The organism is Streptomyces sp. NPDC001108 (assembly GCF_053598535.1).
This window is the reverse complement of sequence record NZ_JBSFKL010000018.1, coordinates 57672-115342: the sequence shown is the minus strand read 5'-3', so window position 1 is coordinate 115342 and position 57671 is coordinate 57672. Positions and strand designations below refer to the sequence as shown.

The following is a 57671-nucleotide window of genomic DNA, read 5'->3' as shown; positions in this document are numbered from 1 at the left end:
CGAGATCCAGCCGGTCGGAGTCCCCGGCGAACTGCTGATCGGCGGGGTCAACGTGGCCCTCGGCTATCTGGGCCGACCCGACCTGACGGCGCGGCGCTTCGTGCCGCACCCCTTCTCCGACGACCCCCGGGCCCGCCTCTACCGCACCGGCGACCTGGTGAAGTGGCTGCCGGACGGGCGCCTGGTCTACCTCGGCCGCATGGACGACCAGGTCAAGCTGCGCGGGCACCGGGTGGAGCTCGGCGAGATCGAGAACGCCCTGCTCTCCCGACCGGCCCTCGCGGCGGCCACGGTCGTGGTCCGCGAGGACACCCCGGGCGACAAACGGCTGGTGGCCTACCTCGTTCCGGCCGGCGGCACGTCCCTGGCCGTGGCCGGGCTGCGCGCCGCCCTGGCCCGCGAGCTGCCCGAGCACATGTTGCCCGCCCGGTACGTCGTGCTGGAGCGGCTGCCGCTCACCCCGAACGGCAAGGTGGACCGGCGGGCACTGCCCGCACCCGAGAGCCACCGCCCGGACCTCTCCGCCGCGTTCGCCGCACCGCGCACCCCCACGCAACGGGCGGTCGCCGCCGTCTGGGCCGAACTGCTGGGCATCGACGAGGTCGGCGCGGACGACGACTTCTTCGAGCTGGGCGGCCACTCCCTGCTGGCCGCCCGGGTCGCCTCCCGGCTGCGCCGCGACCTCGGAGTGGACGTCCCCTACCGGACGCTCTTCGACGCGCCGACCCCGGCGCTGCTGGCGACGGCCGTGGACGCACTGGAGCCGGACACCCGCGCCGCGATCCCGAGCGCCGACCGGACGGGTGCCCTGCCGCTCTCCTTCGCCCAGCAACGCCTCTGGTTCCTCGACCAGTTGGCGCCGGGCCGGGCCGAGTACACGATCCCGGTGGGGTTGCGGGTGCGGGGGGAGTTCGCGCCGGACGCGTTCGGCGCCGCACTGACGGCCCTGACCACCGCGCACGAGATCCTGCGGACCCGGTTCGTCGCGGATGCCACGGGACGCCCGTTCCAGGTCGTCGACGCCGTGCGCGAGGTGGCGGTGGACGTCCACGACGCCCGGCACCTCGGCACCGACGCCGCGCGCGAGATGCTGCGCGAGGCGGCCGGAGAGCCGTTCGACCTGGCCGCCGGGCCGCTGCTCCGGGCGACGGCGGTCCAGGTGGCCGACAAGGAGTGGCTGCTGCTGCTCACGGTCCACCACATCGTCTCCGACGGCTGGTCGGAGGGGATCCTCGCCCGCGAGCTGGGCGAACTGTACGGAGCGGAGGTGGCCGGCCGGCCGGGTGCCCCGGCCCCCCTCGGCCTCCAGTACGCGGACTTCGCGAGCTGGCAGCGCGAGGTGCTGGACGGACCGGCGCTGGCGGGGCAGTCGGCGTACTGGCGGGAGCGGCTCGCCGAAGCACGTCCGCTGGAACTCCCGACCGACCACCGCCGCCCGGCCCGGCGGTCGGGCCGGGGCGGCACGGTGTCCTTCTCGGTCCCCGTCGACGTCGTCGCAGCGGCCCGGCGGCTGGCGGCCGGGCAGGGAGCGAGCCTGTTCATGTCGCTGCTGGCGGTGTTCCAGCTGCTGATGGCCAAGTACAGCGGCCAGGACGACATCGCTGTGGGCAGTCCCGTCGCGGGTCGGAACCGGGCGGAGACGGAGGAGCTGATCGGTTTCTTCGTCAACACGCTCGTCCTGCGGACGGACCTTTCCGGGGATCCGGCGTTCACGGAGCTGCTGGACCGGGTGAAGGAGACCGCGCTCGGCGCGTACGACCACCAGGACCTGCCCTTCGAACGCCTCGTGGAAGAACTCGCCCCCGACCGCGACCTCTCCCGCACCCCCCTCTTCCAGACGATGTTCGCCCTCCAGAACACCCCGGACGGCCACGCCTGGCGGCTGCCCGGAACGGTGGTGGAGCCGTTCTCCGTCCGCGAGGAGGAGGCCAAGTTCGACCTGTCCCTGATCCTCACCGAGCGGCCCGACGGCTCGCTCGGCGGAGACCTGGTCTTCGCCCTCGACCTGTTCGCCCCGGACACTGCGAAGCGGCTGGCCGGACACTTCGCCACGCTGCTGCGTTCGGCGGTCGCCGGACCGGAGCGCCGCCTGTCCGAGCTGGAGGTGCTGACCGGGGCCGAGCGGCGCCGGGTACTGACCGAATGGAGCGGGACGGCGTCCGCGGCGGCGGACGGGACCGTGGCCGGGGAGACCGTGCACCGGCTCGTCGAGGAGTGCGCCGCCGTGCGGCCGGACACGACGGCGGTGCTCGCGGCCGACGGAGGAACGACCTACCGGGAGCTGAACACCCGGGCCAACCGGCTCGCCCGCCACCTGCGTCTGCGCGGGGCCGGTCCCGGTGCCGTGGTCGCCGTGTGCCTGGAGCGCGGCCCCGAACAGATCACCGCACTGCTGGCCGTGCTCAAGTCCGGCGCCGCCTACCTCCCGCTGGACCCCGAGCACCCCGCCGACCGGCTCGCCCACATGATCACGGACGCGCGGGCCGGGCTCGTGGTCACCGACGGCGCCCGGTCCGCCCGGCTGCCCGACGGCCCCGGCCGGTTCCTCACCGACCGGGACTGGCCCTCCCTCGCCGACCTGCCGGCCCATGACCCGGAACCCTCGGCGTCCCCCGCCGACCTGGCGTACGTCATCTACACCAGCGGTTCCACCGGCCGCCCCAAGGGCGTCGAGATCGAGCACCACAGCCTGGCCGGCCTGGTCCGCTGGACGGCCGACACCTTCGGCGCCGCTCCCGGACGACGGGTCGCGCTGCTGGCCGGAGTCGGGTTCGACGCGTCGGCCTGGGAGCTGTGGCCCGCCCTGGCGACCGGCGCCACCGTGTGCGTACCCGACGAGACGGTGCGGCTGACCCCGGCGCTGCTCCAGCGCTGGCTGAACGAGCGGCGGATCACGGGCACCTTCGTCTCCACACCGGTACTGGAGGCGCTGGCCTCCCTCGACTGGTCGGAGCCGACCTCCCTGGAACACGTGCTGACCGGTGGTGACGCGCTGCGCCTCCCGGCCGGACTGCGTCTGCCCTTCCGCGTCGTCAACAACTACGGACCGACCGAGTCGACGGTGGTGACGACCTCGGCCGAGGTCGTCAGCGGCACCGCCGTCCCGCCGATCGGCCGCCCGGTACCCGGCACCTTCGTGTACGTGGTGGACCGGCACGGCCGGCCGGTGCCGACCGGGGTTCCGGGCGAACTCCTCGTGGGCGGCGGCGGGCTGGCGCGCGGGTACCGGGGGCAGCGGGACCGGACGGCGGAGCGGTTCGTGACCGTCGACGTCGACGGCACACCGCGCCGCGTCTACCGCACCGGGGACCGGGTGCGCTGGCTGGCCGACGGGCAGCTCGAATTCCTGGGGCGCCTGGACGACCAGGTGAAGCTGCGCGGGCACCGCATCGAGCCCGGCGAGATCGAGGCCGCGCTGCTGACCGGCCCCGACGTCGCCGCGGCCACCGTCGTCGTCCGCGAGGACACCCCCGGCGACAGGCGGCTCGTCGCGTACGTCGTCCCGCCGGAGGGCGCCACGGTGCACGGCGAGACCCTGCGCGGACGGCTCCGCAGGGAACTGCCCGACTTCATGGTGCCGTCCGCCTTCGTGCCGCTGGAGCGACTGCCGCTGACCCCGAACGGCAAGGTGGACCGGCGGAAGCTGCCCGCGCCCGAGCCCCGCGCGTCCGGGGCGCGCGGCCCGGCCCCCCGCACCCCGGTCGAACGGGCGATCGCCGCCGCTTGGTCCCAGGTGCTGGACACCGAGGTCACCGGGGTGGACGACGACTTCTTCGCGCTCGGCGGTCACTCCCTGCTCGCCACCCAGGTCACGTCACGGCTGCGGGACGCCCTGGGCGTGGAGGTGCCGGTGCGGGAACTGTTCGCGACCCCCACCGTCGCCGGGCTCGCCGCCACCGTGGAGGAGCTCGCCGCCGACGGGGCGGCCGGCACGGACCGCATCGGGCCGGCCGACCGCACCGGCGGGCCGCTGCCGCTGAGCTTCGCCCAGCGACGGCTGTGGTTCCTCGACCAGCTGGAACCCGGACGCGCCGAGTACGCCGTGCCCTTCGCGCTGCGCGTCAGCGGTGCCCTCGACACCGGCGCCCTCGACACGGCGCTGACCCGCCTGGTGGCACGCCACGAGATCCTGCGGACGAGGTACGTCGCCGACGACGACGGCGAACCGGCGCAGATCGTCGACCCCCCGACGCCGGTGCGCGCGACCGTCCACGACCTGCGGCACGTCACCGACCCCGGCGAACGGCACCAGGAGGCGGACGAGTTCGCCCGCGCGGAGACCGCCCGACCGTTCGACCTGGCGGCCGGACCGCTGCTCCGCGCCCATCTGGTACGGCTGGCCGACGAGGAGGCACACCTGCTGCTGACGGTGCATCACATCGCCTGTGACGGATGGTCGGAGTCGGTCATGGCGCGTGAACTGCGGGAAGGCTACCGGGCGGCGACGGCCGGCACCGCGCCCGAGGACACCCGGCTCCCGGTGCAGTACGCCGACTTCTCCGTCTGGCAGCGGCAGAAGTACACCACTGACGTGCTGGAGGGACAACTGGCGTACTGGCGGGAGCGGCTCGCCGGGGTGGAACCCCTCGAACTGCCCACCGACCACCGCCGTCCGGCGGGGCGCCCCGGAGGCGGCGACACCGTGACGTTCGAGGTGGGCGCGGCCGTGGCCGCCGGGCTGCGGGAGGCCGCCAGGAGCGGCACCGCGAGCCTGTACATGGTCCTGCTCGCCGCCTTCCAGGTGCTGCTGGTCAAGTACGCCCGCCAGGACGACATCGCGGTGGGCAGTCCCGTGGCCGGTCGGAACCGGGCGGAGACGGAGGAGCTGATCGGGTTCTTCGTCAACACGCTCGTCCTGCGGACGGACCTTTCCGGGGATCCGGCGTTCACGGAGCTGCTGGACCGGGTGAAGGAGACCGCGCTCGGCGCGTACGACCACCAGGACCTGCCCTTCGAACGCCTCGTCGAGGAACTCGCCCCCGACCGCGACCCGTCCCGCAACCCCCTCTTCCAGACGATGTTCGTGTTCCAGAACACCCCGGACGAGGACGGCTGGAGCCTCCCGGGACTGGACGTCGAGCCGCTCGCGGTCACCCTGCCGGACGCCAAGTTCGACCTCACCCTGATGATCTCCGAGAGCGCGGACGGCGGGCTGCACGGCACCCTGGAGTACCGGACGGATCTCTTCGAACGGGACACGGTCGCCCGGATGGCCGGCCACCTGGGCACCCTGCTGGAGACGGTGGCCCGTGAGCCAGGGGCACGGCTGTCCCGGCTCTCCCTGCTCACCGCCGAGGAGGGACGGCGCACGGTGGTCGAGTGGAACCGCACCGAGGCACCCTTCCCGGACACCGCCACACTCCACGGCCTGTTCGAGGAGCGCGCGGCGCGGCAGCCGGACACGGTCGCCGTGGAGGGACCGCAGGGCACCCTGACGTACGGACAGCTCAACGCGCGCGCCAACCGGATCGCCCACCACCTTCGGACCCGGTACGGAGTGCGGCCGGACATGCCGGTCGCGGTGTGCCTGGAGCGCGGCCCCGACCTGGTGACGGCCGTGCTGGGCGTCCTCAAGGCGGGCGCGCCGTACGTCCCGATGGACCCGGAGTACCCGGCGGAGCGGCTGGCGTACATGGTGCGGGACACCGCGACCCCCGTCGTCCTCACCGGCTCCGCGCACACCGACCGGCTGCCCGCCGACGTACCGATGATGCTGCTCGACCTGGACACCACGACTTTGCCCGACGAGCCGGACACCGATCCCCGGCCCGTCGCCACCTCGCACGACCTCGCCTACCTGATCTACACCAGCGGCTCCACCGGCCGCCCCAAGGGTGTCGAGGTGGAGCACCGCAGCCTGATCAACCTGGTGCACTGGACGGTCGGGGAGTACGGGCTGGAACCCGGGCAGCGGATCGCGCTCATGGCCGGGATCGGCTTCGACCCGGCGGCGTGGGAACTGTGGCTCGGCCTGATCGGCGGCGCGACCTGCTGCGTCACCACCGAGACCGTCCGGCTCAGCCCCCACCTGCTGCGGGACTGGCTGTGCGAACATCGCGTCCACACCACGTTCCTGTCCACACCGATGCTGGAGGCCCTGGCGGCGCTGCCGTGGGAGGCGGACTGCGCCCTCGACTACGTGCTGACCGGCGGCGACCGGCTGCGGATGCCGCCGCGGGCCCGGCTGCCGTTCCGCGTGATCAACAACTACGGGCCCACCGAGACCACCGTCATCGTCACCTCGACGGAGGTCGAACCCGGCGACGTGGTCCCGCCGATCGGCCGGCCCGTCGCCAACACCCGGGCGTTCGTCGTGGATCAGCACGGGCGGCCGCTGCCCGTCGGCGTCCCCGGTGAACTCCTCATCGGCGGCGTCCCGGTGGCCCGGGGCTACCGGGGCAGGCCGGAGCTGACCGAGGAGAAGTTCGTCCCGTACGAGGCCGAAGGGGTGAGCACCCGGGTCTACCGCACCGGCGACCTGGTGCGGTGGCGGGCGGACGGGGAGCTCGAATTCCTCGGGCGGATCGACAACCAGGTGAAGATCCGCGGCCACCGCATCGAACTCGGCGAGATCGAGTCCACCCTGCTGACCCACCCCGGCATCGGCGAGGTCACGGTGATCGTCCGCGAGGACACCCCCGACGACAAACGGCTCGTCGCCTACCTCGTGCCCACCGGCACGGACACGCCGACCACCGCCGACCTCCACGCCCATCTGGGACGGTTCCTGCCCGACCACATGATCCCGGCGGCGTTCGTCACACTGGAGCGCCTCCCGCTGACCCCCAACGGCAAGGTGGACCGGAAGGCCCTGCCGATCCCCGACCACCAACGGCCGGACCTGGGAGAGGAGTACACGGCACCGCGCAACGCCGTCGAGCGGGCGGTCACCACCGTCTGGCAGGAGCTGCTGGGCATCGAACGCGTCGGCGTGCACGACAACTTCTTCCAGCTCGGCGGGCACTCGCTGCTCGCCACGCAGGTGGCCTCCCGGCTCCGAAAGGCGCTCCGGGTGGACGTCCCGGTACGCGCCGTGTTCGAACTCCCCACCCCGGCGCAGCTCGCCCAGGGCATCGCCGACCTGATGATGGCGGCGATCACCGCGCAGTTCGCACCCGCCGGGTGATCCTGCCCGGCGCCGCGACGGAAGGGGCCGGACCCCGGCGACGGGATCCGGCCCCTTCCCGGCCCGGTGCGTCGGACCGGACCGGTCAGGCCATGTCCTCGGCGCGGATGCCGCCGCTGGCGAGCGCGAGGGCGCCGAGCTGGAACCGGCTCCGGGCACCGAACCGGTCGGTCAGCTTCTCCGAGAGGCGGCGCACCGTGCGCACCGAGACGTCCATCCGCCGCGCCGCTGCCGCGTCCGTCAGCCCCTGCGCCCACAGCAGGAGCACATGCTGCTCCTGGAGGGAGAGATTGCCACGGGTGCGGGGGCGGGCCTCGGCGAGCGGCAGGGCCTCCTTCCACAGCCGGGCGAACAGGGTCGCGAAGGCCTCCGTGACCGACTCGACGCCGCAGGCCATCGCGCCGACCACGCCGTGTCCGCTGGTGACCGGCACGACGGCGTGCCTGCGGTCGGAGACGATCATCCACACGGGCAGCGACGGCAGGGTGCGGACGGCGCCGCCGCACTCCTCGCTCCGGCGCAGCCGCTCCGTCGCCTCCGGGTCGTTGCGGACGCTCTCCAGCACGATCGTGCGGGCGGGTGTGCCGCGCCGCCGGAGGATCTCGTGGAGCGAGTGACCGGCCTCGAAGGCCGCCGCGTCCGGCCGCTCGACCGGTCCGACGGTCAGCCACTCCTGCGCGCACGCGTCGGCGAGCGAGGTGACGTGCTGCCACACGGCATCCGCCCCGGCCAGCCACTTCACGTCCGGAACGCTCTCCCGGCCGTCCTGCCCCCGCTCCGACAGCAGCCGGGTCACCTCCAGCCGGCTGCCCTCCACCTGAAGCCGGTGGCGGGCCAGTTCGTCCTGCTGCCAGGTGAGTATCGCCGCCAGCCCGACCTCCGGATCGACCGGCCGCCAGCCGCTGGCGGAGTCCCCCGGGACGATGAGCAGCTGCGCGGACAGCCGCTCCAGTCCGCCCCGGACCGTTTCCTCGGTCTCCTCCAGTCGCGAGGCCAGCTCCGCCACCTCCGCGCCGGGCCGGTCGACCATCGAGATGTACACACTCCGTGCGACGGAGTCGATACCCAGAGAGGTCCGCATGTCGTGCGCTCCTGTATGTCTTGTCGTACGGCACCTGTTGGCTGTGGGACACGAGTCGAGTTCGTACCGGCGGGGTGTTCTCCCGGGGCGACACCGGGGGAGCCGCCGGCCGGACACCAGTAGAACGGGTGCCGTGGCGGCGGCGGATGCGGGGTGATCCCCCAAGTTCCTTCGGGCCACCGGCCCCCGGGGCGGGCGAAGCGGCCTTCCGCGGACGGATCCCGGACACGAAGACCGGTGTCCGGCGACCGGAGGGCACTGCTTTCCGACTACGGGCAACCGGCGCTTCGCCCTTGGTTCCCGCGGCCGGGCGCCATCGGACGGAGCCGCGTGGGCCATGGCGGCTCCCGGCCGAACGGCACGTCAGCCCGTCGTGTGCTCCGTGCGGCCGTGCCCGGGGGGCCGTACGGCGAAGGGGTTGCGGCGCACGGGCCGGGCTGCGTCGGCCGGGGGAGTGTGGTCCCTCTCCTCCCACGGCGTGCCGCGCAAGCCCCAGGGATACCTGCCGGGCCGGGCGGCAGCCGGTTCCCTCCGCCCCCACCGGCCGGGGCGCCGAGGATAGTGGGGGACGGTCCCCCATAAGGGGCCCCGCCCATCGGATCCAGGCCGTACGGCCGTCCTGTCAGGTGTTTCGGCGGCGGGAGGCTCCGGCCAAGGAAGGCACCAGGTGCCGGGCCGGGAGGCGAGCACGTCCTGGTGGGGCGGACAGAGATCCGCGGGCGGTACGGAACAGCTCCCTCGGCACCGGGCGTGAAGCGCGGCCCCACCCGGAAGGGCCGACTCTCCTCGAAGGCCGGATCGGATCAGGCTCCGTCGGCCGCCGTGATCGGCGGCGAAAGCGAGGGGGCTACGGCCCGCCGCGCTGTATGGGCGGCCTACCGGCGCGGAACGGACGGGTGACAGGAGGCGCCGGTCGGACCGGTCGGCGGGCGGGGGCCGCACCCACCCGCGTGGGGACGCCGGAATCCGGCGGCACCGCCGGGCGGAACGTCGAGGTGGAGGGTGACCGCGGCCGCTCCGGCCGCCGTGACGTCTACGCGGGCAGGCGGGCCGGGGGCCGCCTCCACCTCCGCTTCGACGCGGTGACGGGGGAACCGGACATCGACCGTGGCCCCGTCGACGTGGAGGGCGGAGGGCGCCGCCACCACCGGTCGTCGTCGAAGGCCGACGCCATGGTGTGCTCCGTGGGCCTCACGACAGCCTCCGGGCGGATGGCCGGGTCACGAGACGGCGGCGACCGAGGCCGTGAACGGAACCCCGTCCAGGGTCCAGTGGGAGTCGGGAGCGATCCCGAGTGCGGCGTAGACCTGGGCGGCGACATCGGCGTGGCGGAGGCCCGACGGAGTCGCGCCCGCCGGCAGGCCGGGACCGGACGCGGCGATCCAAGCCGTGCGCTCCTGCGGGCTGCGCCCTCCGTGTCCTCCTTCGTCGCGGTGGCCGTGGTCCGTCACCACGATGACCGTCCACCGCTCCGCCGCGTTGCCGGGCCGGCGGCGCACGGCTTCGAGGACGCGGCCGAGCCGCCGGTCGGCGGCCTCGATCGAACGCCGGTACTCCTGACCGCAGCCGAGGAAGTGGGCCGTCTCGTCGACGGCGCCCAGGTAGACGAAGCCGGCGTGGAGCTCCTCGTCCAGACCGAGAAGGTGTTCCGCCTCGGCGGTCACCCGGTCGTCCACCTCCTCCCACGCCTCGGGGGTGTCGGCCTGGGGGGCGACATAACCGAGCCGGGTGGGGGAGACGAAGAGCGGGCCTCCCTGCCGTGCGAGGAAGAGCGGCTCCCAGCCGCCGACGGCGAAGGTCCGCAGTCCGCAGTCGGCGGCGAGGCGGGTCGTGAAATCGGGAAAGACGTCCAGGCGGTTGCCGTCGAAACGGTTGGCCCACACCCCGTGCTTGGCGACGCCGACCCCGGTGACGACGGTGGTCCAGCAGGGACCGGACATCGTCGGTGTCGCGGAGTCCACCTCGACGGGGGCCAGGAAGCCCGCGCGGGCTATCCCGTCGAGGTACGGGGTGTCGAGTTCGGGCAGCAGGTCGAGGCGTACGCCGTCGATGCCGACCACCAGTACGCGAGCGGTGTTCTGGGTGTTTTCCATGGGACCGGTCCAGACGTGTCGGGAGAGGGAAGCGGGAGTGGGGGCGTGTCGTTCAGGGACCGACACGGCTGAGCCGGATCAGGCTGCTGGCGTGGTCACCTGCGGGCAGCCGAGGGTCGATGCCCCGATGGATCAGGAAGGCGCCGTCGTACACCTGGTTCGCGCCCGGGTCGAGGTACCGCGCCCCGGGATCGAGGGCGGGTAGCTTCACCGGGGCGGCCCCGTGCCCGAAGCGGGCCGTGGGACGCCAGACGAGGACCACGTGCTCGCTGTCGTCCGGCGCCGCGTAGTGGACCGCGGACACGGGGCCGTCGAAGGCGACGCGGTGCTGATGACCGCGCTGCACCAGTGGACGGATCTCCTTGTATTCGGCGACGAGCACGGCGGCCTCCGCCAGCTCCGCGTCGGACCAGGACGCGAGGTCCCCGCCGATCCCCAGCGCGCCCGCCATGGCCACGTGGAAGCGGAAGCGCAGTGGCGTGCCGCGGCCGGTCGTGGTGTTGGGGCTGTCGGTGACCCACGCGGCCATGGCCTGGGCGGGGAAGAGCTGACCGAAACCGTGCTGGATGCCGATCCGGTCGGCCGGATCGGTGTTGTCCGAGGTCCACGCCTGGTCGGTACGGGCGAGGACGCCGAGGTCGACCCGCCCGCCGCCGCCCGCACACGCCTCGATACGCAGTCCGGGGTGGGCTTCGCGCAACCGGTCCATGATCCGGTGGACGGCCCGGGTGTGATCGATCCACAGCCGGTCGGGGTCGGGATGATCCCAACCGGCCTCGGTGAAGGCCCGGTTGGCGTCCCACTTGAGCCAGTCGACACCGTGGTCGCGCACCAGGCGGTCGAGGGTCTCCCGGGCCCAGGACTCGACCTCGGGCCGGGCGAAGTTCAGGACCAGCTGGTTGCGGAGTTCCGTCGCGTCGAGCCGGGGGGAGTGGATGACCCAGTCCGGGTGCGCGCGGTACAACTCGCTGTCCCGGTTGACCATCTCCGGCTCCACCCACAGCCCGAACTCCATGCCGAGGCGGTGCACCTCGTCGGCGAGCGGGCGCAGCCCGCGGGGGAACGCCTCGGGGCGGGGAGTCCAGTCGCCGAGCCCGGACCGGTCGTCGCGACGCGTGCCGAACCACCCGTCGTCCAGTACGAAGAGCTCGGCCCCCAGCCGCGCGGCCAGGTTCGCCAGCCTCAGCTGACCGGCCTCGTCCACCTCGAAGCCGGTGGCCTCCCACGAGTTGTAGAGCACCGGCCGGTCCCGTTCGGGCTCCGGCAGGACGTACCTGCGCACGTAGTGGTGCCAGGCACGGCTCGCCGCGCCGAAGCCGTGCCCGGTGTACAGGCCGGCGTACACCGGCGTACGAAGGCTCTCGCCCGGACGGAGGGTCCAGGACAGCCCCTCGTGGCCGAAGCCCCCGGTCCAGACGGTGCGGCCGACCGGGTCGCGATGGAGCGTGACGCGCCAGCTCCCGCTCCAGGCGAGTGCGGTGCTCCATACCTCGCCCTCCTCCTCGGCCGCGGTGCCGTCGTCGAGGGCCAGCCACGGGGACGCGTGATGGCTCGTCAGTCCCCGACGGCTGGTCAGCACGGTCTCGGCGACGGGAAGCCGGTCGCGGCGCAGCTGGAACTCGCTGTTCCAGCCGCCGACCAGATGGCTGAGCCGGTAGTCGGAGAGGGCCGGGGCGGTCCAGGAGGCCGAGTCGAGCCGGCCGACGGAGACCGGACCGGCGGGGTCGTCGACCGCACCGGTATGGGTCAGCTCCGTCCAGCGCTCGACGACATCGGTGTCGGAACGTACCCGGTAGCACAGCTCCGCCCGCAGGGGACGGTGCCGGTCCTCCAGACGGAGTCGCAGCTCACCGCCGTCGATGCGATGACCCGCGAACCGCCACTGCGCCCCCCGGGTTCCGTCGGCGAAGCGGACCTGGAGGCCGGCGGGCCCGAAGCGCGCCCCGGTCTGCGGCGCGAGCTCATCGGCGGCGTCCGCCTCGAAGCTGCTCGCGGCCGGGGACGCCGGCTCCGGCGCCGCGGCCAGAGCGGCGGCGCCGAGCGGGGCGCCCCAATGGACGTGCCGCGGACTGCCGTCGGCGCCGACGCGGAGCGCGTACACGCTGTTCGGCGTACGCAGGATCGCGAGGCCCGGATCGGGGTCGAAAGTGACGGGCGGGAACGTGGCGGGCACGGATGCATCCCCTGACGTGCGGAGGGAAACGGGGGCGGATCCGGGGCGGCACGGAGCGAGTACGGCCTCGGTCGTGTGCGGCCCGGGTCCGAGGACAGGGCGGCCCGAGCGTAGGACGACCTCAACTCCCAAATCAATACTGGAAGAAGTTATTTATTTCCTCTACGTTGCACCCGTGCTTCGACAACACTCCCGGCCTCTGGTCAGCGCTCCCGCCGAGACCGCCGTCCTCGCCCTGCTCCTCGCGGAGGGGCCACTCAGCAGGGTGGAACTGGCACGACGGACGGGACTCTCCTCGACGGCCGTCACCAAGGCCGCCCGGCCGCTCATCAACGACGGTTACCTGTACGAACTCCCGCCGGAACGCACCGCCCCCGGTGCCGGCCGACCGGTCAACCCGCTCGCGGTCGATCCCGACCGGGAGTACTTCGTCGGGCTGAAGATCAGCGCCGACCAGCTCTTCGGCGCCGTCTGCGATCTGCGGGCCGGTATACGGGCCACCGCCTGCCGGCCCCTCGAGGTGCGTACGCCCGAACTCGCACCCGAGACCGTCGCCGCTCTCGTCGCCGAACTGGTCGACGAACTCCTTGACGAGAACCCCACGTTCCGGGAACGTACACGTCACCTCGGCGTCGCCGTCAACGGCGACGTGGACCGGGAGAGCGGACGGCTGCGCCATTCCGGACTCCTCGGCTGGCGGGATGTCCCGATCGGCGAACTGCTCGGCGCCAGCACCGGACTGACGGTCACCGTCGAGAACGACGTCAGGGCGCTGACCGTTGCCGAGCACTGGTTCGGAGAAGGCATCGGCACCGGCTACTTCGCCCTGGTCACCATCGGCGCGGGAATCGGCTCCGCGCTCGTCGTCAACGGGCACCTGCTCAGAGGCGCCCACGGCGTCGCGGGCGAGGTCGGACACCTCTGCGTCGACCCGTCGGGGCCGATCTGCCGCTGCGGCGCGCGCGGTTGCGTCGAAGCGATCGCCTCGACCGCCGCGATCCTCGAGGCGGTCCGCCGGTCCGCCGCGAACCAGCGCCTCACCTTCGAGGAGGTCGTGGCCATGGCCCGCGAGGGCAGCCCCGCGGCCCTCGAAGCCTTCGCCCACGCCGGTCGGGCCATCGGGACCGGCATCGCCGCACTGGTCAACCTGGTCGGTCCGGAGCGTGTGGTGGTCAGCGGGGAAGGAGCCGACACCTACGACCTCTTCGGCCGCCACATCCAGGACGCGTACGCCGCACACGCCTTCGGAGCGGCGTCCCAATGCCCACTGTCACTACGCCCGTTGCCCTGGGAGGAGTGGGCTCGCGGCGGAGCGGCCGTAGCCGTCCAGGCACTCTTCCCGCAGCGCGCGGCAACTTCCACGATCGGCTTCGGCTGACCGACGCGACGACCGGCCGCCCCACGGCGGCCGCGTACGACTCCCTGGCCGCGCACTCCTCTGCCGGCAAGCACTGACGAAGGCGTCGGCCAGGGAGCACATCCGCCCCGTACACACCCTCACACAAGGAAATGCGACATGAGCGCACGCAGATTCGAGCTTAGCCGACGCGGATTCCTCACAGGATCACTGCTCATCACCGCCGGGACGGTCCTGACGACCGCCTGCAGCACCGACCCCGACGGCTCCTCCTCGGCCGGCACCACCCTCAACGTCTGGTACCACGCCTACGGAGAAGCCGGTGCCCAGCAGGCCGTACTCCGCTACGCCAAGGAGTTCACCAAGGCCAACCCGGACGTGGCCGTCAAGGTGACCTGGGTTCCCGGCGACTACGCGGGCAAGCTGAACGCGACCCTGCTCACCGACGCGGCCCCCGACGTCTTCGAGATCGGCGACTTCAGCGAGAGCCTCGCCCGCCGCGGCCAGATAGCCGCTCTCGACGAGCTGTACGGAGACGCCAGGAGCGACTTCAACACCAACGCCATCGAGTCCGTCACCGTCGACGGCAAGCTCTACGGCGTCAAGATGGTCGACGACGTCATGATGCTCTACTACCGCAAGAGCGCCCTGGCGAAGGCCGGGATCAACCCGCCCACGACCTTCGACGAACTGGCCGCCGCGGCCAAGGCCCTGTCCACGGGGAAGAGCAAGGGCCTGTTCCTCGGCAACGACGGGGTCGGCGACTCCGCGATCCTCTCCGTCTGGTCCAACGGCGGCGACCTCGTCAGCCCCGACGGCAAGGTGGAGTTCGGCTCGGACCGGGCCCTTGAGGCGCTGAAGGGACTGAAGCGCCTGCACGACGACAAGTCACTGCTGCTCGGTTTCACCACCGACTGGTGGGACCCTTCCGCGCTCACCCAGGGCGTTGTCCCGATGCAGTGGAGCGGCCTGTGGGCGATGCCCGCCGTCTCGTCCGCCCTCGGCGACGACTTCGGTGTGCTGCCCTGGCCCGCGTTCGGGGCCGGCGGCACCCGGGCCGTCCGGGTCGGCGGCTGGTCCAGTTGCGTCAACGCCAAGGGCGGCAAGGTCGCCGCGGCCAAGGAGTTCGTCCAGTGGCTGTGGATCCGGCAGTCCGGGCTCCAGCAGGACTTCGGCGGAAGCTACGGACTCCACGTTCCGCCGCGCACCTCCGTCGCGGCGACCGCGAAGAAGCTGGCCACCGGCCCCGCCAAGGAGGCCGTGGGCCTGGCCTCGAAGTACGGCAAGCACAACCCGGGGACCTGGGACACTGCGGTCAGCAGTGTCTTCAACGGCGCCGCGGCCAAGATCGTCGGCGGCCACGGAGACCCGGCCGCGCTCCTGGCCGCCGCGGCGGAGAAGGCGCAGCACGAGATCGACAAGCAGCTCGGCCGGTGAACCGGATGGCTCCGGCGACCCACGACACGCCGATATCCTTGCGGGCCCGGCGCTCCGCGGCCACCCCGCCGGGCACCGCCCGCACCACACGGGCCGCTCGTCCTCGCGTGGGCCGGTCCGGATGGATCGCGTTCGTGCTGCTGACCGCGCCGACACTGATCGGGCTCGGCGTCTTCAAGTACGTCGCGATCGGCTGGAGCTTCCTGCTCAGCTTCAGCGACGCGCGCGGCACCATCGGCCTCGGCCACTGGGTCGGACTCGACAACTACCGCACCCTCCTGGCGGACCAGGCATTCCGCGACTCACTGCTCCAGATCCTCCTGTTCACCGCCTTCATCGTGCCCGTCACCTTCGCCGCGTCCTTCGGACTGGCCCTGCTGGTGCACCGCATCCGGCGCGGCCGGGCCCTGCTGCGCACCACCTTCCTCGTGCCGGCGGCCGTCTCGTACGTCGCGGCGTCGCTGCTGTGGAAGATGTGCCTGTTCAACGGCCTGCCGACCGGAATCGCCAATGTGGTCGGCGGCTGGTTCGGAGCGGAACCCGTGGCCTGGCTGCAGACCACCTCACCACCGCTCTACTGGATCGCCCTCGTCACCCTGCGCCTCTGGCTCCAGGTCGGTTTCTACATGGTGCTCTTCCTGGCCGGACTCCAGGCCATTCCCAAGGAACTCTACGAGGCCGCCGCACTCGACGGCGCCAACGGCCGACGGCTGCTGACCGGAATCACCCTGCCCATGCTGCGCAACACCTCCGTCGCCGTACTGATGCTGCTGTTCATCGCCGCCTTCCAGGCCTTCGACGAGTTCTACAACCTGTTCAACAGCGGGCTCTCCGGCACCGGAGCCGCCCCTGTGCAGACCCCGCTCGTCCACCTCTACAACACCGCCATGGGCAATCAGAACTACGGACTGGGCTCCGCCGGAGCCTTCGTACTGACCGCCCTCATCGTCGGAGTGACCCTGGTCCAGGGACGGGTCACCGGATTCGGCAGGGGCGAGGAGTGAGAGACGCATGACCACCTCGCCCGTGCTCGACACCGCGCGCACCCTCGCCCGCGGCCTGCTCGTCGGCCTCCTCACCCTCGCCTTCCTGACGCCCTTCTACCTGATGCTGCGCAACTCCCTGATGGACGCGCAGGGCCTCACGGCGCCGGGGTGGACATGGTGGCCGTCGACGATGCACTTCGAGAACTTCACCGACCTGTTCGGCGACCCCGCCGTCTCCATGGGCCCGGCCCTCGGCAACTCGCTGCTCATCGCCGGTGTCACCGCGCCGGTCTCCACCCTCCTAGCCTCCGCCGCCGGCTACGCCCTCGCCCGGATCCCCGTTCCGGGACGGGGGGTGATGCTCGGCCTGGTGGTCGCCACCCTGATGATTCCCGGCTCGGTCACCTTCGTGCCGACCTTCGTCGTCGTCGGCTCCATGGGCGGTGTGAACACTCTCTGGGGCATCATCGTGCCCGGCCTGTTCAATCCGTTCGCGGTGCTGCTGTTCCGCAACTTCTACCTCCAGTTCCCGAGCGAGATCGAGGACGCCGGACGCATCGACGGCCTGGGCTGGCTCGGCATCTACCGCAGGATCGCGTTGCCGAGCTCCGGGGCGATGCTCGCCTCCCTGGGGGCACTGTCCTTCATCGAGAGCTGGAACGCCTTCCTGTGGCCGCTGGTCATCGGCCAGGACCCCTCCGCCTGGACCGCGCAGATCGCCCTGTCCACCTTCCTCACCTCGCAGACCATCAACCTGCCCGGACTCTTCGCCGGCGCCGTCGTCACCATCACCCCCCTGGTCGTCATGTTCCTCGTCGCCCAGCGCCACATCGTCGAAGGCATCGCGACCAGCGGCCTCAAGGGCTGAACCACCGCAGCGTTCCGCACCAGACAGGCACCATTCCCCCACCCGTACAAGGAGCCTCTCCGTGACACCTCGCATCACACCGCTCCGACGCGTGACCGCGGCTCTCGCCACGTCGTCCGCGCTCCTCCTCTGCTCCCTCGCCCCCACGGCCGCCGCGGCCGATCCGGCGACGGCTTCGGCGTCGGCGCCCTCGGTCCTCACCGGTGCCCAGCTCGCCGCCTCGTGGACCGGCCCGCTCTCCACCCGGGACCGGTACGTCGTCGACGCCGACGGGGACCGCTTCAAACTCAAGTCCGGCAACTGGGCCGGCGCCCAGGGCACCTGGCAGGGCAGCGGCGACGTCAACGACCCGGCGAACCACCAGGCGCGGCAGATGTCGCACAACATCCCGCTCGGCCTCGACCGGAAGCCGATCTCCCGGATCCTGGCCGATTTCCACGCCCTGGGCCTGAACAGCATCCGGCTCCCGTTCGCCAACGCGCTCATCCACGACACGAGCACCGTCCCGGACTCGGCCGTCACTGCCAACCCACAACTCAAGGGGAAGACCCCGCTGCAGGTCCTCGACGCCGTCGTCGCGTCCCTGACCGCGGACGGCTTCGCCGTCATCCTCAACAACCACACCACCAGCTACCGCTTCTGCTGCGGGCTTGACGGCAACGAGCGCTGGAACAGCGGTCAGACCACCCAGCAGTGGATCGACGACTGGGTGTTCCTCGCCAAGCGCTACCGCGACGACAAGCGGGTCGTCGGAGCCGATCTGCGCAACGAGGTCCGCCGCGACACCTGGAACGACGCGAACTGGGGCTGGGGCGACGACCACGACCTCAACAAGGCCCTGGAGGAAGCGGGCAACAAGATCCTCCAGGCCGATCCGGACCTGCTCATCGTGATGGAGGGCATCAACTGGCAGGGCATCCCGACCGACATCACCCCGCACGGCCGCCCCACCCTCACCCCGGTCGCCACCCTGTCCAACACCCTGATCCGCTCCGACAAGCTCGTCTACGCGGCCCACTTCTACGGCTACACCGGCCCGAACCACACCGGCGCCACCGGAACGGGCGAGACCCACGACCCGCGTTACGAGGAACTCACCCCCGCACAGCTCGCCCAGGTCGTCGACGACCAGGCCCTGTTCGTCACCCGGTCCGGCCAGCACTTCACCGCTCCCGTGTGGATCAGCGAGTTCGGTGCCGCCGGCCGGGGCGACCTCGATGCCAGGGAACGCGCCTGGTTCGCCAATTTCACCGACATCCTGGTGAAGAACGACACCGACTTCGCCATCTGGCCCCTGGTCGGCTGGACCGACGCGAACGGCACCCCCCAGGACAACTGGGCCATGGTCAACTACAGCGCGGACGGAACCCGGCTCGGTGTCATGGACACCGGCGACTGGCGCGCAACCGCCTGGGACAAGCTGGTCAACGCCCCCGGCCGGACCGGTCCGATCGCCTCCGCACCCCGCTGGAACATGCTGAACCTGGACTACGCCGACTACAACGTCTCCGCCACCAAGCTCGCCGGACCCGACTGGTCCGTCGGCAACCGCAAGGGCAACTGCCCCGACACCCAGCGCCTCGTCGGCCTCGGCCGCAGCGACAGCAGGGGACTGTGCACCGACGCCGGCCAGCCGGTGAAGGGCGCCGGTTCCTGGACCGTCGTCACCGACGAACGGTACGTCACCGGCGGCGACTGGGCGAGCGGCTACAGCAAGCTCCAGTGCCCCGCCAACGCCTTCGCGGTCGGCTACAGCGTCAACAAGAGCGCCATGGCGGCCCTCCTGTGCGCCCCGGCCGTGGCATCCCTGCCCGTCAACGGCCGCGCGGTCTGGTTCGACAACGGCGACAACCGGCCCGCAACCGGCGGATCGACCGGCAGCGACTGGGCCCCGGGCCACTACAAGGGCCAGTGCGCCGACACCGAGTACCTCGCGGGCGTCGCCTACACCTGGAAGTGGAACCACGGAGGAGTCCCCGACGCCCTCCTGTGCCGCCCGCTCGGCTGAACCAACCGGATTCGTACCCCCTGAGGAGCACCACAGCCATGCCCCTGCTGGAGATCGCCGACGACGGCTTCCGTCTCGACGCCCGACCGTTCCGCATCCTCTCCGGAGCACTGCACTACTTCCGCGTCCATCCGGAGCAGTGGGCCGACCGACTCCACAAGGCCCGGCTGCTGGGTCTCAACACGGTCGAGACCTACGTCCCGTGGAACCTGCACGCCCCGTACCGAGGGGAGTTCCGCCTCGACGGAGGTCTCGACCTGCCCCGGTTCCTCGACACCGCGGCCGCCGAGGGACTCCACGTCCTGCTCCGGCCCGGCCCGTACATCTGCGCGGAGTGGGAGGGCGGAGGACTGCCCTCCTGGCTGCTCGCCGAGGAGGGGACCGTCCTGCGCAGCAGCGACCCCCGCTTCCTACGGGAGGCCGACGCCTACTTCGGATCGCTGCTGTCCCCGCTCCGGCCCTACCTGGGAAGCAACGGCGGGCCGATCCTCGCCCTCCAGGTCGAGAACGAGTACGGAGCCCACGGCGACGACACCGCCTACCTCGCCGAACTCGCCGCCATGCTGCGCCGCCACGGCGTGGACGTCCCCCTGTTCACCTGCGACCAGCCCGCCGACCTGGTGCGGGGCAGCCTGGACGGGGTCCTGCCCACCGCCAGCTTCGGCAGCCGGGTCGCCGCCGGACTCGCGGCACTGCGCGAGCTCCGGCCGCACGGACCGCTGATGTGCACGGAGTTCTGGATCGGCTGGTTCGACCGCTGGGGCGGCGTACACACCCGCCGCGACCCGGCCGACGCCGCCGCCGACCTCGACCGGCTGCTCGCCGCGGGTGCCTCCGTCAACATCTACATGCTCCACGGCGGCACCAACTTCGGCTTCACCAACGGAGCCAACGACAAGGGCACCTACCGGCCCACCGTCACCTCCTACGACTACGACGCCCTCCTGGACGAGGCCGGTGACCCCACCCCCAAGTACGTGGCCTTCCAAGAGGTCATCGCCCGCCACACCTCTGCCCCCGCCGAGCCACTGCCTCCCGCGTCCCCCAAGGCCGCCTTCGGCCCGGTGGAGCTCACCCCCACCGCCGGGCTGCTGGAACAGGCGGACGCCCTCGGCACCCCGGTGACCGCCGACCGGCCCCTGACCATGGAGGAACTCGGCCACCCCTTCGGATTCGTCCTCCACGAGACCGAACTGCCCACACCCGGGCCGGCCGTCCTGCACGTCGAGCGGGTCCGCGACCGCGCCCAGGTCTTCGTCGACGGCCAGCCGGTCGGCGTCCTGGAACGGGAGAACCACGAGCACACCCTCGTCTTCACCGTTCCCCGCCCCGGAGCCCGCCTCGCCGTGCTCGTGGAGAACCAGGGACGCGTCAACTACGGTTCCGGGCTCCATGACCGCAAGGGCCTTCTCGGCCGCACGACGGTCAACGGCACTCCGCCCCCCGCCTGGCGCAGCCGCGCCCTGCCCCTCGACCGGCCCGACGCCTTCCCCCACGGGTCCGCGGACCCGGGCCGTCACCCGGTGGGCCCGGCGTTCCACCATGGCGTCCTCACCGTGGACGAGCCCGCCGACACCTTCCTCCACCTCGACGGCTGGACCAAGGGCGTCGCCTGGATCAACGGCTTCCCCCTGGGCCGCTACTGGTCCCGGGGGCCCCAGCGCAGCCTGTACGTTCCCGGGCCCGCGCTCAGACCCGGCCCCAACGAGATCATCGTCCTCGAACTCCACGCCACCGCCACCCTCCGCGTCCACCTGCGTGACACACCCGACCTCGGGCCCACCGAGGAGTGACCGTCGTCCCACGGAGCACACCATGCACAGCGACCGACGTTTGACCGAGCAGCGGCTCGACCGCGTCCTGAACCAGTGCATCCGTCCGGCCGTCCACGCCCGCGCCAGACCGCTCCCGGTGGAGATCTGGAACGCCCGTCGGTAGACGCGGAATCCAACCGGCCGGAGCCGTCGCAGCCCACATCGCTCCAGCCGACGCTGCGCCCGTTCGAAGTCCGTACCCTCCGGTTCGGGCTCCGGCCCCGTCCATGACCCCGGCCGGCCACCTCGGCCCGATCCAACCGAGCACACGATCCAGGAGACCTCGTGCACACCGTACTGCGGGCCGTCCTCTTCGACATGGACGGCACACTCGTCGACACCGAGCGCCTCTGGAGGCAGGCGGTCGAGGAGGAGTCCCTGAGCCTCGGTCTCACCCTCACGGAGGCGGACCTCCCACACGTGACCGGCCGCGCCATTGAGGACACCGCCGCCCACCTCGCCGCCCGCACGGCCGGCCGGACCCGCCCGGCCCGGCTGGCCGCTTCTTTGGAACGCCGCTTCACGCACCTCGTGCGAGGCGACGTGGTCCCGCTTCCGGGAGCCGAGGCCCTCCTCGCGGCGCTCGAAGCTGCAGGCGTGCCCACGGCCCTGGTCTCGGCCTCGCCCCGCCCCGTTGTGGACACCGTCCTCACCGCCCTGGGGCGCCACCGCTTCACCACCACCGTCGCCGCGGGTGAAACCGTCCGCACCAAGCCGTTCCCCGACCCCTACCAGGCGGCCCTGACCGCCCTGGGCGCCCCACCGGCCGGCTGCGTGGCCGTCGAGGACAGCCCGACGGGCATCGCTTCGGCGGAGGCCGCCCGATGCACGGTCCTTGCGGTTCCCTCCGTCACCGCCGTCCGACCGGCCCCGCACCGCACGGTGGTCCACAGCCTGCTGGACGTGGACCTCGCCCTGCTCCGGCGCCTGGTCGCGAGGGGATGAGAGAAGGGAATCCCCGTCCGGTCGGGCGACCGGACGGGGGCTCGGTGAGGCGGACGGACCGGGTCAGGGCTTGACGCGGACCACCTGCGGGTCGTGGTCGGAGGCCTGGACGGCGAACTCGCTGTTGATGTGGACGACGTCGTAGCGGGTCTGCTGCTTCTTGAACGCGGGGCTGACCAGGATGTGGTCGAGCACCTGCGAGTTGCCCTGGTAGACGTACGAGTAGCGCTCGGAGGCGGGCAGCTCGTTCACCAGGTCGCGCAGGACGCCGTCCTTGGTGAGGGTCTGGAGGGCCGGAGAGAACTGGTAGTCGTTGAAGTCGCCGAGGGAGACCACCCGGGCGCCCGGGTCGGCGGCCAAGAGCTTGGCGACGAAGGCGTGCTCGACCTCGGCCTGCTGGGCGCGCTGCACCTCGGAGCTGCGGGCCGGGGCCTGGAACCGGCTGTCCAAGCCCTGGTCGCCGCCCTTGCTGTTGAAGTGGTTGGCGATCACGAAGACCGGCTTGTTGTGGAACATGAACTGGCCGACCAGCGGCTTGCGGCTGCTGTTCCACGCCTCGTTGCCCGGGTCGATCCGGCCCGGGGAGGCGGTCAGCGAGGCGCGCTTGCCGGTGCCGGTCACGCCCACGGCGGTGGTGGCGTCGCCGCCGGGGATGTCGGTGAAGGAGACGCGGTGCGGGTTGAACAGGAAGACCTGGCGGATGTTGCCGCCGGGCTCGCCGCCGTCCTTGCCGTCCACCGGGTCGACGGAGCGCCAGTCGTACGCGGGGCCGCCGGCCGCCTTGATCGCCTCGATGAACTTGGCGACGGTGGCACCGGCCGCGACCGTGCCGTCGTTGACCGGACCGTTGTCGTCCTGGACCTCTTCCAGGGCCAGGATGTCGGGCGAGCGCAGGTTGGTGACGACGCCCTTCGCCAGCTCGGCGAACTTCTCGTCCGGGTCGCCCGGGTCGAGGTTCTCGACGTTGTACGTGCCGATGGTCAGCTCGCTCGGGAGGGCGCGCTGGGTCACCTCCCGCTGCAGCCCGCCCGACTCGACGGCGCCGAGCCGGTCCGCCTGCACCGCGTATCCGCCGAACTTGGTGTAGTCCAGCGGGCCCCCGGTGGCCCCGGTGAGCCGGTCGCCGACATCGGCGACCGGGAAGTCGGCGGCGGCGCCGAGCGACTGGACCAGCAGCCGGCCGGAGTTCTGCCGGTCGTAGCCGAGATACACGGAACCGCCGCGCGCCGACCGGGGGTCCTGCTCGCGGGCGTTCACCCACAGCTCCTGGTACGCGTTGCTGGCCTGCGTCACCGGCACGTCGCGGACCTCGACGTTCATGCCCTCCAGCGACTCGTACAGGTCGAGCGCGTGGGCGTCGGGCCGCAGCGGCAGGGACTCGATCGAGCCGCCCGCCATGTCCGGGGCGTACACCGCCGGGATGACCGAGCCGTCCAGGACGACCGGGGCGGGTACCGCGTTGCCCGAGGAGACCACGGTGGTCTTGGGGCCGGAGAGCTCGGTGAGGGACTGCGAGCCGCCCGAGCTGTTCGGGTAGTACTCGGTCACCTTGGCCGTGACCAGCACCGAGTCGCCGACCTTGACGGCCGGTCCGGAGCCGCCGGTGTAGACGAAGACGCCCTCGCTGGTGGCCGGGTCGGCGTCCGGGTTCGGGTCCTGGAACCAGAAGCCCTTGGTGCCGTACGTACGGACGCCGGTGACGATGCCGGGCACGCCCACGACGGTCTGGCCGGCCATCGGCGAGACGCGGGTGGCGCCCTGGATGTCATGGATGCGCACGGTGCCGGGCTCGGTCGGGCCGGTGCCGCCGTCGCCGCCGGGGGTCGTCTCGCCCTTGCCGTTGACCGGGGTGGGCGCGCCGGCCTGGAAGTCGGCGGCGTTGTCGTCGGTGTCGGCGAGAGAGGCGGCGCGGGCCACCGAGGCGCTGTTGGAGGCGCCCGCGGCGGCGCCGGAGCCCTCGTGGACCACGGCGTTGCCGAAGCCCACCAGGTCGACGATGCGCGGATCGGCGGCGCAGTCCGCGGCGGTCTTGCAGGCCAGCGCGTCGGTGCCGCTGACGAGCGCGACGGTCCCCGCGGTGCCGGACAGCGCCAGGCTGCCCGAGGCGTCGGCGGTCGGCAGGTTCACGGTGCCGCCCGTGCCCGCCGCCTCGGCGACCAGGTAGCGGGCGCCCGGGGCGACCGAGCCGCTCAGCGGGGTGACCCCCCACTTGCTGCCGGCGCTGGGCGTGCCCGGCAGGTACTGCACGCTGTAGCCGACCAGGCCGAAGGCGGCCCCGGACGGGTTGGCGAGTTCGATGAAGTCGTTCTTCAGCGTCGCGCCCGAGTTGCCGCCACCGCCGTACACCTCGGCGATGACCACGCCCGTGGACGGGGCGGCGACCGCGCCGGGCAGCGGGACGAGCACCAGCGACGCGGTGACCGCGGCGGGCAGGGCGGCGCGCAGCAGTCTGCGGCGGGAGCGGCGGTTGGGGAGGGGACTGGGCACCGTTGCGGCACTCCTTCATGGCAGGACACAGCCCGGTCGCCGCGGCGGGCGCCGGGATCGGTGAGGGATCGTCAAGGTGGTGACGGGGGGACGCCGGACGGCGTCTCGCGCGGATCCAGAAGCTGAAGATACGCGCGTAGAACATGGCGTAACAAGGCTTCGGACATGAACTTTTCGTCACCTTTCCCGGCCGGCCCGGTCGCTGTTCCCGCAGGTCGGGCCGGGGCGCACCGGACTGTGCGGCATCCCGCACGGCTCGGCGGCCGATCCGTGCCCGGACTTCCCCCACCCGGAGACGCCCCGAGTGATCGAACTCATGTCCGCCCCCGGTGCGGTCGTTTCCGAGGGACGACGAGTGCGCAGGATCTGTTCCGGGCGAGCTGTGCCAGGGCGTGACCGAGTGCCGGCCCCGTGACCGCACCGGCTTGGCCATGGGCCCGTGGACGCGAGGAGACCTGTGCCCGACGCGCTCCCGGGGCGGCGCGGCAGACCCCCGCCCGTCCGGCCCGCCTCGACTCTTCACCCCCCCACCGCACATTCGACGGAGGAGCATTGCGCAAGGTTCTGAGTACCCTGGCGGCCACGATCGCCGTGGTCGCCGCTCTCCTGGTGCTGGTCCCCCCGCACCCGGGCGCCCGGCCCGAGGCGAGAACGGCCACGGCCACCGCGCTCGACGGCGCCGAACCGGCCGGGGCCACCGCGGGCGCCCACACGGTGACGTTCGTCAACAGCACCGGCAAGAAGATCTGGGTCGGCTCCACCGTCAACGCCGACGGATCCAGGAACTTCGGATCGTTGCCGGTCCTGGAGCCCGGACAGTCGGCGACGGTGACCGTCTCGGAGGACGAGGCCCCCGGCCACTGGCGCGGCACGTTCTTCGCCCGCATGGGGTGCGGCGGCGAGTCCGGCAGCACCTTCCACTGCGAGCTGGGCGACTGCGGCGCCTTCGCCGACCACTGCGCGCCGGACACCGGTGAGCAGCCGGTGAGCCTCGCCGAGTTCAACTTCGACCCCGGCGACGACATGGCGCCCTGGTACGACGTGAGCTATGTCAACGCCTTCTCCGTACCGGTCACGATCACCCCCACCGAGGTCTCCGGCTCCGGTGGCGGCTGCGGCGAGGTGGGCTGCGCCGAAGGCCTGCTGCCGAAGTGCCCCGCCGACGACCTGACACGGTGGAGCGACGGCACACCGAAGCTGTGCACCAACCCGAACCGCGATGCCAAGACCCCCTACAGCGACATGATCGCCACCAACTGCCCCAAGGCGTACGGCTGGTCGAAGCAGGACCAGGAGCCGGGCAACCAGGTCATGCAGCAGTGCAGCCGATGCGGCGGCTTCACCGTCGAATTCCACCGCGGCGCCTGAACGGACGGGAGCGCACCATGCGCAGAAGAAGCATCCTCACCGCCGCGCTGACGGCCCCGCTCGCCCTCTCGGCCGCCGGCCGCGCCACGGCGGTCGCGGCCCGGTCCGGCACCCCGGGGACGGCCACGGACCGGATCGCGGCCCCGGCCACCTCCGACGCGAGGAAGAAGGGCGTGAGCGCCTGGAACTTCGACGGCGTCGCCCAGGACCTCGCCGACTCCGGGGCCGGCTGGTTCTACACCTGGTCCTCGGGCAGATCCGGGATCGCCGCTCCCGACGGCGTCGAGTTCGTCCCGATGATCTGGGGCCCGGATTCGGCGACCGACGCCGAGCTGGACCAGGCCAGGCAGCAGGGCACGACCCTCCTCGGCTTCAACGAGCCCGACCATCCGGGGCAGGCGGTCATGAGCGTGCAGCAGGCGCTCGACCTGTGGCCCCGGCTGCAGTCGACGGGCCTGCGGCTCGGCGCGCCCGCCGTGGCCACCGGCGCGGACAGCGCGGACGGCTGGCTCGGCCAGTTCCTCCGGGGCGCCGCCGACCGAAACCTCAAGGTCGACTTCCTGCCCGTCCACTGGTACGGCGCCGACTTCGACGCCACCAACGCCACCGACCAGCTGCGCGGCTACCTCCAGGCCACCTACGACCGCCACCACAAGCCGCTCTGGCTGACCGAGTACGCTCTCATCGACTTCTCGTCCGGCACACCGAGGTACCCGTCGCGGGATCAGCAGGCGGCCTTCGTGCAGCAGTCGACGGCCATGCTCCAGAGCCTGCCGTTCGTCGAGCGGTACGCCTGGTTCACGCTCTCCACCGGCCGCGGCGACGGCACCGGACTGTACGACGGCACGACCGCCACCCAGGTGGGCGCCGCCTACCGCGCGGCAGGGTGAGCCGTATCCCCGCCCCGCATCCCCGCAACGGAAAGGCAGCAGCCATGCTCCGTTCTCTCCCTCTCGCCCGTCTGGCCGTCGGCGCCACGGTCCTCGCCGGGGTGGTCGCCGCCGCACCGGGCGGCTCCGCCGCGCCCGCCGTCCCGCTCGCAGGCACCTGCTGGGCGACGCACTACGGCCCCATCCCGCCCGGCTCCTACACCGCCAGCGGCGAAATCTTCGACAACAACGCCGACACCACGGCGACCTCGCTCACCCGCGATCCGCAACTCCCCTTCAACACACTGGTGAAGGTCACCAACACCGCGAACGGAGCCTCCCTCGTCGTCCGCGTCAACGACCGGGGCACCTTCGCCCAGACCCCGCAGGAACCCAAGTGCCTCGACCTCACCGACGGCGCCTTCCAGCGCCTCGGCGGCGTCATCGACCCGGACCAGGGCCACATCGAGGTGACGGAGGAAGTCCTGCCGTAGCGACCCGCCACGGGAGGAGGAGGGCGCCTGACGGACCAGAAGCCCGGGTCAGGCGCCCCTTCCCGGGCCGACCGTCAGGTCGGCGGGCCGTCAAGGCCGCTGAAAGCCCGTCGGTCGACGTTCGCTTCTCGCGGGTCACCGAGGGGCGGGGCGCTTCACGCGGCGGACCGGACTTCGATGGCGTGGCCGAGGGCGGTCTGCTCCTCGTCGGGAAGGCGGCGCTCGGCGTGGAGCATGCGGAGGGCGGTGGTGATGCGTTCCTCATCCTCGGGTGTTCCGAGGCTGCCCATGTACGGGGGCAGCAGCAGGCTGAGGGCTTCGAGGTCGGTGCGGGCGCAGAGCGTGGTGAGGAGCGGGCCGACCGGGTCGTCGTGCCGCTGTGGCGCGGGCCGGGCAGTGGCGCGCAGTCCTGCGGCGATGCGGTAGCGCAGCCATTGGTTGTGGGGGCCGGCCGGGACGTCCTCGATGTGTTCGGCGGCGGCCTCGAAGTGTTCGCGGGCCCGCTCGATCTGGCCCAGGTCCCGGTGGGCTCGGGCCATGTTGGCGTGAAGCGAGGCGTAGAAGCCGCGGACACGCGCGTCGCCGACCCGGTCGGCCCGGGTCAGGCACTCCTGGTTCCAGCGCAGGGTCTCCTGCGGGGTCGGCTGGTGCCGGGCGAGGTAGTGCGCGGCGATGCAGGCGTCGTAGTCGTCCTCGGCCGCTTCCCACGCTTGTAGGAACAGCACCCGTGCTCGGACGTCTCGTCCTTCGGTCTCGGCCTGCATCCCCTGCGCGCACAGCTGGATGACGGTGTTCTCCGGGGCGGTCACGGTTCTCCTGAGGTGATGGGGGGTGATGGTGGGAAAGGATCAGATGGGGGCGTCGAGAGCGACGGGCATGACCAGCGTGGTGAAGCTGCCCTGGTCTGCGGAACGCAGCACGACAGGCTGGTCCACGGCGGAGATCTCCAGCAGCACGTCGGGACCGACACTGGCCTCCAGAGCGGGAGCCAGGACGGCGGGATCGAACCCGATCCGCCGGGGCAGGTGCTCGTGGCAGACCGCGGGCAGGGTGACGGCGTCGGAGTGATCGGCAAGGGAGACGACCAGCTCATCGTCGGCGAAGCTCAGAGCGATGCGTGCAGCCTCTCCGTAGCTGTTGACCGCGTCACGGAGGGTCGGGCGATCCACGATCACGCGGTATTCGGTCGGGGCCAGGGCCGAGAGCATCCCGCGGTAGGCGGGGAACAGGTCATCGGTCGTCACCAGGACACGGGACTCTGCCGTACCGCGTGCGCGGGCGCCGTCCGGTCCGACCTGGATGGTGACCTCGTGGACTCGCGCCGCCCATTGCCCGAACTCGATCAGGTCGGCCGCGTGCACCAGAAGGCGGCAGGGACCTCCGTCGAGTGCGGTCGGCCTCAGGACGCGCATCGACAGGCGATAGCGATCGGTGGCCACCAGACGGACCTCGCCGTCACCGATCTCGATGAGGACGCGGCCCAGCGCGGGCAGTTCCACGTCGGAAGCCGCAGCCGGTACCACCTGGCGTACCGCACTGGCCAGCTCCGCACCACCGATTCGCGCTTCCGTCATGCTGTCCGCGGTCGAGAGGGAACGCAGGACCACGGCGATGGCGTCCTCGGCCGTCCGTGTCCGCTCCCGCATCCTCTCCAAGTGCCGCTCCAGCACCTCTCTGCCCTCGTGTTCGGGCCCGTCGAGCACCACGGTGACCTCAGCCAGCGGCAGTCCCGCTTCTCGCAGACCGCGCAGGAGGACGGCCCGGGCCTCCTGCGCAGGGCTGTAGAAGCGGTATCCCGTCGCCCCGTCGACCCACGCCGGCCGCAGAACGCGGCAGTCGTCGTAGAAACGCAGGGCGCTCGGAGCGAGACCGACCCGCCGCGCGAAGGCGCTGATGCTCAGTAGTTCCGTGGTGCCGTCCATGGCCCCGATTGTCGACGTTCATCCCACTTGAAGGTCAACTCGCCCTTCGGCCGGGTGCCACGCCACCACCGGGCACAGGAGCTCGACCACTTGGGCATGCTTCCTCCCAGCCGGAGCGCCCAGGGCTTCGAGTGGTTGCCCGCCGTGACACCTCCCGCCGAAACATTGGCCAAATCTTCCCGCCCGATCCGCTGCTCCTGGGGCCTCCGGGCCCGCCTGGCCGTTTCGGGTGCGAAACCGCGAGAAGCCCCGTTCCCGGGTCCGACGGCGGTGCTCCCGATCAGTCGGCTCCTCGGCGAGCGGGTCCAGGGGCGGGCCGTCCTGCCCGACGCCTGTCCGGTGAGGGCGCCAGTCCCTCGCTTGATGCCCACCGACTGGAACCCGGCCCGGCGGTAGTCGCGGAGCGCCACGGCGTTGGCGGCGGGACGGTGGTCGGCCGGTGACGACCGCGTTCCCGCATCGGCACGTGGTCGGCGTGCCCACCGCGTCGGAGCACAGCCGTTTCCTGGGATGACGTACCATCAGAACCGTGCCGGCGCGCGCATGGTGGACACCCGGCTGGGCCTCTGCTCGAACCGGATCGGTTCGACGGCCACTCCCTCGACGACAGCGGCGGGCATGTGCTCCCAGCCGTCCCGGAGCGATCCCCACGGTGCCCCCGGGCCCCGCGCGATCCTGCCGAGGATCTCGTCCTCGTCGTTTGACACGGGTCGCGGTACGGCCTTGCTTCCGGTCGGCCCCATGTCCCGCACCATCGCACGGAGTTGTTGCGGGTCGGACCACGCGATGCGGTTGCAAACACGCGTGACGATGCAGGTTCCGGCACGAGGGAAGATCTTCACCGGTTGGCTGGTATTCACTGATGCCCGTCGTCCGGAGCGCCGGACTGGACGTACCGAGGGCGGGGTGCCAGGCACCTGCCACGTTTCGAGACTGGGTGGGGTATGTCGCTGCGCAGCGATCACATAGCTGTTGTCGGAATGGCCGCACGATTCCCGGGCGCCGATACCGCGGACGAGTTCTGGCGGAACCTCTGCGACGGTGTGGAGTCCGTCGAGTGGCGTACTCCCGAGGAGCTGCGCGAGGCGGGGGTGTCCGAGGCCGAGTACACCTCGGACACGTACGTGTCGGCCTCGTACTCGGCGTCGGAACTCGACGGCTTCGACCCGGGGTTCTTCGGCCTCACCCAGCGCGAGGCCGAGATCAAGGACCCGCAGCACCGCCTGTTCCTGGAACTCGCCAACACCGCGCTCGAACACGCCGGTTACGACCACCGCCGCATGACGCGGCGGGTCGGGGTCTTCGGCGGCACCGCGAACAGTCCGTACCGCGAGGACTACGTGTACGAGAACGCGGCGGTCATGCGGGCCACCGGCGCCATGAGCGTCACCGTCGGCAACTACCCGGACTACGTCGCCCCGCTCGTCTCGTACAAGTTCGGGTTCCTGGGGCCGAGCATCTCCATTTACACGGCGTGCTCCACCTCGCTCGCCGCCGTTCACCTGGCCGCGCAGAGCCTGCGCAGCGGCGAGTGCGAGGTGGCTCTGGCCGGGGGCGCGCAGATCGACCTTCCGCTCGGCTCCGGTTACACGCACGCCGAAGGCAGCATCTACTCCGCCGACGGGCACGTGCGGCCGTTCGACGCGAACGCCAGCGGCACGATCTTCTCCAACGGCGGCGGCGTCGTGGTGCTCAAGCTCCTGGAGGACGCACTCAAGGACGGAGACACCATCCACGCCGTCATCCGCGGCTCCGCCGTGAACAACGACGGCGACGACCGGGCCGGTTTCACCGCCCCCGGTGTCCACGGCCAGACCGAACTCATTCTCGACGCACTCAGCGACGCCGAGGTCGACCCGCGGACGATCGGATACCTGGAGGCCCATGGCACCGGCACCGTCGTCGGGGACCCCATCGAGCTCAGCGCGATCACCGACGCGTACGCCCAGCACACCTCCGAGCGCGGCTTCTGCGCCCTCGCCTCGCTGAAGGGCAACGTCGGACACCTCGGTCCGGCGGCCGGCGTCGCCAGCCTGATCAAGGCGGCCTACGCCCTGCGCGAGGGGATCCTCCCGGCCAGCATCAACTGCACCGAGATCAACCCGGCCCTCGAACTCGACAAGACCCCCTTCCGTCTCCAGCGCGAGACCACGCGCTGGGAGCAGGACGGCACCCCGCTGCGTGCCGCGATCAGCTCCTTCGGTATCGGCGGCACCAACGCCCATGCCATCCTGGAGCGCGCCCCGGAGCCGGAGCCCCTGGTGGAGCCCGAGGACGACCGGGCCCACCACGTACTTCCGTTGTCGGCGCGCAGCGCGGACGCGCTGGAGCAGGTCGTCGCGGACCTGGCCGCACATCTGGAGACCGAGGGCGGCAACCTGGCGGACATCGCGGGCACGCTGCAGAACGGGCGCGGCCGGCACGACCACCGGCGCGCCGTCGTCGCGGCCACCCCCGAAGAAGCCGTCGCGGCCCTGCGCCGTCAGGGGAACCCCGCTCTCACCGTCGACGGCCGGGGCGGCAAGCCGCAGGAGGTCGCCTTCCTCTTCCCGGGCCAGGGAGCCCAGTACCCGGGCATGGCCCTGGGGCTGTACCGCACCCAGCCCGTCTACCGCGAAGCGCTGGACCGTTGCGCCGATGTGCTCGACAAGGTGCTGGACGTCGATGTGCGCGGGCTGCTGCACGCCGAAGCCGACGGTGCCGGTGAAGGCGACGCCGCGGCGCAGCTCGCCGAGACCCGGATCACCCAGCCCGTGACCTTCGCCGTCGACTGGGCCCTGGCCCAGCTGTGGCAGTCCTGGGGGATCAGCCCGGCGGCCATGATCGGCCACAGCGTCGGCGAGTACGTGGCCGCCACCCTCGCCGGTGTCCTCGAACTGGAGGACGCCCTGCGGCTCGTGGCCGGTCGCGGTGCGCTGATGCAGGAGCTGCCGCGGGGCGCGATGCTCGCCCTGCCGCTCGACGCGGAGGCGGTACGCCCGCTGCTCGACGACCCGGAGCTGGCCGGCGAGGTCCAGCTCGCCGCGTCGAACTCGCCGTCGGCCAGCGTGGTCTCGGGCACCCGGGAGGGCGTGGACCGACTGCGCGAGATCCTGGCGGAGATGGGGCTCCAGGCGACCGTGCTGCGCACGTCGCACGCGTTCCACAGCCGGATGATGGACCCGGTCCTGGAGCAGTTCCGGGAGCTCGTCGCCTCGGTCCCGCTGTCGGCGCCCGCCCTCCCGTACATCTCGAACGTCACCGGTGACTGGATCACCGAGCAGGAGGCCACCGACCCCGACTACTGGGTCCGGCACCTGCGCGGCGAGGTCCGGTTCGCCGCCGGGCTGGACACGCTGGCCGAGCGGGGCGGGCTCGCGCTGCTCGAAGTGGGGGCGGGGCAGGCCCTGTCGTCCTTCGCCCGTCAGCACGCCATGGTCGACGGCGGCCAGGTCACCGCCGCCCAGACGCTGCGTTCCCCCAGCAAAAAGATCGACGACGGCGCCTTCGTCCTGGCCGCCGCCGCCCGGCTGTGGGCCTGCGGGGTGCCCCTCGACTGGGACCGCGTCACCGGCCGCCCGTACCGCAAGGTGCCGCTGCCCACCTACCCGTACGAGCGTCGCCGCTGCTGGGTCGACCCCGACCCCGGCACCGAGTCGCCCCAGAGCGTCCTGGCACGGCAGGAAGGTCTGAAGCCGCCGCTCCAGGCCCCGCTGTACGTGCCGGTGTGGATCGAGTCGCCGCACCAGCGGCACCGGGCGGGCAGCGCCCTCGGTGAGACCTGGCTGGTCATCACCGACGACGACACGCGCGGCCATGAGCTGATCGACGCCTGCCGGGCGACCGGTGCGTTCGTCACCCCCGCCGTCAGCGGCTTCGGCTTCTCCGACGACGGCGACGGCTACGTCGTCGACCCCGACGACGTGATGAGCGTGCGCGAGCTGCTGGAAGCCGCCTGGAGCACGGGGCAGGCGCCGGACCGGGTGCTGTACGCGGCAGGCGCGTTCACGGGCGCAGAAGAGGCGACGCCCGCGCTCGCCCAGCGGACCTACGACCGGCTGCTTCACCTCGCCCAGGGCCTGATCCGCGTCGCCCCCGAGAAGCTCGACCTGCTGGTGGTGACCGACCGGGCCCACGCCGTCACCGGATCCGAGAACACCGTGCCCTACGCGGCCACCGCACGCGGTCCGGTCATGGCGATCTCGACCGAGGTGACCGGGGTGCACGCCCGGCACCTCGATGTGCAGTCCACCGACGAGCCCGTCCGGCTGATCCGGAACATCGTGCGTGAACTCGGGCAGTCCACCGACGAGCACGTGGTGGCACGCGGCGCGCGCCGCTGGGTCCGGGACCACCGCCCGATCGACAACGAGCCGGCCGAGACCACCCTGCTGCGTGACGAGGGCGTCTACCTCGTCACCGGTGGCCTGGGCGGCCTCGGCCTCGAGATCGCCCGGGACCTCGCGGCCCGGCACCGGGCCCGCCTCGTCCTCGTCGGACGCAGCGCCCTGCCCGCGCCCGAGGAGTGGGACGCGGTCCTGGCCGACCCGGAGACCGGTGCGGAGACCCGGCGGCGCATCCTCGGCGTACGGGACCTGGAGTCCCTCGGCGCCCAGGTGCTGGTGGGGACGGCCGACGCGGCGGACGAGGCCGCGATGGCCGCGGTCGTGCGCGCCGCACGGGAGCGCTTCGGCCCCGTCAACGGGGTGATCCACGCCGCCGGCCTGGCCGGCGGCGCGCTGATGGAGATCCACTCTCCGGAGGCCGCCGAGCCGGTGCTCAGCCCCAAGACGGCCGGCACGGTCCTGCTCGACCGTCTGCTCGGCGACGAGCCCGACTTCATCGCGCTGTTCTCCTCGGTCATCTCCATCTGCGGCGACTACGGCCACTCCGACTACACCGCGGCCAACGCCTTCATGGACGCCTTCGCCGCGTACCGCGACGGCTCCGGCCCGTATGTCGTGTCCATCAACTGGGCCGGCTGGAGCGAGGTCGGCATGGTGGCCGACGGCAACCTGTCCCAGGGGATCAAGGAGCTGGTGCGCGCCCGCAGCATCCCGCTCGGCCACCCGCTCACGCACCGCCGGTACGACGACGACGTGACCCTGCGCGAGTACGAGAGCGAATTCCGGCCCGGCTCCCACTGGGTGCTGACCGACCACCAGCTCGACGGCGTCGGGGTCATGCCCGGCACCAGCCTGCTGGAGATGGTCCGCGAGGCGGTGCGGGACACCACGGACGCCGAGAACATCACCCTGTCCGAGGTCATCTTCATCGACCCGCTCGCGGTCCCCGAAGCCACCACCATCCGGATCCAGCTCACCCCCGACGGGGACGACGGCTGGGGCTTCGAGGTGACGGCCCACAGCGTCGACGGCGGCGGTGGCCGCCGTGTGCACTGCCGGGGCAGGGCGGGCGTCCACACCGGCGCCGCACCCGCCGCGGTCGACCTCGACGCACTGCGCGCCTCGCTGCGGGAGGTGGACCTCACCGGTCTCGACGAGTCGGAGGTGGGTGTCATGACGTACGGGCCCCGCTGGGACGTCGTCACCTCCTACCACCACGGCGCGGGCGGCCAGGGGCTGGCGGAACTGACGCTGCCGCAGGAGCTGCACGCCGACACCGAGGGACTCGTCATCAATCCGTCCCTGCTGGACCGGGCCACCTCCTTCGGCACGGGCGGTCTCGACGACCACAACTACCTTCCGTTCACCTACCGTTCCGTCACCGTCCTGCGTCCCATGCCGACGCACTGCTGGGCCGTCCAGCGGATCAACAGCGACCCGCAGCGCTCCGACTTCCTGGACGTCGACGTCACCGTCACCGACGAGACGGGTCGGCCCTGCGTGGTCATCGAGGGCTACACGATGCGTTCCGTACGCCTCGACTCCACGCAGCCCACCGGAGGCGCCCAGGCACCGGACCGGTCGGAGCCCTCGCAGCGGCCCAGCGACCGGCTGCGCACCGTCGAGGGCCAGGAGATCTTCCGCCGCATCCTGGCCCAGCGTCCCGGCGCACAGGTCGTCGTCTGCCCCGAGGGGCTGTTCAGCCGCCTGGCCCGGTCCCGCTCCTTCGGCACGGCCGAGCTGAGCAAGGCCGGGACCTCCTTCGCCGACGGCCAGGCCGCCCGCACCCTCGACACCCCGTACATCGCACCGGAGACCGAGGTCGAGCAGGTTCTCAGCCGGCTGTGGGGCGAGGCCCTGGGCGTGGCGGAGGTCGGCATCGACGACGAGTTCTTCGCCATTGGCGGCTCCTCGCTCGTCGCGGTGCAGCTCATCGCGCGCATCGCCGACAGGCTGACGGTCCGGCTGTCCGTCGCCGACCTCTTCGAGTACGTGACCGTGCGGGCCCTGGCGGGCTTCGTCGAGTCCCGGCTGGTCGAGGCCCTGGGGAAGATGAGCGACGAGGAGGCCCGGGCCATGCTGGAGCGCGGGGAGAAGGCATGACCACGGGGCCCGGCTCCCTCTCCCCGGCGAAGCAGGCGCTGCTCGCCCAACTGCTGGCGGGCGGGAACACCGCTCTCGCCCGCCCGCAGGGGCCGGTCGCCTCGGGCGGCCTCCCCGAGGAGGTGCCACTGACCCCGGCCCAGGAGCGCATCTGGCTGGCGGACCAACTGGCCGGTGAAGCACCGCTGTTCACGCTGGGATTCACCGCCCGACCGGAACGCCGCATCACGGTCTCCGAGGCCCGGCTGCTGCTGGAGAGCCTGGTCTCCCGGCATGCGGCGCTGCGGTCACGTGTGGTCGTCACCGACGACGGACCCGTCATCCGGTTCCGCCCGGCGAGCGACTTCCGCGTCGAGCACGTCGAGCTGGGCCCCGAGGCCGACCCCGCGACCGCGCGGCGCCTGGCCGAGCTGGAGCGGGAATGGCTGGGGCACCGGTTCGACCTGACCGGGGAACCCCTCTTCCGGCTGGGTCTCGTGACCTTCCCCGACGCCATGCCCCGCGTGCTGGTCGCCGTCCACCACCTGACGGTGGACGCGGTGTCCCTCCAGGTCATCCTGATGTTCGCGCTGACGCGCGGGGCCGGCTCCGGCTCGGGGCTCGACTATCCCGACCTCGCGGTGTGGGAGGCAAGCGCGGCGCGCAAGGCACACCGCCGGCATCAGGTCGAGGAAGCCGTCGCCGCCCTGTCCGGCGCGCCGGATCCGGTGGCGCTGCCGCCCGACCTGGTCCCCCCCGCCGAGCCGGACTTCGTGGCCGGTATCCACGCCATCGTGCTCCCCGTCGAACTGTCCGACCAGGTACGGGAGACCGCCCGCCGGTCCGGGCTGATGGACCAGATGGTGATGCTCGCCGTGTGGGCGGTGCTCGTCGCCCGCTGGAGCGGCCGGTCCGATCTGGTGCTCGGCATGCCCGTCTCCGGGCGCGACTCCGAGGGTTCGCTCGGGGTGGTGGGCCTGTTCATCAACACCATGGTGCTCCGTGTCACCGTGTCCCCCGAGGAGCCGGTGTCGGCCCTGTTCGAGCAGGTCCGCTCGCGGATCACCGAGGCGCTGCGACACCAGGACGCTCCCTTCAACGAGGTGATGGCCGAGGTCTACGGGCGGGGCGCCCGGATCGGCGTGATCTTCAACAAGTACGCCGTCGACCCGGCGTTCTCCACGCTGGAGGCGGGTCTGCCCCGGACGGCGGCGGAGAACGGTGTGGCCCTGGAGATCTCCGACGACGGGCGCGTCATGCGCCCGCGGCTGATCTTCCAGAAGGAGTGCTACAGCGAGGAGAGCATGGCCGCCCTGGGCCGGCGCTACACCGAACTGCTGCGCGCCGCCTGCGCGCGACCGCAGCGGACGGTGGGCGCGCTCGGCTCACGGGCGGCGGCGGCCCGGCCGTCGGCCGGGGCTCCGACGGTCGCGCGGGAGCGGGCCACGATGGTGGAGCTGCTGGGCCGCACCCCCGGACGGACCGCCGTCGAGACGGACGGCGGGACGCTCTCGTACGGCGAACTGCGCGACCGCGTCGCCTCGTTGCGCGACCGCCTGCTCGCGGCCGGGGTCCGGCCCGGACAGCCGGTCGCGGTGCGCACCGCGCGCTCGGTGAACTCCGTGGTGGCGCTGCTGGCCGTGCTGGACGCCGCGGCCGTCTACGTACCCGTTCCCCCGGACACCCCGCGGGGCAGGAGCGAGCAGATCCTCGCCGCCGCCCGCCCGGGCGTCCAGATCACGGAAGCGGAACACCACGGTGCCCCGGCGGAGCTGGTGATCACGGGGGAGAGCGTCGGCGGGCGGCCCCGACGGCCCGTTCCCACGGCCGAGTCGTGCGACCGGGCGGGCGGGTACTGCCTGTACACCTCCGGGTCCACCGGGCGCCCCAGGGGCGTGCTCGTCCGGCGCGCCGCGCTGCTGGCGCACGCCGCGTCGGCGGCCGTCGCGTACGGCATCACCGAGGACGACCGGTACCTCCAGTTCTCGGGACACGGCTTCGACGTATGGATCGAGCAGGCCGTGGTGGCCCTGACCACGGGGGCGACCATGGTGCTGCGGGGCGACGACCTGTGGGACCCGGCGGACTTCGCGGCCGCGGTGGCCGCCCGCCGGATCACCGTGGCCAACCTCCCCACCCCGTACTGGCACGAGCTGTGCGCCCGGGGGAGCGCGGTCCTGGAGCCGTTGGCCGAGGGGCCGCTGCGCGAACTGCTCGTCGGGGGAGAGGCACTGGACCAGGGGGCGTTGGACACCTGGTTCGGCCATGTCTCCGCGACCCCACGGCTCAACAACGTCTACGGCCCGACGGAGACCGTCATCACCGCCGTGCACGGCGGGCTGGGTCCGCAGGACGCGCGCTGGGCGTGCGTGCCGCTGGGCACGGCGATGCCGGGGCGCCACGCCCAGGTGCTGGACCGGGAGGGCCGTCCGGCGGAGGAGGGCGCCGTCGGCGAACTCTTCCTCGGCGGACTCGTCGCCGAGGGCTATCCGGACGACCCCCGAACCACGGCCCTGCGCTTTCTGCCCGACCCCCGGGCGGGGGGCGGGCGGCGGATGTACCGCACCGGCGACGTCGTGCGCCTGCGGCACGACGGCCGCCTGGAGTTCCGGGGCCGCCGGGACGGCCAGGTGAAGCTGTCCGGCATCCGTACGGAGCTCGGCGAGGTCGAATCCGTACTGCGCGGGCACCCGCGGGTCAACGAGGCGGTGGTGCTGCTGCGCACGCGGCCGCAGCCCCATCTGGTCGCCTGGGCCCGGTGCGAGGCCGGGACCGCCGTGGACGAGGCCGAACTGCGCACCCTCGCCGCCGCCCACCTGCCGTCCGCCGCCGTCCCGCGATGGATCAGGATCACCTCCGCCCTCCCGCTCACCTCGGGCGGCAAGGTCGACCGGGCGGCGCTGAGGGCCACCGCGGACCAGGAGTCTCCGTCCGGGACCGCGCTGCCCGCGGACCCGGCCGACGGGATCACCGGTGAGCTGCTCCGGATCTGGGGCGAACTGCTCGGCAGGGCGGACATCCGGGCGGAGGACGACTTCTTCGCGCTCGGCGGCAGCTCCCTGCTGGCCACGCGGGTCGCCGCGGTCTGCACCGAACGGTTCGGCCGCCGGGTGTCCCTGGCGACCGTCTTCCACCACCCCGTACTGCGCGAACTCGCCGCCCGTATCCGCCGGATCCCGGCGAGCGACCCCGGGACCGGGAACACCGCCGCGGACGCGCTCCCGGAACCGAGGCGCCCCGAGGCGGACGCCCTCGTCGCGCTCTCCGCCGCCCAGCGGCGGTTCCTCTTCCTGTCCCGCTACTCCGCCGAGCCACAGGCGTACACCATCCCCATCGGCCTGCGGATCGACGGGCCGCTGGATGTCGACGCCCTGGCCGGTGCGGTCCAGGACGTCCTGGGCGCGCACGAGTCGCTGCGGCTGTCCGTCCGTATGACGGCGCAGGGGCCTCAGGGCCGTGTCCTGCCGGTGAGCGGGGACCGGATACGGGCGGACCTGGAGCCGCGCGGGTGCGACTCCTGGGCACAGTGCCGTGAGCAGGCGGCCGAACTGGCGGCGGTCCCGATCGACCTGGCCGAAGGACCGGTGCGTACGGCGCTGCTGTCCGACGGCGCCCGCCACCTGTTGCTGCTGTGCGTGCACCACATCGCGTGCGACGGCGAGTCCGTCGGGACGATCGTGCGCCGGCTCGTACGCCGCTGCGCGGCACACACCGCGCGGGACGCCTCGCACGGCACGGAGCCGATGCCCATGGCCGTGCAGTACAGCGATGTGGCCGGACGGCAGGAGGCCGGACTCGCCGCGTCGGCGGCCGGCATGCTGCGGCGCAGGGCGGCAGCGCTGGAGGGCGTGCGCCCGCTGGAGGCGCTGAGCCCGAGGGACGGCTTCGACCACAGGGGCGCGGTCACCGAGGTGGCCTTCGAGAGCGACGCGCTCACCCGCGCCGCCGCCCGGACCGCTGCCACCCCGAACGCCGTCATGGTCGCGCTGTGGCAGCTCGCGGTGTACCGGTGGACGGGGCAGGACGGCTTCGCGGTGGGGCTGCCGGTCTCCCTGCGCACCCGCGAGGACCAGCACGAGGTGGTGGGCCCGCTGCTCAACACCGTCGCGGTGAAGGCCTACTTCCCGGCCACGGGTTCCCTCGCCGACCATGTCGGGCACACCCAGCGGCTGCTGGCCGAGGCGTACGAGGACAGCTCCCTGCCGTTCGAGCAACTGGCCCGGGAGGTCGCGCCGGAGCGGGACACCGCCGCCATGCCGCTGTTCCAGACCCTGGTCGCCTGGGAGGGCAGCCGGGGCGAGGTGAGCGTCGGCGACACCGTGTTCCGCGCCGAGGAGCCGGACTCCCGGACCACCCAGTTCCCGCTCGCGCTGGAGGTGTACGAGGAGGGGGAGCGGATCAGGGCCCAGGTGCGCTACAGCACCACCCTGGTCGGGGACGGCGACGCCCGCTTCCTCGCCCGGTCGGTCGGCGCCCTGCTGCGCGTGCTCGACGAGGACCCGTGGCGCCCCCTGCACGACCTCGGCACCGGGGACGTCGAGCCAGCCGCGTTCACGGACAACCCCCCGGCCGGGGACTTCCGTTCCCTGCCGGGGCTGATCGCGGACCTGCCCGGCGACCGGCCCGCGGTGGCGGACGGCCGCCGGGAGCTGACCCACGCCCAGCTCGAACGCGAAGTCGCCGAAGCAGCGGCCGAGTTGACGGCCATGGGGGTCGGGCGTGGTGACCGGGTGTGCACCTTCCTGCCCAGGACCGCGGAGACGGTCGTCGCCCTGCTGGCGATCATGCGCTGCGGCGCCGTGTACGTCCCCGTCGACCGGCGGACCCCCCGCGGGCGCGTCCGCCACATCGTCGAGCGGTCCGGCGCACCGGTCGTCGTCGTGCACGCCGACGACGCGTCGGCGGCCGGAGAACTCCCCCCGTACGTCCGTGTGCTGCCCCTGGAAGCCCGGGACGCGCGGGATGCCACCGGGGTGCCGCCGGTGTCCGTCCCGGACTTCCGGGCGGTACCGGGCGACGCCGCGTACCTCGTCTTCACCTCGGGATCGACCGGTGTCCCCAAGGCCGTGGTGGTGGGACACGGGGAGCTCGCGGCGTTCCGCGAGGCCATCGCTCCCACGTGGGGGCCGGACGAGACGCTGATCGCGGTGACCACCGTCGGGTTCGACGTGTCCGTACTGGAGCTCCTGGTCGCCCTGTCGCTGGGTGCCCGCGTGGTGCTCCACGACAGCGGCCCGGTCTTCGACCCCGCCGGACTCGCCGCGCACATCGACCGGGTGGGGGCCACCCGCATGTACTCGGTGCCCAGCCTCTGGGAGCAGTTGCTCGCCACCGACGCGGACCTGGCCGGAATGACCGGCGGCTGCGGTGGCGAACCGCTCAGCCCCGCCCTCGCCGAGCGCGCCCACCGCCGGGGAGTGCGGCTGCACAATCTCTACGGGCCGACGGAGACGGTGATCTGGGCAACGGACCAGCCCGTCGACGACCTCCGGCCCGTGCGGACGTCGGGGCAGGAGACCGCGCGCCGGCGCGTCCCGGTCGGACGCGCCGTGCCCGGAGTCGTCCCCCACGTGCTCGACCAGTGGCTGCGGCCCGCGCGGACGGGCGCCGAGGGGGAGCTGTACCTCGCCGGCCGGACCGTCGCGCAGGGGTACGACCAGGACCCCGCGGCCACCGCCCTGCGTTTCGTGCCCGACCCCTTCGGTCCGGCCGGTGCGCGGATGTACCGCACCGGCGACCGGATGCGCGGACTCCCGGACGGGGCCCTGGAATTCCTCGGCCGCGTCGACGACCAGGTCAAGGTGCGGGGCTTCCGTGTCGAGCCCGGCGAGATCGAGGCCGTGCTCACCGGCCATCCGCAGGTACGGGAAGCCGCCGTGGCCGTCCGCGACGGGCGGCTGATCGCCCACGTGGTCCCGGGCGAGGGGAAACCCACGCGGGAGGAGGTGCGCGGATACGTCGCCGAACGGCTGCCCGCCCACATGGTTCCCGCGGTCGGATTCATCGGCGCCCTGCCGCTCACCCCCAGCGGGAAGACCGACCGCAAGGCGCTGCCAGACCCCCGGTCGGCCGAACCCGAGGCGGACGCACCGCCCGTCGGCGCGGTCGAGCGGGTTCTCGCGGAGATCTGGTCCGGGACGCTCTCCGTCGCCGCCCCGGGACGCGAGAGCAACTTCTTCGACCTGGGCGGGGACTCCATCAGCGCCCTGCGCATCGTCGACCGCATCCGTCGTGTGCTGCGCACCGAACTGTCCGTGACGGACGTCTTCGACGCCCAGACCATCGCACAGCAGTCCGCGAAGATCCGCGCGGCCAACCCGAACGCCGAGCGCGTGGCGAAGGTGGCCGAACAACTGCTCCTGTCCGCAAAGGCGAACCCATGACCGACGTCTTCGACGATCCCGAGTTCCTGCGCCTGCTCGACGCCGAGATGCAGGCTCATGGACTCGACCAGGCATCCGCCACGCGTGCCGGTGCGTCCGTCCCGGGTTCCGGCGAAGCTCCGGACGGCGGCGCCGCGATCGCCTCCCGGCTGACCCCGGCCGAGACCCGGTTGTGGTTCCTGCACCGTCTGGACCCGGACAGCGCGGCGTACAACATCGCGGCCGGTGTGCGCCTCTCCGGACCGCTGGACGTCCGGCGGCTGTGCGACGCCTTCACCGCGGTGGTCTCCCGGTACGAGGCCCTGCGCACGGTCTTCGAGGACGAGCGCGGCCATCCCCGGGCCCGGGTGCTGAGCCCGCTCGACCTGCCCCCGGAGACGGTCCTCGGTGAGGACTTCGCCTCCTCCGGGGAGGCTCATCAGTGGCTGGCCGGACAGGCCCGCCGCCCGTTCGACCTCGCGGGCGGCCCGCTCGCACGGCTGGTCGTGGCCCGCGCCGGGGAGAACGAGCATCTGGTCGGTCTCTGCGTCCACCACATCGTGGGTGACGGCGACAGCCTCGACCTGATCATCGCGCAGATGTTCGGGCAGTACATGGGCGCCCCGGCGGGGCCCGTGGTCCCGCGCCGGGTGACCGGGCCGGCACCGGAGACCGGGCAGCGGGAACTGGACTGGTGGCGCGCGCGGGTGGCGGACGCCCCCACCGTCGTCGAGCTGCCCTCGGACCACCCGCGCCCCGCGGTACGGGGCAACAACGGACGCCGTATCGAGCGCCTGCTCGACGCGGAGCTGACCTCGGGCATCGCCGGGTTCGCCCGCGAACTGCGCGTCACCTCCTCGTCCGTGCATCTGGCGCTCTACCGCTACCTGCTCCAGGTCCTCACCGGTGAGCGGGACCTGCTGATCGGCTGCCCCGTCACCACCCGGCGGGCCGAGGACGCGCCCCACGTCGGGAACTTCGTGAACATGGTGTGCCTGCGCACACCGCTCGCGGACGACCCGCGCGTCCGCGAGCTCGTCGCCCGCGAACACCGCTCGACGAGTGAAGCGGTGTCCCACCGCGACCTGCCCTTCGAGCGGCTGGTGGAGGCGTTGGACATCGAACGGGAGCGCAGCCGGCCGCCGCTCGTACAGGCCGTGTTCAACCACCGTCGTACGGAGACCGGCGCCGGGGAACTGCCCGGTGGGCTCTTCGCCGAGCGCCTCGAAGTCGACCTGGGCATCTCGAAGTTCGACCTCACACTCACCGTCGAGGACGCCGTCGACGGCACGCGCCTGTACCTGGAGTACGACAGCGACCTCGTCCGGGCCACCACGGCCCGTTCCTGGCTGGCCTGCTACGAGGCACTGCTCAGCGGAGCCGTCGCGGCCCCCGACGCCGCCCTGTCCACGCTCGGATTCGGCGCCCCGGCGCCGCTGCCCGTCGGTACCCGCCGCACGCCGCCGCGTCCCGGCCCGCGCGGCGTCGTCGGCTGGTTCGAGGAGCAGGCCGCCGCCCACCCGGAGCGCGAGGCCGTCGTGCACGGCTCCGCCCGCACCGACTACGGCGACCTGAACCGGCGGGCCGAGGCACTGGCCCAGCGCATCGGCCGCCGGGCGCCCGACCCGCGCGTCCCGGTCGCGGTCCTGACCCGGCGCGGCACCGACCTCGTCGTGGCGATGCTGGCCGTGGCCAAGGCCGGGCTCACCGCGCTGCCGCTGGACGAGGAGCACCCGAGGCTGCGGCTCCGCTCGCTGCTCCAGGACGCGGGCTGCACCGTCCTCGTGGGCGATCCCTCCCTCGCGGAGTGGGCCGGAGCGGGCCACCTCGACGTCATCCCGCCGGACGGGACGGAGGACGACTCGACCGCCCGGGGCTTCGCACCCCACCCCGTGACCCCGGGCACCCCCCTCTACCGCATCTACACCTCCGGCTCCACCGGTGCCCCGAAGGGCGTCACCGTGACCTACGGGAACCTTGCCTCCCTGCTGACCGAGGGCCGCACGGCACTGGGGTACGGGGAGGCCGACCGGTGGACGCTGTTCCACTCGATCGCCTTCGACTTCTCGATCTGGGAGATATGGGGCCCGCTGACCTCCGGCGGCACCGTCGTGGTCGTCGACCGGGACACCGCCCGCGCCCCCGACCGGTTCCTGAAGCTGCTCATCGACGAGCGCGTGAGCGTGCTCAACCAGACCCCGACCGCCTTCGACTCGCTGGTCCACCTCTGGGCGGGCACGCACGCCCCCTTCCCCGCCGCGCTGCGCACCGTCGTCTTCGGCGGCGAGGCGCTCAGGCCGACCGCGCTGCGGCCGTGGTTCCGGCTGCCGGTCGCCGACCTGCCACGGCTGGTCAACATGTACGGGATCACCGAGACGACCGTCCATGTGACCCTGCGGGAGATCACCCGGGCGGACGCGGACCGGCCCACGACCGGCAGCCCGATCGGCGTCCCGCTGCCGCACCTGGCCGCCTACGTGCTCGACCCCTGGGGACGCCCGCTGCCGCCCGGAATCCCCGGTGAGCTGTACGTCGGCGGCGCCGGCGTCGCCCAGGGCTACGCGGGACGGGAGGCGCTGACCGGCACCCGGTTCGTACCGGACCCCTTCGCGGCCGACGGCACCCCGATGTACCGCACGGGCGACCGCGTCCGGCTGCTCGCCGACGGCGAACTGGAGTACCTGGGCCGCGCGGACGCCCAGGTGAAGGTGCGCGGCTTCCGCGTCGAGCCCGGCGAGGTCGAAGCGGCCGTGACCGCCCACCCCGCCGTCGCCGCGACCGGTGTGGTCGCGGACGAGGGCCGGCTGATCGCCTTCGTCGTCCCCGCGCACGACGGCCTGGACGCCGCGGAACTGCGGGCCCATCTGGCGGCCCGGCTTCCCGCGCACATGGTTCCCGTCCTCACTCTGGCCACGGACCTGCCCCGCACGGTCAACGGCAAGCTGGACCGCCGCGCGCTGCGGGAGAAGGCCCGGAAGGTACAACTGGCCGAAGCCGTCCGGTCCGCGTACCGGGCCCCCCGCGGAGCGTCCGAGGAGACCGTCGCCGCGATCTGGGCCGAGGTGCTCCACAGCGAGCGGGTAGGGGCGGACGACAACTTCTTCGAGCTCGGCGGCGACTCGATCCGCGCCGTACAGGTCGCCGCACTCGCCCAGGAGAAGGGGCTGGGGATCTCCGTCGCGGATGTCTTCGCCGCCCAGACCGTGGCCGAACTCGCCGTCCTCGCAGCGGAGCCGGCCGCCCGGAAACACACCGGCACCCGCCCCTTCGAGCTGACCGACCCCGCCGACCGGCCGCTGCTCCCCGAGAGCTGCGAGGACGCCTACCCGCTGACCCTGCTCCAGCAGGGCATGGTCTTCCACCAGCTCGACGACGCCGCCTATCTGAACGTGACCGGAGTGGCGGTGCGCGCCGCACTGGACGAGGGCCTGCTCCGTTCCGCCGTGCGTCGGGTGATGGCGCGCCACGCCGTCCTGCGTACGTCCTTCGACCTGTCCTCCTACAGCGAGCCCCTCCAACTCGTCCACCGCTCGGTCGAACCACCGGTGACCGTGGTCGACCTGCGGGACCGGAACGGGGCGCCACCGGCCCCCGACGACGCCGCCGCCCGCGTGGACGCGTGGATGCGCGAGGAGCGGGGGCGGACCCTGGACCTCGGGAACGCTCCGCTCTTCCGCATCACCGTGCACCGGGCCGACACGGACCTGTTCTGGTTCTGCGTCACCGAATGCCACGCCATCCTCGACGGCTGGAGCTTCACCTCGACGGTCTCCGAGATCCTCGGTACGTACGGAACCCTGCTCGCCGGCGGCGAGCCGCCCGCCGCCGAGGCCCCCGCGACGCTGTTCCGCGACTTCGTGGCCGACGAACGCAAGGCCCTCGACGACCCGGCGGCACATGCGTTCTGGCAGGAGGCCCTGGCCGGGGCCGAGCCGCTGGAGCTGCCCGTCCGGCGCGGCGAGCGGTCCGCCGCCGCCGAACGGCGCGTCGTCCCGTTGCCGCTCGACGTCCAGCGCGGCCTCGAACGGCTCGCCGGACGGCTGGGTGCCCCCGTCAAGGACGTCCTGCTCGCCGCGCACGTCGCCGTACTCGCCCTGTGGACCGGCCGGGACGACGTGCTCACCGGCCTGGTCGTCAACGGCCGCCCGGAAACGGCCGGGGCCGAGGACACCCGGGGCATGTACCTCAACACCCTTCCCGTGCGGCTGCGGACGGCGGGCCTCACCGGCACCACCCTGGCCAAGGACTGCTTCCGCGCCGAGACCGCGCTGCTGCGCCACCGCACCTACCCCGGGGCGGCACTGGAGCGCCGCAGCGCACACGGCCCGCTGATCAACGCGGTCTTCAACTACACCCGTTTCCACGCCCTCGGGGAACTCCACAAGGACGCACCGGGCTCGTCGGCGGTCCGGCTCTCCGGGGAGTTCCAGGAGATCGCCCCGACCAACTATCCGCTGTACGTCTCCTTCGACCACGGGACCGACGAGGCACACGGCCACCTGGCGCTCCTCATGGCCGCCTCCCCGCGCCACTTCGCACCGTGGGAGACGGACCAGCTGGTGGAGCTGTACCGGTCGGCGCTGAAATGGCTGGCCACCGAGCCCGAGGAGCCGCTGTCCTCCCGCCACGTCCTCGGACCGGACGCGCGGCGCACGGTCCTGAACGAGTGGGGCCGGGGCCGGCCCGGCACCCCCTCCCCGCTCCCCGTTCCGGACCGTATCCGGGCCAGAGCGGTGGAGCGGCCCACGGCTCCCGCCGTCACGGACGCCCGGGGCACCCACACGTACGCCGGACTCGCCGCGGCCGCGGCCCGGATGGCGGACGGCCTGCGCGCCGCGGGAGTCGAGCCGGGCGACCCGGTCGCCGTCTGCCTGCCCCGGTGCATGGAACTGGTCGCCGCGGTCGTCGCCGTATGGCGGTGCGGCGGTGTGTACGTGCCGCTGGACCCCGCGCAGCCCGCCGCCCGCACCGGACTCATCGGTGAAGCGGCCCGGCCGCGCGCCGTCGTGGTGGACGCGCGGACCCGGGACCGGGCACCGCACGGTGCCGCCGTGGTCCGGGCGGACGCACCGTCCGGGGCGCGGCCGGGCGCGGCCGACGCGGCCGTGCTTCCCGAGGCCGTCGCGTACGAGATGTTCACCTCCGGCTCCACCGGACGCCCCAAGGGGGTGGCCGTCTCCCATCGGGCGCTGGCGGTGTTCGCCGACGCCGTGACCGGGGAGTGGAGCAGCGCGGACAGCGTGCTGGCCGTCACCACCGCCGGATTCGACATCTCGATCGTGGAGCTGCTGCTCCCGCTGACGGTAGGGGCCCGCCTCGTACTGCACGACACCGGTGGCGTGCTCGACCCGGACGCCCTGATGACGGCCCTGCGCACCGCCGGTACCGGCCTGTTGCAGGCCACCCCGACCGTCTGGGGCGCGCTCGCCGACACCCCGGGCGACCTGGCGGGGCTGCGCGGCTGGTGCGGCGGCGAGGCGCTGCCCGCACCCGTCGCCGAAACCCTGCTCCAACGCGGGGTGCGCCTGGAGAACTGGTACGGCCCCACCGAGACCACCATCTGGTCCTCGGCGCTGGAGGTGACGGACGCCCACCTGGACCGGGGCGTGGTGCCGATCGGCCGCCCCCTGCCGGGGGAGCGGATGTACGTGCTCGACGAGGCGCTGTCCCCGGTGCCGGCGGGCGTCGTGGGCGACCTCCACATCGGTGGCGGCGGCCTGGCCCAGGGATACGTGGACCAGCCGGGCGCGACCGCGGCGCGCTTCGTCCCCGACCCGTTCGCGGGCGACGGCACCCGCATGTACCGCACCGGCGACCGGGCCCGGTGGCGCACCGACGGCGTGCTGGAATTCCGGGGCCGTGACGACGACCAGGTCAAGGTGCGCGGCGTACGCGTCGAGGTCGCGGACGTCGAGTCCGTCGTACGCTCCCATCCGGCCGTCCAGCAGGTCGGCGTCGTCCTGCGCGACAAGCGGCTCATCGCCTACACCACCGCCCGGCCCGGCGCCGAGGACACCTTCGACGCGGCGGAGGTACGCCGCCACGCGGCCCGGACCCTTCCCGCCCCGGTGGTCCCCGCGGTCCTCCGCGTCGCCCGACTGCCGTTCAACGCCAACGGAAAGGTGGACCGCAAGGCGCTGCGTACAGTGGAGGTCGCCGACGACCCGGGCCGGGGCACCGACCGCGCCGGGCACGTCGCGCCGCGGACACCGATGGAGACCCGGCTCGCACGCGTCTGGCAGGACGTGCTCGGCGTCGAAACGGTGGGCCGGACCGCCGACTTCTTCGATCTGGGCGGTGACTCGCTGCGGGCCCTCCGGCTGGTCGCCAAGGCGGCCGGCCAGGGCATCACGCTCAGCCCGGCCGACCTGTTCCGCCACCCCGTGCTCGCCGACCTCGCCGCCGTGGCCGCCACGGCGGGGCCTGCCCCCGCGACCGCGTTCGACGACGGGCCGGGGCCGGTGCCGATCCTGCCGAGGGCACGGGTGTTCCTCGAGCGGACCGGCGACGATCCGGCGCTGGAGCAGATGTGCCAGTACCTGGAGCTGGACACGGATCTGGCCCCGGAGGCGGTCCGCACCGCCCTGGAGCGGGTCGCGCGGCGCCACAGCGCGCTCCGCATGCGCTGGCAGCACACGGCGGAGGGCTGGCGGCAGTACCTCGCCGAACGGCCCGATCTCGTCACCTTCCAGGTCCTCGATCTGCGGGAGCGGTCCGCGGCCGAACGCGACGAACGACTGGCGGAGTTGGAACGCACCGTCCGGGCGGTGACCGCACTGGAACACGAACCGCCGTGGTCGGTGACGCTGGTCCGGCTGCGCCCCGGCCGCAGCAGGCTGCTGTTCGCCGTCCACCACCTCGTCATAGACGGCTACTCGTGGCAGCAGCTGATGGAGGACTTCCACCACGCGTACGGAAACGCCGTGCTGGGCGAGGAGCCGGACGACGCCCCGGTGACGGGCTTCGCCGCCTGGGCGCGCGCCTCGGTCGCCGCCGCACACCGCCCCGAGGTGCAGGAGCTGGCCGGGCACTGGGCGCGGGTGCTGGACGGGTTCCGGCCCGTTCCCGTGGACCGCGACCCGGGCCCCCCGACCCGCGGTGACCAGTGGAAGCTGCCGCTCTCCCTGGCCCCGGCCGCCACCGCCCGGCTGCGGGAACTGCGCGACGACGAGGGCCGCCCCCTGATGGAGGCCGTGCTGTCCACCGCGCTGGCACGGGCCTACCACCGCTGGGCCGACGGCCGGCCCCTGCTGCTCGGCATCCTCACCCAGGGCCGGGACGGGTACGGCGCGGTGGCGGGCCCAGAACCCGACCCCAGCGGTGCCGTCGGCTGGTACACCGGGATGTTCCCGGTCCGCGTCGACGCCGTACCGGAGGAGACACCGCACGAGGCCCTGCGGCGGGTCGGCGGACTGCTGCCCGGCCGCCCGCTGCTGCGCAACTCCTTCGGCCTGCTGCGCTACCTCGCCGACGGGACCCCCGGCGCGCAGGCGCTGCGGCACCTGAGCCAACCCCAGATCCACCTGAACTACTACGGAGAGCGCTCGCCGCACCACCTGCTGACCCAGCAGCCGTCCGTACGCCTCCTGGACCCGCCGCCCGCACCCATGCAGGACGCCGAGGCACAGCCGGAGGCACTCATCGAGGTCGTCCTGGAGATCGTCGACGGCGTCCTCGAAGGCTCCGTCTGCTACAGCCACCGGCACTTCACCCGCCACCGGATCGCCCGGTTCTCCACCTGCATCCAGCAAGAGCTCACCGCGCTCGCACAACTCTGAGAAGGTGCCATGCCCCTCTTCGACGAAGACGACCTGACCATCACCTACCACGTGGTCGCGAACCACGAGGAACAGCACTCGATCTGGCCCGCGGGCCGGGAGATACCCGACGGATGGCACCCGACCGGATTCACCGGGAAGATCGACGCCTGCCTCGCCGAGATCGAACGCGTCTGGACGGACATGCGCCCGCTCAGCCTGCGCAGGGCCATGGACGACACGGACACGGCAGCCGTCCGGTGAACGGTCCAAGAAACGAGACCCATCTCCTCCCGCTGGGCGGCAGCGGCGACTGGGGTGTATGGCCCTCCCTCGTCGTCCGCACCACCGGCATGCCCTTCGACTGGCTCGACACCTCAGGCGTGTCCGGCACGCACTCCTTCGAGGCGGCCAAGGAGGCCGCGCTGGGGCAGTTGGCCACGGCGGCCGAAGACGACCGCTTCCAGTCCGCGCTCGCCTGGCAGAACCCCCTGCTCGGCGAGCAGGTCCGCAAGGGCGCGCACCTGTCCGGGCGGCGACGGCGCTACCTGCGCCGTTCGCTGGCCGCCTACGTGTCCCGCTACTGCGCCAAGAACGACACCATCGGCTTCTTCGGGCCGTCGGTGTGGGGCACGTGGGGCACGGGACCGACCCGGGTCACACCCGCGGGCCGGGCCCCCCGGTCCCGCGACGTGTACCTGGAGCTGTGGGCGGTCCGCGCCCTGGCCCGCGCGCTGCGCCTGCGGCACGGCCTGGACCCCTGGGTGGTGCCGCACCTCGCCCCGAGCCTGGACCTCGCGAGCGACGTGTTCCCCCTCCAGGACGGCTCCCGGCTCTCCGTGACACCGCTGCGCCGCACCGTCCTGGAAGCCTGCGACGGCACCCGCGCCGCCTACGAGATCCCGCTCGGCTGCCCGGACCTGGACGCCGACGAGGTACGCGACGAAGTGCGGCGGCTGCGGGCCATGGGCGTGCTCAGCACCGACTTCGCCATCCACCAGGCACGCCGCCCGGAACGCCAACTGCGCGGCCAGCTCATGCGGGTGAGCGACGTCGCACGCCGAACGGCCGCGCTCCGCGACCTCGACGAGGTCGTACGGGCCGTGGCCGCCCTGAAGAACCACACCGGGCAGCCCGCGCAGCTGGCCCAGGCCCTGACCACCGCCGAGGAGGTCTTCGTACGCGTCACCGGCGAACGGGCCGAGCACGGCGCCGGGCAGTTCTACGCCGGCAAGCGCATCGCCTACGAGGACTGCGTCGCCGACCTCGACGTGGAGCTGGGGCCCGAGATCCTCGACAGGGCGGGGCCCGTCCTCGACCTGGTACTGACCAGCTCCCGATGGTTCTCCCACGTGGTCGCCGAGGAGTACGTCCGCTCGGCCCGGCGGATCATGGCCGACGACGAGGGACGGCCGGCCGACGACGGCTACCCCCTCGCCCGCCTCCTCGCGGCCATGGCCACCACCTTCTGGGACGACGCCGTACGCCCCGTCGACGCGGCCCGCGCCGAACTCCGGGCCCGCTGGACGAAGATCCTCGGACCGCATGCGGACGGCTCGCCCACGACCCGTACCGTCGCCGGGATCCGGGACGCGGTGCACGAGATGTTCCCCGCCGACGGACCCGCCTGGACCGAGGCCGGCTGGCACAGCCCCGACCTGATGATCGACGCGGCCAGCGTCGAGGACATCCGGGCCGGGCGCTTCCGGGTGGTCCTCGGCGAACTGCACTCGTGCGTCAACACCGTCAACGCCCTGCTCTTCCTGGACACCGCGCCCAACGCCCCGGAAATTCGCCGCTGGATCGACCGTGAGATCGCCGGGGCCATCTCCCCGCTCTACCCCTTCTCCACCGGGCACGTGAATTCCCGCACCGCCCCGCCGGGCGCCCACCTCTCACCGATGTGCCGGTACATCGGCATCGGCGGCGAACCGTCGTACCACCCCCGTTCCGCCGAGCTGATCCCCATCACCTCGCTGCGGGTCGTCCCGGCGGGCGAGGGCTTCCGGGTGGTGTCCACGGACGGGACCTTCCAGGAGGATCTCGTCCAGGTCCTGGGGGACTACCTCAGCAGCGCCGCGGTGCAGTCGTTCGGCTTCCTGGAACCGCGGGACCACCAGCCGAGGATCACCGTCGACGACGTCGTGGTGTGCCGGGAGACCTGGCGCGTCCCTTTCACGGACCTGCCCGGCCCGGACACGAAGGAGGAGCCCGTACACACCTTCTTCCAGACGCTGCGCGAACGGCTCGGACTCCCGCAGAACGTCTTCGTCCGGGTCGCCGGCGAGGTGAAACCGGTCTACGTCGACCTGGCCAACCCCTTGATGGCCGACATGCTCTGGTCGAAGATCCGTCGTGGACGGGAGCGGGTGCCCGACGGCGGCCTGGCCTTCTCCGAGATGCTCCCGGGCCCGGACGGAATGTGGCTCAGGGACGACGACGGACAGCGGTATCCCGTCGAATTCAGGATCGTGTGCACAGACAGGAAGAACCATGACTGAGACCCTTGAGACAGCGGGCGGCTCGACAGCCCACGCCCCCCGCGAGGCCGCCGTCCGCATGGCCGGACTGACGAAGTCGTTCGGTGACGTCCAGGCCGTCGTCGAAGGCCGCATGGAGGTGTTCCCGGGCGAGGTCGTGGCCGTACTCGGGCCGAACGGCGCGGGCAAGACGACCAGCCTGCACTGCCTGCTCGGTCTGCGGCAGCCCGACTCCGGTGTCGTGGAACTGATGGGCGGCTCGCCGACCTCCTCACGGGTACGGGCCCAGTGCGGCGTCGTCCTCCAGAACTCCGGCCTGCCGGGCAGCCTCAAAGTACGCGAACTGGTCGACCTGTTCCGCGCCTACTACCCCGCCCCCATGGAGACCCGGGAAGTCCTGGACCTCGCCGGGCTCACGGACCTGGCCGAGCGCTTCTTCGGCGAGCTCTCCGGCGGCCAGCAGCAACGCGTCTACCTCGGGCTCGCGCTGTGCGGAAGGCCCCGCGTCCTCTTCCTCGACGAGCCCAGTGTGGGGCTCGACAGCGTCTCGCGCCGCCAGCTGTGGTCCACCGTGCAGCGCGTCGCGTCCGAGGGCACCGCCGTCCTCCTCACGACGCACTACCTCGAAGAGGCCGATGCCCTCGCGGACCGCATCGTCCTGTTCGCCTCCGGCCGCACGGTCTTCGAGGGCTCGTCCGCGGAGATGAAGTCCCACTTCAACCGCCGCCGCCTCTCGCTGCGCCCCTCCGGCCACCCTGATGTGGAGGCCGTACGGAACAGCGGTGGCGAGGACATCGAGTACGTCGACGGCCTGCTGACGCTCACCACGGCCCGCACCGCGGACGTCCTGCGGGTCCTGCTCGACACCGAACGGGACCTGGACGACATCGAGGTACGCGGCGTCAGCCTGGAAGAGGCCGTCGAAGAGGTCCTGAGCACCTCTACCGCCGGCCTGCCCGCCCCCGCTCCGGCGGCCGCTCCCCACCGCCGGCCCGCCGCGCAGCGGGACAGGGGCGCCGAGCGGCTGGACGCCGCCTCCTGGACGCGGATCGTACGCGCCCAGACGAAGGCCGAGTTCCTCAAACTCAAGCGGGACGTGGCGTTCATCCTGACCACCTGCCTGCTGCCCACGCTCTTCTTCGCGTTCTTCGGTCTCTCCCAGGCCAGGCACGGCGACCAGGAGGCGATGGCGTACACCGTCGCGGGCTTCAGCGCCTACGGCGCCATCGGCGTCGGCCTGTTCGGCTTCGGCGTGGGCATCGCGGCCGAACGCGGCTTCAAATGGGACCTGCTCATCCGGGCCACCCCCATGTCACCGAGCGCCTACCTGTGCTCGCGGATCATCCCGGCCGCCGTCTTCACCCTGTTCACACTCGCTGTCCTCGGCATCTTCTCCACGCTCGTGGCGGGCGTCCGGCTCAGTGCCCTCCAGTGGCTGGAACTGATGGGCGGACTGACCCTCGGCAACATCGTCTTCGTCGCCATGGGGCTGGCCATCGGCTACAACCTGTCGCCCAAGGCCGCCGGCCCCGTGTCCACCATCATCTATCTGCTGCTCTCCTTCGCCAGCGGGATGTTCGTCCCGATCAACCAGCTGCCGACCCTGGCCGAGAACCTCGCGCCGGCCCTGCCGACCTGGCACTTCGCCCGCATCGGCTGGGGCATCGTCGGCATCGAGCCCGGCTTCGGACTCTCCTCGCTCCTGATCCTGGTCGCCTACACCGCGGCCTTCGCCACCCTGGCCGTCATGGGATACCGCCGTGAACTCAAGACCCGCTTCCTCTGAACCCGCGGCGCCGCCCGCCCGGCAGGGGACGCTCCTGCGCCGGATACCGGACCCGTCCGACCGGCGCCCGCTGGTCATCGCCTTCCCGTACGCGGGCGGCGGCGCCGCGGCCTACGCCGAGTGGCGCGACCTGCTGGACGCCGACTGCGCCGTACTCCCCGTCCACCTGCCGGGCCGGGAACGCCGCTTCCAGGAACGCCCCTACCGCCGGATGACCCATCTGGTCCGCGACCTCGTCGCGGAAGTCGGCCCGCACATGGACCGGCGCGTCGTCTTCTGGGGCCACAGCATGGGAGCCTCGGTCGCGGTGGCCCTCAGCCTCGAACTGGCCCGCCAGGGCTTCGCGCCCCCCGCCCACATCCTCGTCTCGGGCGCGGGCTCACCCGACCGCAGGGACCTGAAGGACCTGATCCACGTACTCGACGACGAACGGCTCACGGCCCGGCTCCACCGGTACGACGGAACACCCCGCGAGGTCCTGGACAACCCGGATCTGCTCGCCCTCGTCCTGCCGGTGATCCGGGCGGACTTCGAGATCATCGAGACGTGGGTCCGGCCCCGCCCGGCCCCGCTGCCCGCCCCCCTCACCGTGCTGTACGGCAAGGACGACCAGTCCGTCAGCGCGTACCGGGTCGCCGGCTGGCCCTCGTACAGCGACCGGCCGGTCGACCCGAAGCCCTTCGACGGCGGGCACTTCTTCATCCGCGAGCATGCCGCGGAGGTCGCCGGAATCATCCGCGCACTGGCCACCGGGCCGGACGCCTGACCGCCGCGCCGTACCACGTCCCGGCACACACCCCCTTCAAGCACAGACACTTTCGAGCAAGGAGCAGCGATGCGGGCCATCGTCATCAAGGAGTTCGGCGGTCCAGAGACCATCGACGTCACGGACGTTCCCGAACCGCAGGCCGTTGAGGGCCTGGTGCTCGTCGACGTGGAGCGCTCCGGACTCAACTTCGCCGAACTGCACCAGATCGCGGGGACGTACCTCAAGACGAACGAGCTGCCGTTCACTCCGGGCACCGAGGTCTTCGGCAAGGACCCCGCGGGCCGTCGGGTGCTCGGCATCATCGCCTCCGGCGGACACGCCCAGCGCGCCGTCGTGCCGGCCGAATCCCTCATCCCCGTACCGGACTTCGTCACCGGCGAGGAGGCACTCGCCCTCGGCCTCCAGGGCTTCACCGCCTGGCACCTGCTGCGCACCTGCGCCCGCGCCGTCCGCGGCCAGTCGATCGTTGTCCACGCCGCGGCCGGCGGGGTCGGCTCGCTCGCGGTGCAGCTGGCCAAGGCATGGGGCGCCTCCCGGGTGATCGGAACGGCGTCGACCCCCGACAAGCGTGAACTCGCCCTGTCCATCGGTGCCGACGCCGTCGTCGACTCGAACTCGGACGACATGACCGCGGCCCTTCTGGAGGCCAACCGCGGTCGTCCGCTGGACGTCGTCCTGGAGATGGCGGGCGGCCACACCCTGGACCAGGGACTCGCCGCCCTGGGCACCCACGGCCGGATGGTGGTGTTCGGATCGGCCTCGGACCGGCCGTCGACCCCCGTACGGCTGGAGTCGCTGATCGGCGCGTCCCGCTCGGTGGTCGGCTTCTGGGCCGGTGACCTGATGCGCACCAACCGCCGCTCCCTGGCCGACACCCTCAACGGGCTGTTCGGCATGGTCAAGAACGGTCAGCTGAAGCCCGTCGTCGGGGGGACGTACGCCCTGGAGGACGCGGCACGGGCGTTCGGTCTGCTGGCCGACCGCTCCACCACGGGCAAGGTCGTCCTCGACACGACGGGGAACTGACACCCGCCTCGTCGTCCCCCCTCTGAACCACTCCGCGAGCGCGAAGGCCGGCATGTTTACGTCAGACGAGGATTCCGCCAGCTTCCTGATCCACCGCCGATTCGAGGCACGGGTCCGGGAGAACCCCGGGGCGCCCGCTCTCATCCATCAGGACCGGACCATCGGTTACGGCGAGCTGGACACGGCCGCGAACCGCCTCGCGGCCGTGCTGCGCGCGACCGGTGCCGGCCCCGAGGCCGTCGTCGGCGTCCATCTGGAGCGGACGCCGGAGGCGGTGACGGCGGTCCTGGCCGCGTGGAAGACCGGCGGGGCGTACGTACCCCTCGATCCCGCGCAGCCCCGGCAACGCCTCGCGCACATCATCGAGGACTGCGATCCGGCGGTGATCGTGACCTCGGCACGGCTGTCGGCCGGGCTTCCGGAGCACCGAGCCCGGGTGGTCCTGGTCGACGGCCCCGCCGAGGCCGCGGCCGGTCCGGTCCCGGTGGCGGCCGTACGGCCCGACAACCTCGCCTACACCATCTACACCTCGGGATCGACCGGACGGCCCAAGGGCGTCGAGGTCGCCCACCGCGGGCTCGTCACCTCCTACCTGGGCTGGGAGGAGGTCTACGGGCTCCGGGACGGCGTCCGCAGCCACCTCCAGGTAGCGGGCTTCTCGTTCGACGTGTCGACCGGTGACTTCGCCCGGGCGCTGCTCTCCGGCGGCACGCTGGTCCTGTGCGGCAAGGAGGACCTGCTGCGGCCGGAGAACCTGCACCGGCTCATCACCCGGCACGACGTGCACATGATGGACATCACCCCCGCGCTCCTGCGGCTGCTGATGGACCATCTGGAGGCCACCGGCGGACGGCTGGCCGGCATGCGGCTGATCACGGTGGGCGGGGAGGGCTGGCCGCCCCGCGACTACCGGCGGCTGCGTGCCCTCGTCGGGCCGGGGACGCGGGTCTTCTGCTCCTACGGCGTCACCGAGTCGAGCGTGGACAGCACCTGTTACGAAACCTTCCCCGGTCCACCGCCTGAGACGGCAACGCTGCCCATCGGACACGCCTTCCCCGGCACCCGGGTCGCGGTCCGCGACCGTGAGCTCCGCGAGATCGAGGACGGGGCGGAGGGCGAGCTGTACGTCACCGGCGCCGGACTCGCCCGTGGCTACCGGGGCAAGCCCGCCCTGACCGCCCTGCGCTTCCTGCCTGCTCCCGGCGGCCGACGCGTCTACCGCACGGGGGACAGGGCCCGTCTGCTGCCCGACCGGGCCGTCCAGCACCTGGGCCGCATCGACGACGAGGTCAAGATCAACGGTGTGCGCGTCCAGCCGGCCGAGGTCGAGACCGTCCTGCGCGCACACCCCGGTGTCGGCCAGGCCGTCGCGGTGACCGCCCACGAGGCCGGACGCGTACGCCTCCACGCCTACGTCACCCCGGCAGGCCCCGCGCCGGTGACCCCCGCCCAGGTGCACGAGCACGCGACGCGCGCCCTGCCCGCGACCATGGTGCCCGCCACCGTCACGGTCCTGGAATCGCTGCCCCTCAACACCAACGGCAAGGTCGACCGGCACCGCCTGCCCGCCCCCGCGCGGGGCGACGAGGAGACCTACGAGGAACCCAAGGGGAGCACAGAGATCCGGATCGCCGGGATCTGGCAGGAGACGCTGCGGCTTCCCCGCGTGGGCGCCCTGGACGATTTCTTCATGTTCGGCGGCGACTCCCTCCAGTCGGCACGCGTCTGCGCACGGATCCGCGCGGAGTTCCACGTCGACATCCGGCCCAGCGCCGTACTGACCCACCCCACCGTGCGCGAACTCGCCGCGCACACCAGCCGGTTGCTGCCCGAGCGCCAACCGCCCACGCGGCACTCCGCCCCCGACGGGCGGTACCCGCTGTCCCCGGCCCAGCGCCGGCTCTGGCTGCTGAACCTGATCACCGGCCCCGACGCCACGTACAACATCCCCATCGCCTTCCGTGTCGAGGGACCGCTCGACCGGTCGGCGCTCACCACGGCGCTCAACCGGATCGTGGCCCGGCACGCACCCCTGCGGACCCGACTGGTCGTGGTC

Annotated in this window: 28 protein-coding genes (2 of these 28 cut by a window edge); 21 read left to right on the top strand and 7 right to left on the bottom strand. The window is 72.6% G+C overall.

Annotation, left to right across the window (positions count from 1 at the left end; translation table 11 throughout):
- A protein-coding gene (locus ACWC97_RS29735; RefSeq protein ID WP_450652633.1) for an amino acid adenylation domain-containing protein crosses the window boundary here: on the top strand, window positions 1-7126 show its 3' portion. 1721 nt of this gene lie to the left of the window's left edge; 7126 of the gene's 8847 nt are visible here — the last part of the coding sequence; its start codon lies off the left edge, out of view; its stop codon occupies window positions 7124-7126.
- Window positions 7127-7211: 85 nt separating this feature from the next.
- Here ACWC97_RS29735 and ACWC97_RS29730 read toward each other — a convergent pair whose 3' ends face one another.
- The 3 genes from ACWC97_RS29730 to ACWC97_RS29720 form a co-directional block, all read right to left on the bottom strand.
- A complete protein-coding gene (locus tag ACWC97_RS29730) occupies window positions 7212-8207 on the bottom strand; it encodes a helix-turn-helix transcriptional regulator (protein ID WP_352279159.1) in 996 nt (331 codons plus the stop codon).
- A 1220-nt stretch (window positions 8208-9427) separates the two neighbouring features.
- A complete protein-coding gene (locus ACWC97_RS29725) occupies window positions 9428-10300 on the bottom strand; it encodes an alkaline phosphatase family protein (protein ID WP_352279157.1) in 873 nt (290 codons plus the stop codon).
- 52 nt (window positions 10301-10352) lie between these two features.
- Window positions 10353-12473 carry an alpha-galactosidase gene (locus ACWC97_RS29720; protein WP_352279156.1) on the bottom strand — a complete coding sequence of 707 codons (2121 nt, stop codon included), beginning with the start codon at window positions 12471-12473 and terminating at the stop codon, window positions 10353-10355.
- A gap of 175 nt (window positions 12474-12648) precedes the next feature.
- Here ACWC97_RS29720 and ACWC97_RS29715 point away from each other — a divergent pair, with 175 nt between their 5' ends.
- The 8 genes from ACWC97_RS29715 (at window position 12649) to ACWC97_RS29680 (ending at window position 21888) form a co-directional block, all read left to right on the top strand.
- A complete protein-coding gene (locus tag ACWC97_RS29715) occupies window positions 12649-13851 on the top strand; it encodes an ROK family protein (protein WP_450652631.1) in 1203 nt (400 codons plus the stop codon).
- A gap of 138 nt (window positions 13852-13989) precedes the next feature.
- Window positions 13990-15267 carry an ABC transporter substrate-binding protein gene (locus tag ACWC97_RS29710; protein ID WP_450652629.1) on the top strand — a complete coding sequence of 426 codons (1278 nt, stop codon included), beginning with the start codon at window positions 13990-13992 and terminating at the stop codon, window positions 15265-15267.
- Between the two features lie 5 nt (window positions 15268-15272).
- Window positions 15273-16271, top strand: a complete 999-nt coding sequence (locus ACWC97_RS29705; RefSeq protein WP_450652627.1) for a carbohydrate ABC transporter permease — start codon at window positions 15273-15275, stop codon at window positions 16269-16271.
- Window positions 16272-16278: 7 nt separating this feature from the next.
- Window positions 16279-17121, top strand: a complete 843-nt coding sequence (locus tag ACWC97_RS29700) for a carbohydrate ABC transporter permease (protein ID WP_352279151.1) — start codon at window positions 16279-16281, stop codon at window positions 17119-17121.
- A 61-nt stretch (window positions 17122-17182) separates the two neighbouring features.
- Window positions 17183-19129 carry a glycoside hydrolase family 5 protein gene (locus ACWC97_RS29695; RefSeq protein ID WP_352279149.1) on the top strand — a complete coding sequence of 649 codons (1947 nt, stop codon included), beginning with the start codon at window positions 17183-17185 and terminating at the stop codon, window positions 19127-19129.
- 38 nt (window positions 19130-19167) lie between these two features.
- Window positions 19168-20922, top strand: a complete 1755-nt coding sequence (locus ACWC97_RS29690) for a glycoside hydrolase family 35 protein (protein ID WP_450652625.1) — start codon at window positions 19168-19170, stop codon at window positions 20920-20922.
- A gap of 22 nt (window positions 20923-20944) precedes the next feature.
- Window positions 20945-21067, top strand: coding sequence for a hypothetical protein (locus ACWC97_RS29685; protein WP_352279146.1), 123 nt, complete (start codon window positions 20945-20947; stop codon window positions 21065-21067).
- 161 nt (window positions 21068-21228) lie between these two features.
- Complete coding sequence (locus tag ACWC97_RS29680; RefSeq protein WP_450652623.1) at window positions 21229-21888, top strand: HAD family hydrolase; 660 nt, start codon at window positions 21229-21231, stop codon at window positions 21886-21888.
- Between the two features lie 63 nt (window positions 21889-21951).
- On the opposite strand, the gene ACWC97_RS29675 is transcribed toward ACWC97_RS29680, so the two are convergent.
- Window positions 21952-24375 carry an endonuclease/exonuclease/phosphatase family protein gene (locus tag ACWC97_RS29675; protein ID WP_450652621.1) on the bottom strand — a complete coding sequence of 808 codons (2424 nt, stop codon included), beginning with the start codon at window positions 24373-24375 and terminating at the stop codon, window positions 21952-21954.
- 552 nt (window positions 24376-24927) lie between these two features.
- Here ACWC97_RS29675 and ACWC97_RS29670 point away from each other — a divergent pair.
- From ACWC97_RS29670 to ACWC97_RS29660, 3 genes are read left to right on the top strand one after another with little or no spacing between them, the layout of a single operon-like run.
- Window positions 24928-25743, top strand: coding sequence for a thaumatin family protein (locus ACWC97_RS29670; RefSeq protein WP_450652619.1), 816 nt, complete (start codon window positions 24928-24930; stop codon window positions 25741-25743).
- 17 nt (window positions 25744-25760) lie between these two features.
- Window positions 25761-26633, top strand: a complete 873-nt coding sequence (locus ACWC97_RS29665) for a glycoside hydrolase family protein (protein WP_450652617.1) — start codon at window positions 25761-25763, stop codon at window positions 26631-26633.
- A gap of 44 nt (window positions 26634-26677) precedes the next feature.
- Complete coding sequence (locus ACWC97_RS29660) at window positions 26678-27106, top strand: septal ring lytic transglycosylase RlpA family protein (protein WP_450652615.1); 429 nt, start codon at window positions 26678-26680, stop codon at window positions 27104-27106.
- Between the two features lie 155 nt (window positions 27107-27261).
- Here the strand turns inward: ACWC97_RS29660 and ACWC97_RS29655 are convergent, their stop codons facing one another.
- The 3 genes from ACWC97_RS29655 to ACWC97_RS29645 all read right to left on the bottom strand — a co-directional run bounded on the left by ACWC97_RS29655 (window position 27262) and on the right by ACWC97_RS29645 (window position 29735).
- The gene (locus ACWC97_RS29655) at window positions 27262-27915 is read right to left on the bottom strand and encodes a hypothetical protein (RefSeq protein ID WP_450652613.1); all 654 of its coding nucleotides are present in this window, start codon (window positions 27913-27915) and stop codon (window positions 27262-27264) included.
- 39 nt (window positions 27916-27954) lie between these two features.
- Window positions 27955-29028, bottom strand: a complete 1074-nt coding sequence (locus ACWC97_RS29650) for a DNA polymerase III subunit beta family protein (RefSeq protein ID WP_450652611.1) — start codon at window positions 29026-29028, stop codon at window positions 27955-27957.
- A 521-nt stretch (window positions 29029-29549) separates the two neighbouring features.
- Window positions 29550-29735 carry a hypothetical protein gene (locus ACWC97_RS29645; protein ID WP_352279136.1) on the bottom strand — a complete coding sequence of 62 codons (186 nt, stop codon included), beginning with the start codon at window positions 29733-29735 and terminating at the stop codon, window positions 29550-29552.
- A gap of 237 nt (window positions 29736-29972) precedes the next feature.
- On the opposite strand from ACWC97_RS29645, the gene ACWC97_RS29640 reads away from it, so the two are divergent.
- The 9 genes from ACWC97_RS29640 to ACWC97_RS29600 form a co-directional block, all read left to right on the top strand.
- Window positions 29973-35456 (top strand): type I polyketide synthase, encoded by a 5484-nt coding sequence (locus ACWC97_RS29640; protein WP_450652609.1) that lies wholly within the window; start codon window positions 29973-29975, stop codon window positions 35454-35456.
- The gene (locus tag ACWC97_RS29635; protein ID WP_450652607.1) at window positions 35453-41818 is read left to right on the top strand and encodes an amino acid adenylation domain-containing protein; all 6366 of its coding nucleotides are present in this window, start codon (window positions 35453-35455) and stop codon (window positions 41816-41818) included. Before ACWC97_RS29640 ends, ACWC97_RS29635 begins: the two co-directional genes overlap by 4 nt.
- Window positions 41815-49575, top strand: coding sequence for an amino acid adenylation domain-containing protein (locus ACWC97_RS29630; protein WP_450652605.1), 7761 nt, complete (start codon window positions 41815-41817; stop codon window positions 49573-49575). The genes ACWC97_RS29635 and ACWC97_RS29630 overlap by 4 nt, the downstream gene beginning before the upstream one ends.
- Window positions 49576-49584: 9 nt before the next feature.
- On the top strand, window positions 49585-49818 hold the full coding sequence (locus ACWC97_RS29625) for an MbtH family protein (protein ID WP_352279130.1): 234 nt from the start codon (window positions 49585-49587) through the stop codon (window positions 49816-49818).
- A complete protein-coding gene (locus ACWC97_RS29620) occupies window positions 49815-52055 on the top strand; it encodes a lantibiotic dehydratase (protein WP_450652603.1) in 2241 nt (746 codons plus the stop codon). The genes ACWC97_RS29625 and ACWC97_RS29620 overlap by 4 nt, the downstream gene beginning before the upstream one ends.
- Window positions 52048-53820, top strand: a complete 1773-nt coding sequence (locus ACWC97_RS29615) for an ABC transporter ATP-binding protein/permease (RefSeq protein ID WP_450652601.1) — start codon at window positions 52048-52050, stop codon at window positions 53818-53820. Before ACWC97_RS29620 ends, ACWC97_RS29615 begins: the two co-directional genes overlap by 8 nt.
- On the top strand, window positions 53795-54586 hold the full coding sequence (locus ACWC97_RS29610) for a thioesterase II family protein (RefSeq protein ID WP_392278280.1): 792 nt from the start codon (window positions 53795-53797) through the stop codon (window positions 54584-54586). Before ACWC97_RS29615 ends, ACWC97_RS29610 begins: the two co-directional genes overlap by 26 nt.
- A 69-nt stretch (window positions 54587-54655) precedes the next feature.
- Window positions 54656-55615: a quinone oxidoreductase family protein gene (locus ACWC97_RS29605; RefSeq protein WP_352279125.1), complete on the top strand. Its 960-nt coding sequence runs from the start codon at window positions 54656-54658 to the stop codon at window positions 55613-55615.
- Window positions 55616-55667: 52 nt separating this feature from the next.
- Window positions 55668-57671: the 5' portion of an amino acid adenylation domain-containing protein gene (locus tag ACWC97_RS29600; RefSeq protein ID WP_450652599.1), read on the top strand. It continues 3078 nt past the right edge of the window; 2004 of the gene's 5082 nt are visible here — the first part of the coding sequence; its start codon is at window positions 55668-55670; its stop codon lies beyond the right edge, outside the window.

Excerpts from the sequence above, each read along its gene's own strand:
- ACWC97_RS29730 (WP_352279159.1), bottom strand. The coding sequence starts at position 8,207 with ATGCGGACCTCTCTGGGTATCGACTCCGTCGCACGGAGTGTGTACATC.
- ACWC97_RS29725 (WP_352279157.1), bottom strand. The coding sequence starts at position 10,300 with ATGGAAAACACCCAGAACACCGCTCGCGTACTGGTGGTCGGCATCGAC.
- ACWC97_RS29710 (WP_450652629.1), top strand. The coding sequence starts at position 13,990 with ATGAGCGCACGCAGATTCGAGCTTAGCCGACGCGGATTCCTCACAGGA.
- ACWC97_RS29705 (WP_450652627.1), top strand. The coding sequence starts at position 15,273 with ATGGCTCCGGCGACCCACGACACGCCGATATCCTTGCGGGCCCGGCGC.
- ACWC97_RS29700 (WP_352279151.1), top strand. The coding sequence starts at position 16,279 with ATGACCACCTCGCCCGTGCTCGACACCGCGCGCACCCTCGCCCGCGGC.
- ACWC97_RS29690 (WP_450652625.1), top strand. The coding sequence starts at position 19,168 with ATGCCCCTGCTGGAGATCGCCGACGACGGCTTCCGTCTCGACGCCCGA.
- ACWC97_RS29685 (WP_352279146.1), top strand. The coding sequence starts at position 20,945 with ATGCACAGCGACCGACGTTTGACCGAGCAGCGGCTCGACCGCGTCCTG.
- ACWC97_RS29665 (WP_450652617.1), top strand. The coding sequence starts at position 25,761 with ATGCGCAGAAGAAGCATCCTCACCGCCGCGCTGACGGCCCCGCTCGCC.
- ACWC97_RS29660 (WP_450652615.1), top strand. The coding sequence starts at position 26,678 with ATGCTCCGTTCTCTCCCTCTCGCCCGTCTGGCCGTCGGCGCCACGGTC.
- ACWC97_RS29650 (WP_450652611.1), bottom strand. The coding sequence starts at position 29,028 with ATGGACGGCACCACGGAACTACTGAGCATCAGCGCCTTCGCGCGGCGG.
- ACWC97_RS29640 (WP_450652609.1), top strand. The coding sequence starts at position 29,973 with ATGTCGCTGCGCAGCGATCACATAGCTGTTGTCGGAATGGCCGCACGA.
- ACWC97_RS29635 (WP_450652607.1), top strand. The coding sequence starts at position 35,453 with ATGACCACGGGGCCCGGCTCCCTCTCCCCGGCGAAGCAGGCGCTGCTC.
- ACWC97_RS29630 (WP_450652605.1), top strand. The coding sequence starts at position 41,815 with ATGACCGACGTCTTCGACGATCCCGAGTTCCTGCGCCTGCTCGACGCC.
- ACWC97_RS29625 (WP_352279130.1), top strand. The coding sequence starts at position 49,585 with ATGCCCCTCTTCGACGAAGACGACCTGACCATCACCTACCACGTGGTC.
- ACWC97_RS29615 (WP_450652601.1), top strand. The coding sequence starts at position 52,048 with ATGACTGAGACCCTTGAGACAGCGGGCGGCTCGACAGCCCACGCCCCC.
- ACWC97_RS29605 (WP_352279125.1), top strand. The coding sequence starts at position 54,656 with ATGCGGGCCATCGTCATCAAGGAGTTCGGCGGTCCAGAGACCATCGAC.